Here is a 54,322-nt window from a genome sequence, read left to right as displayed (position 1 = left end):
TGCCGGCCGTCTGGAAACTGGGGCTGAAGCACCCAGCTACTCTGGGGCGCATGGGGTTTCGGATGTGTATGTCTCTGCGGATTCAGTTGCGGCGCCGGGAAGTGAGTGATTCACCGGCGCTGGTGGCATATTTGTAAACTGTAGCCGAGTCCTTTAGGCTCGGTTCCGTTGCTCGCTTGTGCCGACCGTGTGGAAACTGGGGCTGAAGCACCCAGCTGCTCTGGGGCGCATGGGGTTTCGGATGTGTATGTCTCTGCGGATTCAGCTGTGGCGCCGGGAAGTGAGTGATTCGCAAGCGCTGGCGGCATTTTGTAAACTGTAGCCGAGTCCTTTAGGCTCGGTTCCGTTGGTTTGTTGCATCCGGCGGCTATTCGCCGCGTGCTTGTTGCATGGCGCGGGCGGCGTCCTCCGGGCGGTTGAGTCGAGTGTAGGCGAGCGAGAGGTTATACCAAGCACGGTAGAAGTCGGGCTGCATGGCAACGGTCTCTTCCAAGTAGCCGATTGCGGATTCTAGATCGTTGGATTCGGCGGCTAGTAGTCCAAGCGAATAGGGGAAGCGTGGATCATGCGGGGCATATTCCCAGCCCTTGAAGAGTTGTTTGCGTGCTTCCTTATTGAGACCTGCACTGCTGAGCAGGATGGCGCCTTGGTGATACATTTCGGGGTTGAGCGCATCGAGCTCGGTGGCGCGTTGCACGTAGTTTAAGGTATCTTCCGGGCGTGACTCGCGCGCGGCGGTGTTGGCCTTGATCAATAAACTTTGTGGTCGATCCGAATTGAACTCTAAGTATTCCGCCCATTCTTTCGCGGCGACGGGATCAGTGATTTCTTCGTTACGGGTGGCTAGGCCACGGCTGGCAGCGATGCGGACGGAGCGGCTTTTGTCCTTTAGCTGATCAATGAGCGCCTCGCTGCCGGATTCGATCATGGCGAGGCCGCTGGTGGCACGCACGCGCACGAGAGGGCTCTCGTTGTCGAGCTCACTGCGAAGGTGCGCTTCGGCGTCGGGATGAGGCAAATAGTTGGCAATTAGGCCGGTGTAGGTGGCTTGCCATGCGGCGATGTCTTCGTCCTTGGCCAGTTCCAGGAGCGCGGGCAGGGCGGCGGGATCGTAATTATAGGCCTTGCTGATCGCGCGGGCGCGTTGACGTTGACGGCTCGATTCCAATTTTTCGCCATACCAAGCTTCGGCGTGTTCCACCGCCCAGTCGACTGTTTCGTCCGTGTGGCACTTACTGCAGGCATTGGGGATGCCCAGTTCTTTGGTCATTAATGGGTCCGGGGAGTGGAAGCCATGGTCGGCGCGCCAGTCGACTTGCATATAAACCGTCTCTGACATGTGGCATTCGATGCATTGGTTGCCGGTGCTGCCTTCGGCGTGGAAACTGTGCTTGACGGGTTCGATAATGGGCGCTTCCAGCATGCCCGTTTCGTGACAGCGCATACAGAGCATATTGTTTTCGGCCGGTAGGATGTGTTCCAGAGTGTGTGGGTTGTGGCAATCCATGCAGGTGACGCCAGCGTGGGCCATGCGGCTCATTTCAAAGGAGGCATGGACATAATCTTCGTCCAGGATTTGGCCGTCGGCGTAGTAGAGCCCGGGTTGGTCGGGTAGAGAGACGGAAAAGTGGTCGTCAAAGCGGTCGCCCAGCGCAAACTCGTCGGCGGTGAGTTGATCGCGGCGCGAGTGGCAGGTTAGGCAATTTTCTTTGGTTTGTAGCGGATCAAGACGACTGAGGCCACTGGTATAGTCGCCTGCTTGGGAGGCGATCAGGTGCTCTTCGAGGCCGATATGACATTCGGCGCAGGCGATGCCTTGCTGAATCCAAGTCGATTGGTAAAGGTTGCCCTCAAAGTCGAAAGCTTTGTCATATTCCGTGGTGTGGCAGTAGGCGCAGTTGGCATTCCAGTTCATGCCTTGGCCGGCCCAGTGCCCCCATTCACCCGGTAGGCGGTCTTCTCCGGCAAATACATCGACCCAGCGATCGTTGATCACATCGTAAGTGGCGCTGATGGTTTGGAAGCGATTGCCCGGTAGCAGAGCGAGGTATTGACGTAGCGGGGTTTCGCCGATCACGCCGACCAGATCGTATTCAAGGGTGGGGGCATCGTCCGAGAGCACGCGCAGTTTAAAGGCCTCGTCCACTTGCACCATTTCGTAGGTCACGCCGGATTCTTGAATACGGCGGGTCGGAGTGAAGGCTGCGGCGTCTTTTTTTACAGATACGGGACGGTTGGCCTTGGCGTGGTGACTGCTCTTCCACTCAGTGACTTCTTTTTCGTGGCATTTTACGCAGGTGTCGGGACCGAACTTTGCTAAGCGTTGCGGATTGTGAGAGTAAGGAAAAACCTGGCCCGGCTGCTTTTGAGCGGGGGAGGACGACTTCGCAGTGTCGCCTTGATCTGCGCTGTCACCACATGAAGTTAGTATTAACGCGAGTGAGGTAATCAGTAAGGAAGTGAGGGGCTGTCGGTTGAACTGTAGCATGCGTTGTCTAAAACATTCGGTTGTAGGATGGGGTGCAATGTAATTTGTAATTGTATTGAGTGTTGGCACTTATGGGAGGCTTGAGTGCTCGTGATTACACTTGCGAAGTCTGAATGATCTTTAGCATTTCTGAAAAAAGAGGGCAGCCATAAAAAAACGCCGCCCCTTGCGTGGGCGGCGTTTTGTAGCAGCGCTAAGTCTGCGTATTAGAGTAATTCTTTAGCAACCGCTGCGACGTTGTCGGCAGTCATGCCAAGTTCGGCCATTACAGTATCGCCCGGAGCGGACATACCGAAGCGGTCGATGCAGACAGTTTTACCGGCGAAGCCGACGTATTTACCCCAGGTGCTGGAGACGCCTGCTTCCACGGCGACACGTGCGGTGCAGCTAGTGGGCAGCACGCTTTCGATGTAGTCCGCGCTTTGGCGTTCGAAGCGTTCGAAGCAAGGAAGAGATACCACGCGCACGCCGTCGCCGAGTTGCTCGGCCGCGCCCATGGCGTGTTGTAGCTCAGAGCCCGTTGCCATTAGGATTAGTTTCAAGTCGCCGCTTTCTTTCTTGGCGATGTAGCCACCCTTGAGCACACCTTCGCGGCGATCGCTCACGCTGATGCTGTCTTGGGCTGGGATGTTTTGACGTGTAAGAATCAGCGCTGTGGGGCCGTCTTCGCGTTGAACAGCTGCGGCAAAGGCTGCAGCGGTCTCTTCCGCATCACCAGGGCGAATCACGTCGAGATTTGGAATGACGCGCAGGCCACTCACGGTTTCTACCGGTTGGTGAGTGGGGCCGTCTTCACCGACACCGACAGAGTCGTGGGTGAAGATGTAGGTGACAGGGAGTTTCGCCAGCGATGCGAGGCGGATGGAGCCACGCATGTAGTCGGCGAATACCAAGAAGGTCGCGCCACTGGCCTTAAAGATGCCGTCATATGCGATGCCATTGCAGATGGCGCCCATGCCGTGTTCACGAATGCCGAACCAGATGTTGCGTCCATTGAAGTTGGTGGGACCGAAGTCGCCGCCGTCTTTGATGTAGTTCTTAGTTGATCCGTAGAGGTCGGCCGAGCCGCTGATGAGGCTAGGCACTGCTTTGGCGACCGCTTGAATGATGGTGCCTCCGGAGGCGCGGGTCGCGGCTTTGGTGCCTGCGTCGAATTCTGGAATCTGGCTGAGTAGGTCGGCCGGCACTTCGCCCTTGAGCTCTGCAGCGAGTGTAGGGTTGGCGGCGCTCCATGCGTCGAAGACGCCTTCCCACTCCTTGTAGGCGGCGGCGCCTGCTTGGGCGACTTCAGCAAAGTGGGCACGCACTTCGTCGGATACGTAGAAGCTTTCTTCTGGCAGGCCGAGTCCTATGCGGGCGGCGGCTGCAAACTTGGCGCCGCCTTCACCGTGGCCGGCAGAGGTGCCTTCAACTTCTGGGATGCCCTTGCCGATAGTCGTCTTGGCGATGATGACCTTAGGCTTGCCGTTGTCGTTGGCTTTGGCTTCGGAAATGGCGGCTTCAACTGCGGCTAGGTCGTGGCCATCGATGGTCACGGTGTCCCAGCCTTGGGAGATGAAGTACGCAGAGGCATCTTCGCTCTGGGTCTGATCGGCCATGGCGTCGAGGGTGACGTCGTTGGAATCGTAGATCAGGATCAAATTGTCCAATTTGTTATGACCGGCAAATGCGATTGCTTCCTTGGCCACACCTTCTTGCAAGCAGCCGTCCCCATGGAGGGCGAACACGTGTTGATCGAAAATGGTGTGCTCTGCGGTGTTGAACTTTGCTGCGGCACGTTTACCGGAGAGTGCGTAACCGACTGCGTTACCGATGCCTTGACCGAGTGGGCCTGTGGTGGCTTCGACGCCGACAGTATCACCAAACTCAGGGTGGCCTGGAGTTTCGGAGCCCAGTTGGCGGAAGTTTTTCACCTCTTCCAGGGAGAGCTCGTAGCCCGCAAGGTGTAGCCATGAGTAAAGGAACATTGAGCCGTGACCGCCGGAGAGCACGAAACGGTCACGATTCAGCCATTTGGGCTCTGCTGGATTGTAGCGGAGGCCGCCTGCGCCATAGAGCACGGCGCCGATTTCGGCACAGCCGAGAGGGAGGCCTAGGTGGCCAGAGCTGCAGGCGTGAATTGCGTCGATTGCGAGGCCGCGTGCTTGAGTTGCTGCTTGGGAGAGAATCTCTGTTTGCATAATGTTTCTAGGTTATGGGCCCTGAGCGGGCGGGATTTTGATAATCTGAAAGCGCCGAAGATGAACGGATACCATCTAATGAAAAGGAAAAATGAGGGATTCTACATGAATTTGCTTCATTACAGTCATTCAGAACTCGACTCGGAGCTGTCAGGGCTCTAGCTCGAAGGCATGACTCATGAAGAATTAGAAGAAGGCAAGGTGCTCAATCTCGATTTCGCAAAGCTGCGCAAGGTGGCCAATTGCGAGTCCGACGTGCTGCCTGCGATCGCTCAAGATGCGCAAACCGGTGAGGTGCTGATTGTCGGCTACGCCAATGAACTGGCGCTGGAAACCGCTCTCGAATGCGGCATGGCGACCTTTTGGAGCACCAGTCGCAACGAGCTCTGGATCAAGGGCAAGACCAGTGGCGATTATTTGAAAATCGAAGAGATCCGCGTCAATTGTGAGCAAAATTCGATTCTCTACAAGGTGACGCCGGCAGGCAAGGGCGCCTGCCACACCAAAAACCAAGCGGGCATTGCTCGCTCAGGGTGCTACTACCGTCGCCTCAAAGAGGACGGCAGTCTGGAATTCGTGGACGAGGCGCAAGTTTAGAGCGCGCTGACGAGGCCCTCTAATTCTCGTCGTCCGAGATGCCTAGCTTTTGGCGGATCTCGGGGAATTCGTTGAGCTCGGCAAGGAATTCGTCGACGTCGAAGTCGGCCACCATGAAGTCTTCATATTCGAAGGTGGGCGTCTTGGTTTGCCCGCTGAGGGCCACCATGGCGTCCATGTCCTTGGCGTTTACATTGACATCACGCACGTCCAGATCGACACCTTGCGAATTGAAAAAAGAAAGGGCTTCACGGCACCAAGGGCAACCGGATTTGATGTAGAGAATCGGTAGTTTGTTTTTGCTCATAATGTAATTAAAAACCTATCTAATGGAGCACTGATTACAACGCAAATACGTCGATTAATAAGTTTATATGGCGCGGACTTGCGCCTTGGCGGAAACTGCGATATAAGCGGCCTTCCGTCCCATTGATCCATGAGTTCTCACGAAGCATCTGTAATGCCTACGCAAGTGGCCGATTCGATTTCTGTTAAAGGCGCGCGCGAGCATAACCTGAAAAATGTGAGCGTGGACATTCCGCGCAATCAGTTGGTGGTCATCACGGGCGTCAGTGGTTCGGGTAAATCCTCACTGGCCTTCGATACCATCTATGCGGAGGGCTATCGTAAATACATCGATAGCCTCTCGACCAAGGCGCGGATGGTCTTGGAGCAAATTCCGCGTCCGGATGTGGACTACATTCAAGGTCTCTCGCCCGTCATCGCGCTGGAGCAGCGCACCGGGGGCGGGGGCAATCCGCGCAGCACGGTGGCAACGGTTACCGAAATCGCCGATTTTGCCCGTGTGCTGTGGGCGGTCTGCGGCACACCTTATTGCCCGAAGGATGGCGGCATTATTGAGCGGCGCTCGATGGACGATTGCCTGACGCGCATTTATGCGGAGCCGGAGGGGAGTCGCTTGATGATTCTCGCTCCATGGATGACGGCCAAACCCGCCATTCTACGCGAGGAATTGCCGCGCTTGCAGCAGCGTGGCTTCCAACGTGTGCGCCTTAACGGCGAGATCCGCCGTCTGGATGAGCATGATCTGATCGATTCCAAGGCTGCGTCGATTTCTGTCGAGATCGTGGTCGATCGCATTGTACTCAAGGCCGACCAACGCAGTCGGCTGGCGGACTCCTTGGATTTGGCCTTCAGTGAGGGGGAGGACCGTGCTTTGATTTTAATTGAGGACGGACAGCAATGGCGTGAACTCCCCTTGAGTAACCGTCTGGCTTGCGTGAATTGCGGCGATGTGTATGAGCCTGTCTCGCCGCGTCACTTTTCCTGGAATCATGCCGAGGGCGCCTGTTCTGAGTGCGGCGGACTGGGGGAGACCTTGCAATTTCAGCCCGAGCTGATTGTGCCAGATCCGAGTATTTCTGTGAAAAAGGGGGCGATTAAGCCATGGCGGCTCGGGTCCAAGCAGATGATCATTCGGCACAACGCGATTCTCAAGCAACTGGCCGAGCAATTGCCATTTGATCCCAACTTGGCCTGGGATGAACTCGATGCCGATGTGCGCGCGCAAATCCTACATGGCGCGGGCGAGCGACTGTTCAGTTTTAAGCTCAAGGGCGGCAATACCAAGCCTGAGTTGATGCCATTTGAGGGCGTCCTCGCCGATCTTGAAAATATTCGCCGCAATACCACTAGCGACGGCCTGCGCGCCCGCCTGATGGCCTATCAAACCAGCAGTCGCTGCGAGGCTTGCTCCGGGCGCCGGCTGCGTCCGTCGAGCTTGAGTGTCTTGATCGAGGGGCGCTCCATTACCGATTTGCTGGCCATGTCGCTGCAAGAAGCGCAAGGCTTCGTGGATGCGCTGCAAAGCAATCCCGCCTATGCGACTGTGGGCGACGCCGTGCGCGGTCTCGGTTCGCGACTCTCCTTTTTGAATGAAGTCGGGCTCAGTTACCTCACACTCAATCGCACATACACCAGCTTAAGTGGGGGCGAAGCGCAGCGCGTGCGCCTGGCGACTCAGCTGGGCATGTCGCTGGTCGGCGTGGTCTATCTCTTAGATGAACCGAGCATTGGACTGCATCCATTGGACAATCGTCGATTGATTCAAACGCTCATCGGTTTACGTGAGCGCGGCAACTCCGTCGTCGTAGTGGAACACGATGGTGAAACCATGTTGGCGGCCGATCATCTGATCGAGCTCGGTCCCGGCGCGGGCGTTGAGGGGGGCGAGTTGATTTATCAGGGCAGCCCCACAGATGCGTTTCATGATACATACAGTCGCTCTGGCATGTTCCTCAGCGGGGAGGCGCGTGTTGAAAAGAATGCGCGCACGCTGCGTCCTAAGTCCGACTGGTTGAGCGTCGAGGGGGCCTATGAAAACAACCTCAAGCAGGTCGATGCGAAGTTTCCAGTTGGTCTGCTGAGCGTGGTTTGTGGGATGTCCGGCTCCGGAAAGAGCACCTTGGTCAACGACATTCTGGCCAAAGCTGCGGCCTTTAAGTTGAACCGCGCCAAAACGATTCCCGGCAAACATAAGAAGATCACAGGGCTGGATCATTTCCTCTCTGTCATTCAAGTCGATCAATCGCCGATCGGTCGCAGCCCGCGCTCCAACCCGGCGACTTTTACCAAGCTCTTCGATCAGTTGCGGGACCTTTTTGTTAAATGCTCGATCGCTAAGATACGCGGATATAAGCGCAACCGTTTTTCCTTCAATGTGAGTGGTGGGCGTTGTGAACGTTGCAAAGGCGACGGCGTGATTAAGCTCGATATGCAGTTTATGGCCGACGTGTATAGTGAGTGCCCCAGTTGCAAGGGGCGTCGCTATAATCGGGAAACGCTGGATGTGCGCTTCAAAGGCTATAATATCGCCGATGTTTTGGAGATGAGTGTGGACGAAGCCTTGCAAGTCTTTGCGAAGCAGCCACGCATTGCCGAGAAATTGCACACTTTGGCCGATGTGGGGCTCGGTTACATCAAGCTGGGGCAGCCCGCCACTACGCTTTCCGGCGGTGAAGCGCAGCGGATTAAACTGTCCTTAGAATTGAGCAAGCGCCAGCAGGGGCAGACGCTCTACATCCTCGATGAGCCGACCACCGGGCTGCATTGGCTGGACGTGCAGCGATTGATGGATCTGGTCGTCAAGCTACGTGATGCGGGTAACACCATCCTGATTATCGAGCACGACCTGGATGTGATTCGCATGGCCGATTGGATCATCGAGCTCGGTCCCGAGGGCGGAGCGGCCGGCGGCGAAATTGTCTTTCAGGGGGAGCCGTCTGTGTTCTACGAGGGGAGTGCCAGCCCTACGCAGCAGATGCTCAAGGATATGATTTCTTAAGTTGCTGGTATTGTCGCCACGCAAGCATTGCCGCCACGCGAGATCCGGTCAATATTGGGTCTCTTGACTCGGGCGAGTATCGAGCATCGTGGGGTGGAATTTGTTCGTCATACACGATCTCGTCCTTATAGATCCTCTTTTTATGAGGATTTTGCATAGTCAGAAATTAGTCTTTTTATCGATGCCGCGCGCGGGCAGTACGACTGTTCGCAATACTCTGGACCAATATTCGGATGTAAAGAGTGTGCATGTTTCGAAGGTCGATGCTGACTTCCCTTTCTTTCACCATATGACTGCGTCGGAACTAAAGGCGGCATTTGAAGCGAAGGGCTGGCAGTGGGACGACTATCGCAAATTCTGTGTCGTTCGTAATCCTTACGATCGTTTGGTTTCTTTATACCATTTGTCATTGAACATCTTGGCCAATCAAAGAAAGCAGAGCTTGAAAGGGCGCTTGATGGCTCGTTTCGGTTCGGTTCCGACGTTTGAGGATTATCTCTATGCGATTAATACCAATAGCCACCTACCATGCACCTTTAAGTTTTTTGCCTGCGCACCAGACGGCGAGGTCTTGATTGATGATCTTTTGAAATTTGAGAATTTGAGCACGGAGCTCTCCGATTATTTAACTCAAAGAGGCATTCCGACTCAAGAGCAAGAGGTGCCTCGATTGAATGCTTCTGAGGATCGTCGCAAATATCGATCCTATTATGATGATAAATCTCGGCAGTTTGTCGCAGAAAAGTTCGGCGAGGAAATCGATCGTTTCGGCTACGAATTCTAGAGCACTCTGCATTTAGGTAGATTTGTATGCTCAGTCGCGACGGATCACTTGGTAGCTAGGCTCGATTTTCATGTCATTAGATCGCTGGCGGATTCAGCCCAGGTGATCTAGCCATGTGCTATCTTTTTCGTAGCCGAGTTGGTAAAGCAATGGTTGTTCGTGGTGTACCAGCTGAGCCATCTCTTGATTGAAATAATTCTTCCAGTCTCCGACGATGCCTTTACGTTTGTGGCTGCTGACATCTTCTTCGCCGATTTTTCGGCCCGTGATATTTTTGAATTCGTGTTCCTTGACGGCGGCCTCGACCCGAGGTTGATCAGGTTCGAGGCCGAGTGATTGAAGGGCTTTCGATAGTGCCGCGACTGGGTTCTGGTGCATCTCCTCGTAGCGAACCCAGCAGGTTTCGGCTTTATTCTGCCATGAGTTGACGAAGGCCGTGTATGTGAATCCAGGTGTGGTTTCGTCTGCTCGCGCCAACTTGTGCTTCATGTAGGCGAGCATGTTTTCGGGGTGAGAGGCCGTGTCCTTGAAGCCGAATATCGATTCTTTGCTTAGATATCGTTCGTGGAAGTAGAACGAGACCCATACGTCGCGAGGGTCGCGTAATAGGGCAATGTTACGGTAGTACTGTGTATTATGCAGTAGGTGTGTTTGATAAACTGAGTAGTGCTTGGGCAGGTGAGTGGTGCCATGCTTGCGCTCGACGCCCAAATAGCTTCGCAGCATGCGAGCTAGCCATGTGCCGCCGCATTTCGGATATTCCACCACTTGAATTTGTTTGAGCGGTTTGCCGAAGTATCGTGTGAGATAGGGGTTCACCTTTTCACAAATGCGGTGAGAAATGTGTGCTTGTTGATCCATAGTGTGTCGGGTGCGATGACTTTTGCTGAAAGTGCTTATTGGGAGAGCAATTTGCGATAGAGTGCCATGTGTTTATTCGCTTGGCTGGTAGTATTGTATTCGGATTCTGCGTAGGCACGCGCTTGCTGGCTCATTGCTTGTAAATGCTGCGGCTGGTCGAGCGCATTTTTCAGTGTTAGAGCTAGGGCCTCGGCATCCTTGGGCGCGACTAGATGTCCAGTCTTATTCTCGTGGATCATATCTGGGATGCCGCCCACGTTGAAACCCACACATGGAGTGCCACAGGCCATGGCTTCTAATATAGTATTGGGGAGATTGTCTTGGGTCGATGGGATCACAAATAGATCCATTGCTGAGTAGAACAAACGCAGTAAAGCATCTGATTGCAGGGCACCTAAATGTCGCCAGTCGATGGGAGGCGGCAAATGCTCGTGACTCGGCTGTTTGCCAGCCGTCAATAAAGTGTAGCCCTCGCTGGCAGTTGATTTTAAGGCCGACAAAAGGTAGCGCATTCCTTTGCGGGGATCTGTCATGTCGTCGCAAATGAAGCCGATAACTTTGGCTGTCGTCGGGATGCTGAGTGCCTTGCGAGCAAGTTTCTTATCGATCGGGTGAAAGTCTTGCGTGTCGATAGTATTGGCAATCGTGTGTACTGCGAACTTTTGAGTGACAGGGGTCGATTGTATCTTCGCTGCCATCCACTTGGAAGGTGCGACGAAACTGAGTCGGTTTGCCGGGATTTGATTGAATACCGCCGCCTTGATGCTGCGTGTGCGGGCGTCCCACTTTAATATCTGTGGGTTGCTGATTTCTTTTTCCGGTTCATAATGCCAAATGCCTTGCAGCGGATTTAAATCGTGTAGCGTCCATACCAGCTTGGCGCGCGCGGCCATCCATGGGAGGCAGTGTTGCCAGTCGAGTAACTGTGCCATCCAGTGGAAGTGTAAAATATCGGAGTCTGCAAACTCTTGAAAGTGTGCGGGACGATAGCCCGTTTGGCAGCTACTGTAAAAGCTCTGAATAGAACTAATGTCCTGAATGCGGCTCCGTTTGAGTTGCGAATATTTCTGTGTTAGTTGTCGTAGCAGGCGGTTCTTTTCGGTCCAGTGAGTCGGGTAGTACTGAATCTGAATGTGATGCTTCTCTGCGGCGGCATCTTTGCTTGCAAAATAAACTTCGTCGTGTTGTCGACGTAGCGCCTCGAAAAGGCGCAGTGCTGCGATTCCTGCACCGCTATGTTGCGTCGAGCATATATGAGTTACTTTCATTCGTTGATACGAGTGGCTAGCTATTTAGTTGAAGCAGGGGGCCTTGACTAAGTTCGAAGGGGGCCTTGCGGAGTTCCCACTGTTGGTTTTGGTAGGTGATGTCGGTGTAGCTGGCGGCTTGAAATGAGGGCGCGTATAATTTGCGTGCGGCGGGGTACAGAAAACGCCAACGTCCGGGAATGTTGGAATTTAAAAGACCTTTGACCTGTCGCAGTCGTGAATAATCCTTTCGAGTTTGCTCGGGTCGCGCCTTGTAAGCATTGCGGATGATTTGCTGCATTTCTTGGTGGCAGGCGTCCTCGTGTATAATGGCGCGGTTAGTAAAGTGCTTGCGGTAGCCAGCCAGAAGGCAATCGACTGCGTGCAGTTGAGCGTGCGGGAAGAAGCGAGTCCATAGTTCGCCATCGACCATGTATTTAATTTTTTCATCGATATACCCGCCTGACTTGTCCCAGAGGGAACGCCGCCAGAAGACTGATTCTTGTTGAATCCAGGCGTAATCTCCTAAGTAGAAGTCGTATTCATTTTTACGCACTTTGATGGTTTCTGTAATCACACCGTGCTGGCTCCAGGTGCCATTCAGACCAGTGATCCAATCTACTTGAGGAAATTGTTCGAAAATTTCAGCGACAACTCGAAGTGTCCAGGGCAGGTGCATGTCGTCGCTATTCAGCCAGCCCATGATTTCGCCAGTGGTTTGTTTAAAGCCCTTATTGAGCGCATGCGCATGCCCGTTGTCTTTCTCACTCGTCCAGTATTTTAGACGGTCGGCATAGCGTTCGATGATTTTAGGCGAATGATCAGAGCTGCCCCCATCGACGACCACGTATTCCAAGTTTGGATAGTCTTGCTCGAGCACCGAGCGCATGGTCGACTCTAAGAACTCCGCCTGGTTGAAGGAGGGTGTGACTATGGAGATGCGTGGCGTTGTCTTTGTCACTTTATTATGTGATGTGGGTGGTGTTGTGGCTACGCTTCCGATTGGTCTGAGCGTGCGTAGCCGAGTTCTTGGAGTAGCGGTGCGGTGATTTTTTCCACTTCAGACAGCTCGCTTTCGCTCAATGTCTTCCATTTGTTGCGGCCGTCAAATAGTGGCTGATTGATTTGCCAGTTTCTGTGTTGATTATGACGCGACTTTCCTTGGTCGCGTGGCTTGCTAATGCGATCGGAATACCACTTGCGCTCGGTGCTATGATAGTCGCGCACCTGTGGCTCAAACGTTTCGCCTAGAAAATGGAAGACTCGCGTCATGGTCGTATCAAAGTCAGTGATCAAGTCTTCATACTTGATACGGATTACATTTGGATGCTCCCAAAAGCGTTGACCTTCCAAATTTTCTGAGAGCCATCGTTGTGCACCTTCGATTGCCGAACCCGTGCGTGCTTTAATCGATGCAGCGACGTCTAGACCATTGCGTAGTATGATGATGATTTTAGCGTCTGGCGAGTTGCTTAGAATTGTGTCGAGGTGGAGGATATGATTGGGTGTCTTTTCCACCCAACGGTGCTTACCTTCTGAAATCGTGAGTCGGTTGAAGTCATCTATCGTTTTCTTAAATTTGTCAGGGTCTGGGTTGCGAGCGATACCGGATTCGCGTGGGATTGCTGTGAATTGCGAATGAGCGCTCATCGCAGCCAGTAGTAGCGATGTGCCACTGTGGCCACAACCGACGATAAATGTGGGAGCTGCGGTGATTCGAATGCGTCGTGCGTGCTTATTGTAAAGGTATTGGCGTGCTCGCCAGATTTGCTTCGATTTATTGAAGATGGGCGTATTGAAACGATGGATGCGTTCGGAGAACCCTTGCTCGGTGCGCTTGATCTTTTGCATAGTCTTTTCCCAACTGGTTTCGGTGCAGTTTAGTTTTGCGATGGCAATGCCTTGTTCACCAGCGACAGAGTAAAGCAGGTAGTTTTCTTTATTTTCGGTGAAAATGCATGGGTCTCGAAGTTCGCGGACGGCTTGTTCAGCGAGGCCGGATTTCGAGTGCTGGAGTGGTCGCTGGCTACCTTCAAATGTTCTTTCTGGCTTGAGCAGCGAAAGTGGTGCCGACGCGCGCCACTGTGTCCAGTCTGATCCGAGCGACACGCTGGACCACACGATGTGCTCTGGTCGGTCGCCGATTATTGAGTAGAAAATGTAAAGTGTGTGTGCGTCTAGGTGGAGTGCACTGTGCCGTGCAGACTTTGCTAATAAGCTAGGCCCGACTTCGAAAGGGCCTTCCCACTGCTTTGAACGTAAGAGGCGTCCTGGCTTTTCTAAAATGTATATATGATTATCGAAACGAAAGGCGCGCCAGTAGGGGCCGCCGAGTGGTGGAGTCGTGATTTGCTTAAATAGGAGCCCGTCTTCGGAGGTGGCTAGGGCCGTGCTCTGACGTGTGTTGTTGTGACTTTGCCTACCATGAAAGTACATTAGGATGCGCTGCTCCGCTTCGTCGATATGCACATCGGGGGAGGCGATATGATCGCAGAACGTTGTTTCATCTAGATGCAATGGCGGGCTTGTGCAAATGTGCCAGGGCCCGGTTAACGTATCTGCGTACGCGAGTCGGATGGAATTGCCCTCGTGGTGTGCAAAGTAGAGATAGTACTTTCCGAGCTTCCCTTTGACCCAGTCTGGAACCCGAATTAATGACGGTCCGTTCACATTATCGCCAGCGAGTGTATCTTTACGGGCCTGGATGATTGGCTTCTCTGCGAGTCGGATCGATTGCATGCGTGGATTGCTGTATTTGTTTTTGCCTCGAGGCTGTTAGGTGGCGCTCAATGGTGCGAGGTAGCTGTCAGTCACTAGGGATTAATTGGGTTTAGTCTTGGTAGAGCACTTCGCGAAATAGGTTGTTCGCTTTTACGACTCGACGGCACCATTCGGTCAACATTATCATATTAAAACTGGCAGCTTTGGTGGGTCTGGCATGTTCACCAACGCGTACACAGAACTTGCTATTAAACCAAAGGCCTGGAAAGTAATCGACCCGGGTGGATTGTTTCCAGCGAACGTAATCGAATGAGAGTTGATCGCGTCGGCTACCTCGGCTGAGTTCATGCCACCAGGTATCTGAGAATGCGTGCACACTGGCCTGTCTGGGCTGCCGAGCGAGCAGGTTGGTATTCGCGAGTCCAAATTTTTTAGGCATACCTTCTTTAAAGTAACGATTGACTTGAGCGGATACGATCGCTGGCGAGTCGACTGCCTGGCTGAAAGCCCATTGTGCCTCGTCAAATAGGCAGTCGCGCACGTCGTGCGAGAATACATGTATGGGAGCACTGGCAGTTGTGCATGCTAGCAGGTGCGCTCGTATTGCCTTTGCGTTGATTTTACAGTTTGCATCCACCCAGATGACCCAATCGTAGTCGTTGAATTGTCGATACCCATTGATCTTAATATTGCGGGCATCGCGAGTGGGGTCTTTGTGGGTGCGGGTTAACGGTTTGAAGCTGACAGCCGTAGGTAGTTGGATTGAGCGATCGCTGAAGCAGAAAAAATCGATGCCATCGATGGGACCGTCTTCACCTAGATGGCACGCGGCGTCGTAGGCATCCACGATTGCAGTGTAGATCGCTATTTTAAGCATTTTGATTTGCCTCCATTACTAGCCAGCCAAAGCTGCGCTTTCGTTTTTCATTGAGAATTTTGTAAACATTTTCGTGAGACAGGTCTTGGGGGAGTTGCTCTTTGCAGGACAGATACTTTTCTATCGGAGTTTGTGCGGATACGAAGCTAATCGAATGAGTTGCAGCAAAAACCTGCTCAATCTGCTGGCGAATGTTTATCCCAGGGCTTGTATGCAGTTCTACAATGAGGTCCGACTCTTTTAATTGTTCTGCGGTGGACCGATCTGCGAATAATATACCTTCGTAGCCTTCGCAATCGCAAATTAAAAGAGTTGGTTGATGTAACGGGAGGACCGTAAGCGTTTTAGGTGCGCAATATTGACCGATTGTAATGCGGTCGCTGACTGCGTTGTGGGCTGCAATCTGTTTTTGCATTTCGCGAGCTTTTGGCGAAATGTCGAACGTAACTACATCTAAGCTAGGGTGGCGCTGGGCGAGGCCGATTGCATAGTAGCCTTCAGCTGCGCCGATATCAATTAACTGTGTATATTTCTTTTGTTCGAATAATCTTTCAAATACGGGACTGAGTTCTGATTCATAGGTTCCGTATAATTTGCCTTCAAATATACTCCCGTAGGAGCCGCGAAATGGGTAGCGCATGCCTTTGCACGGGCCCGCTTCTACGATGGCTTCTTGATTCTGTTGTGCGTCAGTTTGGATCGTGGCTGCTTGAGGGGAACTTTGAGTGCGCGGCCTGAGCAGGTCGTGAGTGGGCGCTGCGATCAGTCCTAGCTTGATCAGGAATCTTGCTACCGGGCGGGGCCGTACCATCGCAAAGATGATGAGCAAGATGCAGTTTTTTACTATCCGTTTCATAGTGGTAATGAGGACCATTGAGCTTGTGGGAGGACAGGGAACCCAGTCGCATGCATCATGTGGCCATATTTTTGAAATGAACTGTCCTCCACATTGATAAGGAACGCGCTTTTGTATGTGCACAATTCGCCAGCTTTATGATCGAAGAGTAGATTGATGTAATATTCCCCCGGGACTAAATCTAGACTGGGGACTCTACAGCGAATTTCAGCTCGGGATTGAGCCGCTATTTTGAAGCGTGTGTTCTGATGGACTGAAAACACCTGGAGTATCGGGGTGTTGTTATTATTGCGAAACGCGAAGGAGGCGCCGATCTCATAATCCTCTCTGGATTGATTTTCTAACCTTAATGTCATTTCTAGCGGAAGATGGGTGGCTGTTTCTGACTCGATGGCTGCAGTCAGTAGACGTAGCCCTCCACTTTCATGGACACTCACAGGTTTGAATTCGTTTGCTAGCCGTTGAGTGTTATTTGCCCCTTGCATATAAGCGTCGATGACTTCATCGACGCTGCCTTGCTTCTCGATTTGCCCTGCTGAGAGTAATAGTGCATTTCTGCATACCGTTCGGATACTCGACATGTTGTGGCTGACGAATAACACTGTACGGCCATGCCCTGAGATGTCTTGCATCTTACTTAAACATTTCTTTTGAAATTCGAGATCTCCTACTGCTAGGACTTCGTCCACGATTAAGATATCTGGCTCCAAGTGAGCCGCCACTGCAAAGCCCAGCCTTACATTCATACCAGAGGAGTAGCGTTTTACTGGCGTGTCGATGTGTTTTTCGATGCCAGAAAAGGCGATGATCTCATCGAGCTTTCGGTCGATCTCGCGTTTTTTCATGCCCAGAATCGTGCCGTTCAGGTATATGTTTTCGCGGCCTGTTAATTCCTGGTGAAAGCCAGTGCCCACTTCTAAGAGCGCTGCGACTTTGCCGCGGAGTCGTATTTCTCCTTGGCTAGGCGTTGTGATTCGGCTGATCAGTTTTAATAAAGTGGACTTGCCCGCTCCATTTCTGCCGATGATGCCAACTACATCTCCTTGCTCGATTTCAAAATTTAGGTTTTTCAGTGCCCAAAAGTCATTTTTAGCGCCTTCTGCGCTCTGCCCGCGAGTTCTTAGCCTGCGGATTAAATGACTCGCTTCTTCGCGTAGTGAGGATGCGCCAAATTGCCCCAGTTGGTAACACTTGGATAGATTTTCGGCTTTGATAGCAATGGAAGGCATGTCTTAGAGAATCGTTTGCGTTGGCGATAGTTGGTAGAGCAAAAAATATTAGGCGTAATCGATGAAGTTACGCTGAGTTTTGTCGTAGATAATTAGTCCTGAGATTAGTAGTAGGCCAGTGATGACAATCGATACGATTAAGTCTGCGCTTGCTACTGCGGGGGTGCCGAGCAGCATGTGGCGATAGGTTTCGACTATGGCAGTTAGTGGATTCAGCTTTATGAGCCATTGAAATTTCTCAGGAACCTGCGATAAGGGGTAGATAATTGGGGTGATATACATGAACGACTGCACAAAAAACGGCGTCAAGTGGTGGAGATCTCTATATTTTGCAGACATTGCTGAGAGCCACAGGCCGATGCTCATGCTGATTGCTGCGGTTTGTAAGACGACTAGCGGAAGCGCCAATACAATTGCTTGCATCTCGAAACGAGCTCCTTGGTCAGTGCCAAATTTGAAGTAGAGCCAAAAGCCTAGGAAACTGAGTAGCTGAATGGCAAAAGCCAATAGGTTGGAGGTCATAGTGGCTAAAGGTACTATGACACGTGGGAAGTAGACCTTCTTAAATAAGTTCGCATTGGAGATTAAATTTCCGGCAGTGGCGCTTAAGCACGTTTGGAAATAGGTCCAGCCCAGTTGACCGCACAAATAAAACAAAAATTGTGGAGTTCCATCTGTTGATAAACCTGCAACTTTTCCAAATATGACTGTAAAAATTACACCCATAAGCAAGGGCTGGATGATGAACCAAGCGGGGCCGAGGATGGTTTGCTTATATTTGCTAATGAAATCACGTATCACTAGGTACCTCAGCATGTCCCGGTATTCGAGCAGTTCACTTAGGTTTACGGCACTCCAGTTACTCTTAGCTTTAATGACGGTTTCAGGTTTTATGGGCTCTGTGGAGGCGTTCATTGGCTCAAGGAGGAATATTCTGTTGGCGTGCTCATACTCTTGTATAAGTGTTCAATACTTGAGTGAATGAATCAAAAGCAAGGAAAATACTAGGGTATTTGCTTTAGGCATAGTATGTGCTTGTTTTTGATGTCTAAGGTTAGTGTTTTTTTTTGCTGTGTAAACGGGCGTAAATAATCTTTAAAATACTATTGACCTTTTGCCATAAATAGGGTTCATACTCTACTTATATTCGAAGAGGTTTTCTTCTTCGGTGTCTAATATCAACTACTATAATACTACGGCAGTCACCTGTTGTTTAATTAAAAACTCTCTCATTATGAAATACAAAGCGCTTAAAATAGGACTTTTAACGACGTTCGCGGCAGCAACTTCTGCTTTAGCGAATATCTCGATGGACTTCACTAATATGGATTTCACTCCAGTCGTCACTGCAACTGGAGGTTCGAGTTTTGTGATTGATAGTGCGTACAAGGTGAGCGACGTGGCCGATCTTGGTGGCGTAGGGGGCATTAATGAGATCTATGCTATCTTCACAATCACAGACGCAAGTCACAATAATAGCAGCCGTATCTACTTTCAAAGCGGCACTGCACGTGGGGATGACGTTCGCATGATCCTAGATAAAGGCGGGGCTGCTGATATCTGGGCCAAGGTAAGTGTGCAGTTCTTTGATAAGGCTACCGACCAAAGTGTTAACGTTGCTGCAGTGACGGGTGATTCGCTTCGTTTGCAGTTTGATGACCTTGACAGCAATGTAGGCAATAGTCGCGCGGATTATGCAGGTCTTCAGACCAGTCAAATTTTGGACTCTGAGCTGGCTAGTAACACGATTTTGACTCAACGAACCGATCTCGCATCTGGTTACACTGTCGGTGTATTACCTGATGACGGAGATGGTGCTCCTTATGATAGCTACGGCAATATCACAAGCACCAACCCAGTGGATCAATCTCCTGTTACAGCTGCTTTTGATACAACCGCTGAAATCCTGAATCTAGTTTTGGGTGTGACTGGAACTGGAACTGGTACTCGTTTGATCGATATCGATATGACTCCTGACTTCGTGATTGTTCCCGAGCCTGCATCTTTCACTCTTTTGATTGGTGCGCTTTCTCTCGGTTTTGTGTCACTGCGCCGTCGCCGTTAGTCACTAGTTTAATTTCAACCTTCAAAAGCTCCGTTTAGACGGAGCTTTTTTTATGATGGGTTTAGACTCAGTGCTTCTTGTTGTTCCTGCTAGTGTGGGGCTCTAAGAATCTGCTGTTGTCTTTAATGAAAGCTATTGTTAGATCGATTTTTCGAATGTTTAGACGTCTCTCACTACTGTGTGTGGCATCGTGTTCTATATTATGCGATGTTTTCAGTGAAGGGCTTGATTTCGGGGAGGTCGAACTTGGCTCTGTGCCGGATTACAATTTAAAGATTGGAGAAGCCTATTTTGATTCAACGATACGATCTGGTTTGGGATGGGATAGTAATTATGATCAGAATTCAGAAGCAGATGCTTCCACATTCTACTCTGTAGGCCTATTAACAAACTTGTTGTGGATGCCTTCACCGAGGATTCGCTTTAATACGAATTTCGACCTTCAGTATCTAAAGAGAGCGGAAGATACTGAGGGTCGTCTTTTGGTAGGAGGCGGGGTGGATGACACTGCGGCATCAATTTCTGTTGCGATTCGTTCAGGGGATCGAGTTGTGCGTTTAAGTGCACAACTATCGTCTTCGTTTGAAGGCTTGCGGATTGAGGGGCGTCAAGGAGAGCAGCAGAATGCCAGCTTTCAGGCGTTAGCCTATAGTGTGGGCGCTAGTTATGAGCGTGCCTTGTCTCCATATCTGACTTCTAATTTGGCTTACGTATTTTCTTCGCAGCGAGCGATTGGCAATGAGAGTGAGGATGAATTCGCCTCGCTACTGAATGCGAGTAGCCATAATTTTTCCACCAAGCTGGAGCATGACTTGAATCAGAGCCTTGGGCTTGGGTTCTTTGCGGGTACCACTCTCACGGAGCGAAGTGAGCGCCGTAATGGGGGAGTACAAACTTATCGAACTGGAATTGAGGCGGTATACCGCAGTTCTTATGCGGTAGTTCTGGGCTTGAGTGTCGGGGCTGAATATCAGGAAAATGCATCGAATTATTCGAATTCAGGCTCAGCGTGGGCACCAGAAGTGGTTTTTTCCGCAAATTTTCTAAAGCTAAATAATGCGGAGCACAAGATTACCGCCAGCTACCGTCGTGACTTTTCGAATGTGGTGGCCGATGTTGGGGGCAATCAGAATGATTTGGCTGAGTTTAGTCAGACCGTCTCATTGGGCTACCAGTATGATCTTGATGTCACTCCTACGTGGGCCGTTAGTGTGCGTCAGGGGCTTAGCCAAGTTGAGGATGTGAATCAGTCTGGCGGTAGTTGCCGCTATTATATGAATGTGCGGACGGGGTATGCGATCACTCCTCGCTGGACATTTAATTTTGCTTATAGCTATACGAATCAATTCGACGGCGGTGACCGTGGCGAGGGTTTTTCTCGGCATATTATTTCTTCAAATTTGAGTTTTAGATTATAGTATTTGTGTATTAGAAGTATCCATGGAATAGCTATGATCCCTTATATTATTTTGAATAAACACCCTAAATTTCTAGTTTACTTCGCTGTCTTTCTAGTGACCTTCATCGGTAATCCCACTGAAAATAAAGCTCAAGAATCGGGACCCCGTCCTGCAGGAGATGATGTGCAGGAGCCGCTGATTGAGCTCGGAGATACGCTGCAAATTTCTTTGAAGGAGGATGCGTCTTTCCATTTTCAAGGACCGGTTGGTGAGGGCGGGCAGATTGATGTTCCTTACCTAGGGGAGCGCGTGGTTGCAGGTCGCAGTATAGAATCTGTTCAGCAAGAGTTGGAACAAGCCCTGGAGGTCGATCTTTATTGGGATGCGACGGTGAGTGTGCGTATTTTGGGGCATGCGCCTGCTTCAATTTATGTCTATGGTGCGGTCAAAGAACCTGGTTTGGTTGAGATGCCAAATTTGGAGCAATTGTCGATTTCTCAGGTATTGGCTACAGTCAAAGGTCTGACTACTTGGGCCGACTTAGAGAATGCTTACATCATAAGGAAGTCGCCCCAAGGTGTTGAGGAAAAAATACCTGTTAACATTCGTGAGCGACTCCTGGAACCCGCAGGTGAGCCTGTGCTTCAGAGCTACGATCAGCTATTTATTCCTGGGCTGAATGGATCGGGTGAAGGCTCTCTTCTTTCCAGTGATCCCATGGAGGTTATTGTCGTCGGGCAAGTGGGGGCGCCTGGTGTGATAAAGTTTGCGCCGGGGGAGTCGGCTACGTTGATGCGGGCTGTTTTTAAGGCAGGTGGATTAACTCGGTTTGCTAAAGGAGATGCGATCAAGTTGATTCGGTATTCTGGTCAGGAGCGCACTGTAGAACTAGTGGATTTAGAGGTCGTGATTGAAGAGGGTTTTTTGGATAAGGATCGCGAACTCCTGCCTGGTGATATGGTGATAGTTCCACAAAAATTTATCAACTTATAGGCACCGAAATGCAAATTCCCAATACGACTACGCCAGCAGATTCACAGAGCTTGCCAACAGTGCATTCTGATAGCAGTTACTCGGTGTTTTCGAATCCACTCGCCCTCGTTCAGTTGATTCTCAGCCATTGGTGGGTCGTAGTCGCTTGTCTTTTTTTGTGCTCTTTATTTGGAGGCATCTATGCCTATCTAGCCACTCCGATCTATCGTGCTACAGCTCGCATTGAGATCTTGAATGACAGTCGCGTTGAAACGCGTGCCAAGACGCAGTATGATATGAAGGAGCGATCTTTGCCGCGGCAGCTCCTATTATTAAATAGCACTCGATTGCATCGCCAAGTGCGTGCCGCACTCGCAGCAGATTGGGAAAAACGTTTAGCTCCGCCAGAGTTATATGTTGAATATCGAGTTGCAAGTGTTCCTGGCTCTAATGGCGCAATGTTGGACTTTGAAGTTGAGTCAGTAAATCCCGATTATTCGAAGGCGTATGTGTCTACGATGATTGAGGTGTATCATTCTCTACGACTGGAAGAGCTTCAAGAAGTCAATAATAGTGCTCTACTCGGCTTAAAGCGTGAAGAGGCACGGGTGCTCGAAGAATTGAATCAAGCAAAGGCTGCTCTGGAAAAATTTGAGAGCCAGAATCGCGTTTTCTTGCGACAAGAACGTTCCGCGATGGATCTGGCTTTTATCAATCAATTGTTGTCACGTTTGCAGTCTGTTCGTTTAGAACGTGTACTCCTTGAGAATCAATATGAAGAGATACTAGGTGCGGATGCGTTAATGATTAAAGAGGCGTTGAATGCGACACGTATAACTGAAGGTCGCAGTCATCTTTCTGATGTGGGCACTGCAGAGCAGGGCGGTATCGTAGACGATGGAGGCAATGTTTCGATCAAGGATGATACTCGAATGAGCCTTTTACGTAATGAAGTGAGCGCGAGTAAGTGGGAAGATGCTCAGGCGCAATTGGTGGATTTGCAAAATCAATTTTCGCAATTGGGCAAAGTTCTGAAAGTCACGCACCCTCGGATGGTAGCGCTGCAACAGGAAATTGATAACGCGGCAAGTGCTTTGCTTAATCAAAATGAGTTATCGGTGAGGCGTTTTAAGGCACGTTACGAAGCCTTGAAGCTTCAAGAGTCAAGTATTGAGTCTATTATTGATAATTGGCAGCTAGATCAAGATGTGAGTCTGAGTAACGAAAATGAACATCGGCAGATGATCTCTACCGTGAAGCATTTGGAGAAGAAATATAATCTCGTATACGGGCGTTTGCTTGAAAACACTGGGACCTCGGAATCTTTCTTTTTGCGTAAAATTCAAGCACCCCATGCAATCATGCGGCCCATTAAACCGCAGGTAATTAAAATCATTGCCGCGTCGATGTTTCTAGGGGGGATGATTGGAGTCGGCATTATTATAGGTCTTGAGTATCTAAAACCCACCCCAATCAATGTGGTTCAATTGGAGCGTGATTACCATTTGACTTTGCTGGGGCAAGTCCGTCGTTGGGATTTGTATTTGCCAATTGAGAAATTTAATCCTGAGTCTGACATTTTTGTTGCAGCGAAAGGGACTAATCAGATCGCAACTGAGACTTACCGTCGTATTCGCCTCAATTTGTTGAAACAGTTTGGTCAGGATGAAGCTGTTTCGTTCACTGTGACCTCGAGTCAGTCTGGGGATGGTAAGACGTTCAATGTCGCGAATATAGCACTACCTTTTGCTTGGGTTGGTAAACGTGTTTTATTGATCGATGCTGATTTACGTCTTGGGAATTTAACACGTCGCTTGCTCGGTCGAGAGTTGCGGCATGGACTTGCCGATTGGCTCGCGGATGATTCATGCGATGCCAATATTCATATTGTGAAGTTGAAGCATGAGCCGATCTCCATTCTTCCTGCGGGTGTTTTTGATGATTCGCTGCCTGAAAAAGTGAATGCTGAGCGTTTGCGTGGATTGGTGCATTCACTTCAGCAAGATTATGACGTGATTGTTATAGATACAGCGCCAGTTAGTATTTTCTCAGAATCCCTCGCGTTCTGCCAAGCAACCGGAGGTGTGCTAGTGATGATGGATTCTTTGACCAAACAGGCTAGTGTACAGAATTGCTTAAATGAATTGAGAGGGATTCGCACGCTTGGTTTTTGTGTGAATGGAGTGAATGAGTCTTACTTGCGTAGCAATGGATACGATGCCTACGGTAGTTATGGCACACGTCATATTGAAAGTGCGCTTCTTTATGGAGTCGGTTCTGAGACTCCGAAAAAGAAACGTTGGAAATTGGGAGCATGAGGCACACTCAATCTCATTCATGGCTCCGGGGAATCTTACTTCTGATCCTTTTAGTCTACTGTTGCAGTGCCCTATTGACTAGCTCGATACAGTTTTGGCCCGTTGCTTCGCAGTGGGCGCCGCTGTGGTATGCCCTATTATTTTTTCCTAAGTGGTGGGCTTGTGTTCTTTATGTGCTGTGCTTTCCAACTATTTTCTTCTTTGGTAAGTGGGCTGCGATGGCCCTGATTATTTGTGGTTCTCTGCAATTGATATTATTTGGTGGGTGGCGCTATCATTTCAATGAGGACGATACAATTCATAGTTCATTGAGAGTGTTGACGTTAAATGCTGGTGAAGGGCTAGTTGAGCTAGATTTGTTAGATACATTTATTCGAGACGCTTCTGTTGATGTCATTGCCTTACAAGAACTGCCTGCTGAAGTCGATCTTGATACAATTCTTGTACCCTCGGACTGGTCCGTCTTGAGAAGAGAAAAGCTAGTGGTCGCCAGTCGCTATCCGATCGAGTTCGTGTCCTTGCTGTCGCGATCAGACATCGTTGAGGGACGTGGATATGGATTGGTTTATATGACCTTTGATGTTTTACTGCCAGACCGTAAGATGCGTATCATGAATGTGCATCTGGAGACTCCACGTAGTGGTTTAGAGCCCTTCTTGAATCTTGATTTTGACTTAGAGAATTTGCGCAATAATTTTCGTCGTCGATCTTACGAGGTGGGGATCGTTGCAGCAGATGCAAAACATTTAGGGGTTTCAATCGTCTGTGGTGATTTTAATATGCCTGAGCAAAGTCCTTTGTATCGGGCATATTTTAGTGACTATGTGAACGCTTTTGGTGCACGAGGGACGGGGCTGGGGGCTACCAAATATACTTCATGTTATTCTGTAAGAATCGATCATATACTAATTTCATCGTCTCTAAAGCCCTTGCAAGTTCGGGTCGGTTCTGACCTCGGAAGTGATCACAGACCTATAGTGGCAGATTTGGCGTTGATTGAATAGCTGCATCCTCCGCAGGTATTGCATACATCAGAATTATTATGGCAAAAATGAATTTAGGAATACTATTACAGTCACATAATGGAGCACGTTGGGTGTTGCTCGATTTTCTGATTGGTGTGGCGGCTATGGTGTCTGGTTTAGTGTTAACTCCTTACGTGGATGTTTACGAAGTATACAATCGTGCGATTGTATCTGTGAGTTACGGCATCGCGCTGGTGCTCTGCGTACGTTTATGTGGATTGTATGCACACCGTATGCAGCATCTGTTCTCTCGATACGATATTCTTCTCGGTTCACTCCAGGCTTCTCTTTTCGCTTTTATAACAATCGGGCTCATTGTTAACTTTAGCCATGTTCATGTGTTTGGTCGCTATGTGGCAGCAAGTGTGATCATCATCAGTTTCGTTTGCTTGTCGTGCACACGTATGCTCGCAAAGTTTTACTTGGAGCGCAATCCACTACGAATTGCAATTCTTGGGTGTAGTGAGTCATCGCGAGAATTTGGTGAGCGTGTCGCAGGGGATCCACATTTTGAAGTCGTTTATGTTGCCTGCCAGCAAGCCTGTGACAATCCATTGATTCTTGAGCGATTCGGTTTCCACCAGTTCGACGATGTAAACTTATTCGCGAAGCAACTAAGTGAGGAAAATGTAGAAATTGTCGTCTCATGTTATGAAAGTTCTATTCCATCTCAAGTGTATGACCTTGTGGAGCTCTTGCCATTCTCTCACATTGATTTTCTTAATAAGGGTGCTTTCTTGGAATTCTTCTTTAGAGAGGTGTCGGTGTCTTATCGCAACTTGCATTGGCAAGGAGCCAACTTTTTTAAGCCTGCACGTGGGGCTGTGACTTCAATGAAACGCCTGATCGATATTGGGGTCAGCGTACCTGCATTGCTGGCAACTTTGCCGCTTTGGTTCCTGGTGATGATTCTTGTCAAATTAGATAGTAAAGGCCCTGCATTTTATTCGCAAACACGTGTGGGCTTACTTGGGCGACCATTTGAGATTTTCAAGTTTCGCACTATGACCACTGAGGCTGAAAAGAATGGTGCTCAGTGGGCGACTAAAGGAGATACGCGTGTCACGCGTGTGGGCGCGTTTTTACGCAAGACTCGTTTAGATGAATTGCCACAATTATGGAATGTGCTTAAGGGGGATATGTCACTGGTCGGTCCACGGCCTGAAAGACCGGAATTTGTTGAACTTTTAAAACAAGAAATTCCCCTCTATGAGTGGCGCTACTTGGTAAAACCTGGTCTGACTGGTTGGGCTCAAATTTTGTTTAAGTATGGCGAAAGCGTTGCCGATGCCAGACGAAAGTTGCAGTATGATCTTTTTTATATTAAAAATTTTTGCATCACTCTAGACCTACAAATCCTGATACGCACGATTCCGTTGATTATGAAGGGCAGTCAGTGAATTCCGATTACAATATTTGGTCAGTTTTACGCACTTCCTCCCTTATTTTACGCTAGAGATGTCTATGCCGCCCAAAGTTTCAATTTGTCTGCCGACCTATAATAGTCGCGCGTTTTTAGAGCAGCGTGTGAATTCAATCCTTGCGCAGACCTATACGGACTGGGAGGTCATTGTTTGTGATAGCTTTTCTAATGATGGCACTTGGGAATATTTTCAGCAATTTCAGCACGATCCACGATTCCGGCTCTACCAGATCCCGAAAGATGGACTCTTTGCGGGATGGAATCAGAGTTTGTCGCGCGTGCGGGGTCGTTATTTTTACATGGCCACCAGTGATGATACCATGCACCCTGATTTTTTGCGGACTATGGTGCCACTCCTGTCGGTTGATCCAGATGTGCGTGTCGCGACCTGTAACTTTTCATTTATTAATGAGCGGGATGAGGTGATCGCGCCTACGCAGGGGATTCCTTCCAATATTTATGGCGATCAGATGCAAGTTTGGCACCGCCGTCCAGGTGCAATGGACTTTTTAGTGCATACGATGTTGGGCACTTCTTGGACGACGATTACGTCGGCCTTGTTTGACTCGAGTATATTGACTGACGTGGGTTTATTTCGGATCGATGGGGACTCTTATTCAGATCGCTTTTGGGCCATGACTGTTGCGCTGTATTCAGACCTTATACATTGCCCCGAGCAATTAGCAACTTGGCGGATTCATGATAGTCAAAGCTCCTCTGTGGAGGCCAAGGATTGGCGCTCTCGCAATCTTGCGTTAACGCAGACGACTTTGCGTAATCACTGGCCCCGTATTACCCAAATGTTAGGTGACTCCCCGCAATTGGAATCGAAATTGTTGCATGGTATGCGGCGCTATTATGAGGAAACGTTCTCACTTGACCGTATGGCACTTCGGCGGAATCTATTCTCATTTTTGAATGGCTGTGTCCGGGCTATGTGTCAGGAACCTGAATACGCTTTGCGTAGACTTCGCAGTGGCTTTGCTTGGGAGACGAGCGTTGAAAGTGAGGTGCAGCAATTGTTCAAAGAATTTAATTTGGAGATCGTGTGTCCGTATCATATAAATGCAAAGGTTTGCCCCTTTGAACCTGCGGAGCCGACACTTGATTAGATGTTTAAGCCGGGCACAGAGATTTATATTTACCCACAGCCACCTCGCCATGCAGATGAGGTGCAATCGGGGGTGGATCGTTATTTATATGCTTTGCAGCAAAGTCTTGCCTGTGAGTTGAAGCTCGTGAATAAGCGTGATATGACTGCGCAGCAAGCCGGGGAAGCGGTGACAACTGCAAACGAAGAAGAGCTTGATTTAATACCGAATTCGAATTCCAAGAAATCGCTGTTACGCAAGTGCATCCCCTCGGTCTGTTTTCTGATCTATGGCTATATTCAAGAAACTGTAACTTTAGCACTTGAAATGCGGCGTGGCGTTCCAGAGCAAAGTATGATCCACGTCAACCGAGTTGGCTGTGAGTTACAAACCATTGCCGCGAAGATTGCCGGTATTGAGCGGGTGATGACCACCGTACATAATTTACCCGGAGAAGACCTGGAGGCGCAGCATTGGTTTCGTCGTTGTATCGAGTGGCTTTCTTTTGCTTGTGGTGATCGGCATATTTGTGTCTCGCATGCGACCTTTGATGCCTGGCACCAGCGTGTGGGTTTACGCCGGGATAAAGTGGAAATTATCTATAACGGTATGACGCCTCCTGATTATAGTCAGTTCGATCGCGATCAGTATCGTTCCAAACTGTTACCCACGGTGACTGATGCGGTATGGATCGGTATCTGCGCACGCTTACATCCGATGAAAGGGCATGCCGTATTACTACAGGCTTTTGCACGTTTGCTGCAAGGCGGAGAACATTCTGAGGTCGCTTTAGTGATAGCAGGTAGCGGTGGCTTGGATCAAGAGCTGCAACAATTGGCAAAAGACTTAGAGATCGAGGATTCGGTTTATTTCCTGGGGCACCGAACCGATGCGATTGAGTTTGCTGCCGCGATTGATATCAATGTGCTCCCTTCCATTCACTCGGAAACCTTGGGGTATAGTTTGATCGAAGCAATGTTTGCCGCGCGTCCCTCTGTGGTCAGTGATGTAGGAGGTATGAAAGAGTTAATTCAGAATTCAGGAGGGGGCAAAGTTGTTAAAGCCTGCGATGTGGAGGGCTTGGCTGATGCCCTCGCGTGCTATCTTTCTAATCCCACGCAGATGACGGCGGACGGTCAAAAGGCTCAGTGCTATGCCTTGGAGCATTTGACCGCTGATCAGATGGCCGCTGCGACGATGGAGGCTTACGCAAAGCTCGTGTAGTATGGAACGGATTGCAATTGCATCGACAGGGCTAGGGCACGTCTCACGTGGCATTGAAACATGGGCGCTTGATACGGCGCAGGCTCTATATCATCGGGGAGTGAATGTGACTTTATTTGGCGCATTCGGTCAGAAGCTTCCCTTGGAGTGCGAGGGTGTACCTTGTCTCTCTGTCGACTGTTTACGGCGTGGAGATGAAACGAATTCAGCTTGGTTGAAACGCTTGCCTCGATTTATTTGGCGCTTGGGCATTACAGGTTCTTATGGACTCGAGCAATTCAGCTTTTGGTGGCGTTTGTGGCCTTTGTTGAGGGCAGGTAAATACACGATTCTACATGTGCAAGACCCCATGCTCGCGATGTGGTGCCACCGTTTTCGTAAGTTAGGGCTGGTTAAAACGAAAGAGATCTTGGCGCACGGCACTGAAGAGAGCGCAGAGTTCTTAAAGCCCTTTGAGTATTTACAGCATCTAGCACCATGGCATTTGGAGGAGACGGTGAAGCGCTTGGGCCTCTCCGAGAAGCCTCGGGGCTGGTGTGCTTTACCTAATTTTGTCGATGTCGATACCTTTTGCCCTGTGGCAGCGAATACGGGACGGCTACAACAGCGAGAAGACTTACGCGCTCAACTAGGCATTCCATCGGACAGTCCTGTATTCTTGTGTGTAGCGGCCGTGAAGGTCTTCCATAAGCGAATTGATTTTCTAATTAAAGAGTTTGCCGATTATGCTGCGAACGAGGCGACCGCTCACTTGATCATTGCCGGTGCACGTGACCGAGAAACGGATGCCTTACTTGAGCTGAGCGAATCCATCGGGCAGGGGCGCATTCACATTTTGCTAAATCAGGATCGAGCGGATATGCCAGTTTTATTGAATACCGCAGATTGTTTTGTCTTAGCATCGTTGTTCGAAATGATGCCGATTGCGATTCTTGAAGCATTGTCTGCTGGCTTGCCAGTCATTGCAAATACACATCCCGTGCTAGAGTGGATGGTCGGGCCTGGAGGGCGTTGTGTTGAGATTGAGCAAGCTGGTTCTTTGTCTGCGGCGCTTGCATCGATTGATACTGAGTGGATGCGGGCTAAAGGTGCGCTTGCTCGGGCGCATGCCTTGAGCCTTTATTCTACGGATGCCGTGATTGAAAGTTATTTGAACTATTATCGAGAGGTGGTGGACGTATGAGAGTTTCTGTAATCATTCCCGCTTACAATGCCAAGGCCACGATTGACGAGACTCTGGCATCTTTGGACTCACAGACCTTTCGAGACTTTGAGGTGATCGTGGTCGATGATGGTTCGAGTGATGGGACAGCTGAGTATGTTCGACAGAGGCATCCAGGCGTAAATGTGTTTTCACAGCAGAATGCGGGGCCGGCAGCGGCTCGGAATTATGGGGTCAGTCAATCGCGCGGTGAGTGGTTGGCCTTCTTGGATGCGGATGACGCATGGTTGCCTTGGCGATTGCAGCTTCAGCTTGAGCTGGCAAATGAGCATCCGGAGCTTGGAATGTTTTGTGGACGCACGACGGACTTAGTCACTCCGATCGAAGCACCCTCGGATGTGCAACAATATGCAGATGATTTTGTGCAGTTCTTGTCCCTTGCGGATTTCGCATTTTCGAATCCAGTCGCCACGACCGCGGTCTTGGTGCGCCGCCATATCTTTGCTGCCTGCAATGGTTTTGATACCAGCTTTCGTGGGCCCGAAGACTATGAGCTATGGATGCGAATTGCGGGGCATACGAAAATTGGGAAAATATCGTATCCAGTCAGTCGATACAGGGACGAAGTCGGTAGCTTGAGTCGCAATTTTGAAACATTTTTGCCTGAAGTGCTGCGTGTGCTAGATAAAGCCTATGCACCTACAGGCGTGTTGCATGGGCATGGCTCCAAACGCAGAGCGGTTGCGGTGCAATACATGGGTGCGTCATGGATGGCGAGTGAGTCCGGGAAGGCGTGCGCTGGTGTGTCGCTTTTGCTGCGTTCCTATTTGGCATGGCCCTGCCCCTTGCAGATACCGGGGAAGCGTCGGCACCTACGTACGGCACTTTTAGTTAAAGCCTTGAAAGGACTGTTTTAAGATGTATGTACGCTTAGAGCTTTGGTCAAATCGTCCGCACCTACAGCAATTGCTGACAGGCTTGCATCAACTGCATTGTCAAAAGGTGCTGCATCTGAAGCAGGTGTTTGTGCCACAGCCCCCGATTGAATATGCCGAATCGGCGGCGCATCTAGCAGATGCGCATATGGCGCATTGTCGCATAGTCATGGAGAATGGCCGCAAGTTGTATTTTGATATGCACGACAGCCACGAGATTCACTTGGGAGGCTTGGCGTGGTGTGATGTTTATTATAAACGCGGCTTCGTTGCGGAGCTCGCTTCCATTTCAAATAAAGTGCGCCCGTATGGACTCAATTATTTGGTCTATGATGATCAGGTGGACTGGCACTCCTTAAAGCGGCAGTTCCATTTTGAAGCTGAAAATTGGCAGCGTCATCTGTGTGGCTTGTTTGGCCTAGACCGTGTGATGGGGGATCGCTTTATTCTGCCGCGAGTTTCCCAATGTGAGCAAGCGCCTAGGCTGGGTGCTTATCAAACGATTCTTTTTCAGACACGTGTCTGGGATCCCGCCGATGCGCCATCAGCAGAGAAGGCAGCAGAGTGGGAGCAAATCAATCAGTTTCGAGTGGATTGCGTCACTGCCTTAAAGTCGCAGTTTCCTCAGCTCTTTCGAGGTGGCATTGCGCCTTCTGAATTTGCTCAATCGTATTGCGCTCGAGACTTGCTGTGTGATGCTCGATCTGCACAGAAAGCAGGCTACTTTAACTTGTTGCGTGAGCCATCGATTGCCGTGAGTACGGGAGGCTTGCATCAATCCAACGGTTGGAAAGTACCCGAGTATTTAGCTTTTTCTAAACCAATCATTGCTGAGCCGCCAGCGCACGCGATCCCTGTAGCGCTTGAGGAATCAAAGAACTGTTTTTATTTTGAATCGGTCGAAGCATTGTTACAGTGCGCAGATCGCTTGTTGAGTGATACTGAGCTTGCCGATCAAATGGCGCTGGCCAATTGGGATTATTATCGACATTTCGTTAGATCAGACGCGATGGTGCGAAGGTTGTTAGAGTTTTAACTTCAGAACTCGCAAGAAATATGCTATTTTCAAAGAAATATCAGTTTATCTTTTTCTGTAACCCAAAAACAGGGACGACCAGCACGGAGGCGGCTTTGAAGCAGTTGGATGATGTGCAACTAGATCATTACAGCATGCCCTGTCTCTTTCCCGAGCGGCATATTCCTCCAACGATCGCCAGGGCATTTTTTACCCAAGCTGAGTGGGATGCTGCATTTAAGTTTGTGTTTGTGCGCCATCCTTATGATTGGGTGGTATCACAATATAGATGGAATTTTCCGCCACCTCTTTTTTATTTAAAGAAGTTTTATTGGGTGCCAGGTCGATGGCGTGATACGATTCGTGAGTATATGACCTATCGTCAATGGATTCATAAGCAGGTAATTGATGCCGAGACGGTTGATTTTTTGTATGATTTTCTAAAGCGCTTTCGCTGTCTACCTAATCGTGAGAGCCTGTTTCAATATTCGTATACGACGAATCTGGAAGGTGAGAATATAGTCGATTATATCGGGCGTTTTGAGTCTTTTGATGAGAGTATCGCTGAGATTCAAAAGAGGCTGGGTATTGAACTGAACATTCCGCATATCAATGTGAGTAAACGTAGCTCAGCTAAGGACGCGTTGACTTCGGATGCTCGTCAACGCATCCAAGAGCTCTGGCGTGAAGATTTTGAACGCCTAGGCTATAGCATGGACGCGATCGATTAAATACGACTGATGGCAGACTCATCGACAGCCTTACTCTTCTTTACGAATGAGAAAAATATGGTGCCCTTTTCGGATTTGGGCGATGCGCCGACATCGGGCACTGTTTACAGTTTAGTCGTCCTTGCTACGGCCTTAGTAAAGCGGGGGGCTCGGGTATGTATCGCGTGTTGTTTGCCGGAGCGTATGGAAGCGGATGGGGTGTTTTATGAGCCCTGTGACAGTGAGGCTCGTTTGATCGAGTTAGCGCGGGCTCAGTATTACGACCGTGTGATTGTGGTTGGGCATGCTGTGAATGCCTTGTCGGAGGCTGCCCAGGGAATTGAGCGTTGTGACTATTGGCTCCATAATTGGACCGCTTTTCCTGACTTGATAGAGCAGGTGACTCGTTTTGGCTTTCAGCAAGTCTTTTGCGTGAGCCCTTATCATTTAGGCTATTATCTGGTGCATAGCTTGCGTCATCCTAGTTTGTGGCGACGCCTTGCTTATGTGAATAACCCAGTGGACGCGCGCTTCTTTTGTTTGCGGGACGCCGTTGAATCGGCCGAAGCGGAGGAAATTCACGTCGCCTTTATTGGTTATCCCTCGCGGGGGAAAGGTTTTGATCGTGTTGTTGAAATGATGGAGGCATTGAGTCGACTGACTCCGAGGCCTTGTGTATTGCATGTCTTTGGTGATGCGAAGCTCTATGATGAAGCGGATGATTCTCAGCTAGACATTCCAGTTTATCATCCTGTGGTTTTGCATGGCAGTGTTTCGCGTAAGCAGTTGTATCCACTTTTGAGCTCCTGTAATTTCGCCGTATCTGGTCTTTCTGGATCCGAAACCTTTTGCCTTTCTTTGTTGGAGGCGGCTGCTTGCGGGGTGGTGCCTGTCACGATCAATTCGGGCGGGCAGGTGTCTTTCTTAAATGCGAAGAATTCAATTATTGCCGAGCGTGTGCTTGATTTACCCGCTCGTATTTTAGCGTGTTTTGAAGATAAGCAGACCTATGCGGCACGTTCGAAAGTGGCGACTTCTATTTATTCGGACTTTGAGCCCACTGTGTTGGCGGAGCAGTGGTTGCGCTGTGTGGATGGGCGAGGCGCTTCTGGTTTTGGTGCCTTAAAGCGGCTGCGTGTCTTTATTTGCTTCGTTGCTTCGCGTTTACGGCGTGCGTTATGGATGATCGTTAAGTAAGTTCGATCTGAATTTAATATTATGAAACTCAAAGCTCTATTGAAGAAGGTCTATTTTTACAGTCTGCCAAATAATGCCTTGGTGCGTACTGTTTTCGGTGTCTTAGATCGAGGAATTGAAGCTTTTCGTTTTGTTTGGGAGTGGTTTGTTAAAACTTTTTGGGTCGAACCGCGTTTTCGCTCCCGTTATCAGGCGGGCAAATCTTTATGGATTGAGAACTCGCCCTATATCTCAGGTTTGGGTGAGATTTTTTTAGGGGAAGGGGTGCGCATTTCGGGTAAAATTGGAATCGCCTTCATGCCGGTTGAAGGAAATGAGCCCAAGCTGTGTATCGGCGCGAATACTTTTGTGGGAGTGAATTGTGCGTTCAGCTCAGCCGAATCAATCGTGGTGGGCGAGAATTGTTTGCTCGCGGCTGAAACGGTGATTCGTGACAATGATGGGCATCCGCTGGATGCGGTGCGCCGACGCGAAAATGTCAGATTGAATTCGGATGAAGTTAAAGCGGTGACAATAGGCGATGACGTCTGGATCGGGAACCGTGCTATGATTCTAAAAGGAGTGAACATCGGTGATCGCGCGATTGTTGCATCCTGCGCGGTGGTGACTAAAGATGTGGCGGCGGATACGATTGTCGCGGGCAATCCCGCACGCGTAGTGCGTGAATTACCACGCTCAGCGAAGGGGGCTGGATGAAGCGCGTTGCGCATTTGGTGATCAACCTCCATCATGGTGGTGCGGAGCAACTTGTGGTGCGCTGGGTGCGGGCGCGATTGGCTGCTCTTGGACATGATTCTACCTATGTTGTCACGCTCGATGAGCTAGGAGACTTGGCGCCGCAGTTGCCGGAGGCGAATCTCTTTTGTTTGGATGCTAAGCGCCATCGTAAGCCTTGGGATCGAGCCGCGGTTCGCGACTTGCGTCAATTTTTGCAGGCAAAGCAGATCGATGTCGTGCATTCGCATAATCTGGCGGCGCAACAATACGGCGTCTTGGGCACTGTGCGATCTGCTGTCGCTCTTGTCCAGACCCAGCATGGAGCCAATACGCATGTTCTAGGCATGGGCAATCGCTTGCGCAGCGCTGCTTTGTCGCGTCTGACGGATGCAGTGGTCGCGGTGTCTGCGGGCACGCGCGATTCGATGGTGTCTCAGCAATTTATCCCCGCGCAGAAGATTCGTTTAATTCCCAATGGAGTGGCTGCGTATTCGCAGGTGGATGAGCTGGAGGTGGCTAGGATGCGTGCCCAATACGGCTTGGATGATTGTTTTGTATTTGGCTCCGTAGGACGTTTGGCGGCAGTGAAGGGCTGGGCGCGTTTCTTACCTGAGTTTGCCGCCTTTGCCTCGCAGGTGCATGCGGTGGCGGGAGGCCAGCCTGCGAAGCTTCTACTGGTGGGCGATGGGCCGGAGCGAGCAGCGATCGAGCAGCAAGCCAAGTCGCTGGGGATTGCAGATTTGGTGGTCTTGGCTGGTTTTCAAACGGATCCACAGCCTTGGTTGGCATTAATGGATGTCTTTCTATTACCTTCATTGAGTGAGGGCTTGTCGGTTGCCTTATTGGAGGCCTTGGAGGGCGGGCTCTATGGCTGTGTCACGGATGTCGGAGACTGCGGGACTGTGGTGCGCGAAGTAGGGCATGGTTCTGTGCTGGCTGTCGAGACTCGTGCTTGGTCGCAGCAATTGCTGGAAATATACCAAGCCCGCCCTAAGCGCCGCGTAGCGGCGCTGTCATCCAGTTTTGCGGGGCGTATTTATTCGCAAAGTCATTGTCTTGAATGCTACGAGGACTTGTATACATCGGTGGCGATCAACCCTTAACGAAGTTATTTAATTGAAAAAAGTAATCTATCATTTCCGAACCAGAGGCACCGGTCCTGAGGGCGTGCATATTGCAGGCATTGCGGAAGGTTTTGAGGAGGCGGGTTACGAGGTGTCGTTTGTGAGCCCGACGGGGCGCGATCCGCGTCAGTTCCGTGGCAGTAATCCTTTTAAGCAAAGTCGAGAGAGCCTAGTGCAGCGCCTGAGTCGCTATGCGCCGCAAGTCGTTTTCGAGTGCGGTGAGATCGCCTATAATCGTTCGGCGATTCAACAGATGCAGGCGGCCATGCAGGACTGTGATTGGATTTACGAGCGCTATGCGTTCTTTTGCCATGCTGCGCAAAGCGTTGCGGAGCGATTTAACAAGCCCTACGCGCTGGAGGTGAACGAATTGGCGGGCGATGAGCGTGTGCGCAAGCAAGTGCTGACGAAGCGCTGCCGCGAGAATGAACGTCGTATTTTACTGGGGGCGAAAGCCGTCTTTCCGGTCAGTCAGTATTTGGCCGATCGGATTGCTGAGATCGGTGTCATGCCTGAGCGGATACACGTGGTGCCCAATGGTGTGGATGCGCAGCAGTTTTTCGGGCGTGAGCTGGAGCCACGTGAGCACTTGCGTGCGCGCTACGGTCTGCAAGCAGGTGATCGGGCCTATGGCTTTGTCGGCTGGTTTGTGCCTTGGCACGAGTTGGATCGATTGCTGAGTGCTTTCGCGCAGTCTTTTGCGGGCCAGTTGGATCGGAAGTTGGTGCTGGCGGGCGATGGCCCCTTACGCGAGGCCTTGCTGGAGCAGGCGCAGGCACTCGGGATTCAGCAACAATTGTTGCTACCGGGCGCGATTGATTATGCCGATATTCCGGCCTTTTTGTCTGCTTTGGATGTGGGAATTGTGCCGGCAGTGAACGCCTTTCGCTCGCCGATCAAACTCTTTGAATACATGGGGGCAGGTCTGCCGATTGTGGCGAGTCGTGTCGAAGCCGTGCAGTCTGTTTTGCCGGATATGCAATCAGCCTTTCTTTTTGATCAAACAGAGATCGCCGACCTGGTGCGGGCTTTGCAAGCGGTGGATGCCTGCGATGCTGAAGTGGTTGGGCGGGAGAATCGGGCGCTGTGTCAGCAGCAATATACTTATCAGAAGCATGCACAGACCATATGTCAGGTGATGGAAGCTCGCTAGAACTTTGAAATACTATTACTGATGTCTATTAAAGAAGATTTAAAAGCAAAGGCACGTTGGCTGTATCAAAGCGATACGGCTGCCGCATTGCTCAAGGTGTGTCTGACTGATGGGACTCTTGCGCTGCTTTGCTACCGTGGCATGCAGTGGTCGCAGCGGGCCAAATTGACGCCTCTGACGATGATCTTTAACAAACTGAACGTTTGGTTTGGTCAATGCATCATCGGGCGTGGGGCGGAGTTTGGAGAGCGATTGGTTTTAATTCATAGTCAGGGGATTGTGATCAATGGCGAAGTGCGTGGCGGTGATGACATCATGATTGAGCATCAAGTGACGATTGGAGCCGAAGGGCGCCAAGCACCCCAACTCGGGAGTCGTGTCTTTATCGGGGCAGGGGCCAAAATTATCGGTGCCGTGAAGGTCGGGGACGACGTGAAGATCGGCGCGAACGCGGTGGTGACTAAAGATTTGCCCAATGGCGCGACTGCAGTTGGGGTACCCGCAAAAGTCATTAAGATCTACGGTGACCCTGTCGCGAAATAGAGGGCGTATTCAAGTATTGTATGGAAGTCGAACTGACAGAAGAAACGACGCAGGTGAGCGTGATTATTCCTTGCTTCAACGAAGAGGCGACGATCGAGCGCACGCTGAACGCCTTGCTGCAGCAGACTTTTGCGGCGTCTTTGATGGAGGTCTTTATCATTGATGGACTGTCGACCGATACGACGCGAGAGGTGATCGCAAACTGGTCGCAGCAGCACCCCGAGTTGCAGCTACAAGTGCTGGATAACCCTGCGCGTAAGATCCCACATGCTTTGAACCTAGGCATTGCGGCTGCCACGGCGCCCATTATTTTACGTATGGATGCGCATGCGATCCCCGCGAAGGATTATGTGGCGCGCTGTGTGGCACATATCCAAGCGGGGCGTGCGGATAATGTGGGCGGGCAGTGGGAGGTGCAATCCTCGGTGGAGACTGTTGCTGGACGAGCGATTGCGATTGCGGCGGGGCACCCACTCGGCTCGGGCGGTGCGAGTTATCGCTCCGGTGGCGAGGCGGCCGAAGTGGATACAGTGCCTTACGGATGCTTTCGAGCGGAGACACTCCGCCGTGTGGGAGCCTATGACGAGAGCTTGCTGGCGAACGAAGACTACGAGCTCAACGTAAGGATTCGCCAGAGTGGGGGCGTCGTGTATTTTGACCCGGAGATTCGTTGTGTTTACTTCTCACGTCCGACCTATGCTAGATTGTGGCAGCAATACAATAATTACGGTTATTGGAAGGCGCGCATGGCGCGACGCTATCCGTCGACCTTACGCGTGCGTCAGCTGATGCCGCCCGTTTTGGTGCTGGTTTTCGCCTTGTCGCTCTACGCCTCCTTGATGGCAGGCGTGTTTTTGCATCCATTGGGCTTCTTACTGTTGCCATGCATCTTACTTGGCTATGCAGCGGCTCTATGCATGGGGATGCAATTGCGCGGCCCGCGGGTGCCAGTTGAGCTGCAGCTGGGTGTGCTGCGGGCGATTGTCTGTATGCATTTAGCTTGGGGCAGCGGTTTCTTGAAGGGCTGTTTATTTGCGCCGAGGTACTCTAGCTCCGTTTAGCATGTCTTTTTTCTTCATCTGTATTTACCTGTTTTTCCTGATCATTCGGCCGCAGGATTGGGCATTACCGATGCTGGAGGTCTTTCGACCAGTCTTGCTGACACAGGCGCTCGCGATTGGATTTTGTGCTTTGGAGGTAATGGGCAAGACGCTAAAGATGCCGGACAAACGGAACCCTTGGTGGATCTTGATGGGGGGCTTGTTTTTCTCGGTGGCGATGTCGCACTTGGCCAATACCTACCTGTCTGGCTTTGTATCGTCTGTCACTGATTTTGGTAAGATATTTATTACCTTTGTGGTCTTGTGGATTAACTTAAATACTGTGAAACGATTGGAGCTTTTCACCCTATTTTTGGTTTTGATGTGCTGTTTTATCTCTGTGAATTGTATCCTTCAAATTCAAACCGGCACTGGATTTGGAGGGTCGGAACCATTGATTCGCCCCATTCCTGGTTCAGATGAATTTGTGTATCAGGCTCACTATTTTGGTATATTCAGTGATCCCAATGATACGGCACAATTGCTGACCTTAGCTCTGCCGCTCACAGTATTCGTGTTGATTCGCTACAGTAATTTTCTGCTGCGGATCGCAGCCATGATTGTTTTGATTACGATTGTGTGGGCGATCTTTACAACTGAGTCGCGCGGTGGCTTTTTATCTTTGGTGGTGACGGCTGGTGTTGCTTTCCGGAAAATGATGTCGGTCAAGCAGTTTGCCTTTTGTTGTTTTTGTGGTGTTTTCCTGATCACGATATTTTTGCCGTCTCGTTTCTCGGGTGGTTTGATGGACGACTCGATGCGAGAGCGCGTGAACTTTTGGGGAGAGGCGAATTACGCCTTCATTCATAAGCCTGTGTTCGGAGTCGGCTATGGTATGATTACGGATTATATTCCTAAAAATCGATCGGTGCATAATTCGTATGTTCATGCATATTCTGAACTTGGGACTTTTGGGTATATCTTTTGGTTTAGCTGCCTTGCCTTTGCATTTATCTCCTTGTGGCAGATGGCGGAGCTCAAGACTGAAAGCACAGAGGATCGGCATCTCAGCTTGTGGTTGAAGTGTTTGGTGCCAGGCTTGGCTGGGATGTACCTATCAGGCTATTTCCTCTCTCGAACCTACCAGTTGCCGTTTTTTGTGATCTTCGCCATGTGTGCGGCATGTTACACTTTGGTCGCGCGGCAGACTGGTGTGCGGCCACTGAACGATTACTGTTTGATTGGGGAGCGTAAGTGGTGGATCTGGCCGTGCTTGAGTGTTACCTCGATGGTTTTTATTTATTTGAGTATTCGAGTGATGAACTCGATGGGCTAAGATGCGTATCCTATTAGTCAGTAATCTGTATCCACATAGCAAAGAGCCCATGCGTGCTCTTTATAATCAGCGGCATTTTCAGGCTTTGCGAAGCTTGGGACATGAAGTGGAAGTAATTGCACCGTTGCCTTGGTTTCCTGGCAAGCGGGACATGCCTCCGCGTATGGAAACGATGGATGGCATCACGGTTTGGCACCCGCGGCACTGGTATACGCCTGGTTTTGCAATTCACCAGCATTGGCGCTTTTATCAGGCTGCAGTTACAGGACTGCTGCGGCAGCGTATTGCCGCTTCGGAGGAGCCAGTGCATGTGGTGCTAGGTTTTGTGTATCCCGATGCGGTGGCGATGGCACCTGTCTGTGAGGCACTGGGAGTGCCGTATTCGGTGCTTGTTTTAGGCTCAGACTTTCGTGTGAGAATGCGACAAAGTAAATTTAAGCCGCTGGTTGAACGCTGCTTACTGACTGCGCCACATGTATTTTGCCCTGGAAGCCAATTGCGGCGCGATATGCTGGATGCGGGGCTTCCCGCGGAGCGCGTACATGCATTTAATAATGGTGTGGAGCGCGAACTATTTGCTTATAAAGCAGCTGCTTCGGAGGACTCGGCAAATGAAATTTTGTTTGTGGGCAACTTAGTCGATGTGAAAGCGCCCGCTCGTTTGTTACAGGCTTTTGCAGCCGCTGCGCCTGAACTCGGCGCGGGCTGGCGCTTAAGCATGATCGGTGCGGGACCTTTAGCTGGGGAGCTGGAGCGACTAGCGGGGCAACTGGGCATCGCGGACCGAATCGATTGGTGGGGGCGTCAAGCTCCCAGTTTTGTAGCCGAGCGCATGCGTCTAGCTACGGCGCTCTGCTTGTGTAGTCGCTCTGAGGGCATGCCCAACGTGGTGATTGAGGCTTTGGCATGTGGTTGCCCTGTGGTGGCCACTGCGGTGGGGGAAGTGCCGCATCTAGTTGAGTTGGGTAGCAATGGTTTTGTGGTGGATGTTAATTCCACTGAAGAGACGGAGATCGTGGCAGGACTTGCTCATTCATTACGGCAGTTAAAGCAGACTAGATTTGACCGCGCGGAGATTGCTGCAAAAATGTCTGGATTCACTTGGGAGGCAGCCGCTCAGGTTTTGGCCGATGTGATGACGCAAGATGCATCGAAGCTGACTATGGAGGAATTTAAATAGATATGAAAGCAATTGATAAGTGGCTCATCCCTTATGTGCGCTCAGTTTTTAGGCGCCGACGGGAACTGAGTTCGCAGCCTGTGCATATAATGTTCGCGCTCTGTGATCATTATGAACCACTGTCTCCGGCTGCTTCGCAGACGGAAGCTATCGGTGATCAGCGGGTGGCACGTTGGTTGCAGGAGTGGCCTCGACTTGCAGCCGAGTTTCGCGATGCGGATGGCCGCCAGCCCTGTCACTCGATCTTTTATCCAGCCGAAGCGCCGGAAGGGGCGACGCGTTATGTGCCACAATTATTGCCATTATTAGAGCAGGGCAGCGCGGAAATGGAAGTGCACTTGCACCATCGTGACGATACGGAGGCGGGCCTGCGAGCTCAGCTGATCGAGTTTCGGGATTATTTGCATCGCGAGTTTGGAATCTTGGGAAAGGATCGTAATGGGCTACCGAAGTATGGCTTCATCCATGGTAATTGGGCCTTATGTAATTCGCGTCCCGATGGGGATTGGTGTGGGGTGAACAATGAGCTCGATATTTTGCGTGAGACGGGCTGTTACGCGGATTTTACTTTTCCGTCGGTGCCTTCGTCCACTCAGCCTCGTAACTTTTGTAATGATTTATATTGGGCCAAAGATCGAGGAGGAGCGCCGCGATCGCATGATTTCGGTCGTCGCTTAGAAGTGGGCCTTGCTCCTGACGATAACGAGCTCCTGTTGGTTCAAGGGCCGGTTGGTCTGAACTGGCATAGCCGCAAGTTTGGCTTAATTCCACGGATCGAAAATGCAGATATTTCTGGCGGCAATATACCCACGCCTGAGCGTGTTGACCTTTGGATTCGGCAACAAGTGCATGTGCTTGGGCGAGAAAATTGGATTTTTATTAAAATGCACACTCATGGATGCGTGGAGCGCAATGCAGAAGTTTTATTGGGGGAGCGCATGCGAGCGATGTATCGGCATCTGCTGCAGCGCTACAACGACGGGCGTGACTTTATTGTGCATTTTGTGAGTGCACGGGAATTAAGTAACATTGCGCGCGCCGCCGTCGCAGGCGAGGTGGGGCCTCCGGGGCAATACCGAGACTGGCATGTGGGCCGCCCCGAAATCCGCCGAGATTGATTACTACCAGCGGGGCGGATCCTTGGGCGGGGGCCGAGTATCTCGGGCGCATGTGTCTGCTAGCGCACGCGGATGGGGGTCCTTAATTCGTCTGACTTGAAGCTGGCATCGAGCAGTTTTTGGATTTCGGCTCCACGGCGGAAATCAGGCTGGTCTTGCACGCCCGTGCGGATGCTCTTGATAAAACGTTGTTGGAGGTGCGGCGTGTCTTTGACTTGAACGCTTTTCCAGGTGTCGGTTTCGATATCGGCGCCCTTGCAAATGGTATAGGCCGTTTCGCTGAGTGCTGAGTCGAAAGACACACTGCCTGCTGTGCCGGAAATTTTCAGAAAAAGTCGATTGAGGTGGCCGGTCATCCAGCGAGTGGTCTGGATGCTGCCGAGCGCGCCGTTGGCAAATTCTACTGTGATGACGGCAGTGTCGTTTGCATCGAGTTTGTATTTACCGATACGGTTGCGAGGGGCTTTTTTGAAAGTTTTGAGCTGGCAATAGATTTCCTTAATTTTGCCGGCAGGGTAGGTAGCAAAATCTAATATGTGGACGCCGACATCGCCCAATACGCCCTTGCTTCCATGCGCACTATCGAGGCGCCAGAGCCAGTTGGGGCTGGTGCGCCAGTCGCCCCATTGTTTACTGACCAGCCAGGATTGGTGATAGCTAGCTTCGATATGACGAATTTCTCCGATTTTGCCCGTTTGTACGATGTGGGCAATCTTTTGTAGCGGGGCCCAATTACGATAAGTGAAGTGGACCATGTTGATCACTCCTGCTTTGTCAGCGGCGTCGGCCATGGCTTTGGCGTCGGGATAGTTCAGCGCGAGTGGTTTTTCGCAGAGCACATGCTTGCCGGCGGCCAGGCATTCCAGCGCAATGGCTTTGTGGAATGGGTCGGGGGTGACGATGGAGACGGCGTCGATTTCAGATTTAGCGAGTAGTTCTGCAGTGGTTGTGTAGGTCTCGGTGATGCTGTGCTCAGCAGCGAAGGCTGCGAGGCGTTTCGGATCCGTATCAACGCCTGCGACCAGTTTACAGTCAGCTACTTGAGCGAAGTTGCGCGCGTGGAAGAGTGCCATGCCGCCAGTGCCGATAATGGCGACGCGAATGGGGGAAGTCTTTTTCTTGGGCATTAGAATGGAGCGTTGAGAATTTTATTTGTGTCCGATGGTGGGACGATTGTCCGCTTCGGGGTCCTCTGGCAGGGGTTCCAGTGCAGGGCTGTTGGGGCAATTGTCGGGAATGCAAACACTTGGTCTGGCCCAGCGCACGGCGTTAGTGATGATTTTTTGTACCTCCGCTTGATGGTAGGTGGGGTAGGTTTCGTGCCCCGGGCGGAAGTAGAAAATCTTACCGTGGCCACGTGTCCAAGTGGCACCACTGCGAAAGACTTCGCCGCCGGTAAACCATGAGATTAAGAGTTGCTCATCGGGCTGAGGAATTCCAAAGGGTTCACCATACATTTCTTCTTGTGGAATTTCGAAGTAATCGCCGATGCCCTGTAAGATTGGATGTGAGGGCATGGTGTTCCACAAGCGTTCTTTATCGGTGGACTCACGCCATTTCAGGGAGCAGGTGGTGCCGAGGAGTGCTTTGAATATTTTAGCGTAGTGACCCGAGTGGAGTACGATTAAGCCCATGCCTTCCAATACGCGGGTTTTAACCTTTTCCACAATTGCATCGGATACTTCACCATGTGCCATGTGGCCCCACCAGATCAGTACGTCAGTGTGGCTTAATACCTCTCCGCCGAGTCCGTGTTCCGGCTCATCTAGCGTGGCGGTGCGCAGCTCATAGTCGGCCTCTTTCCCGAGAAAGTTTGCGATCGTCGTATGCATGCCTTCGGGGTAGATGCTCGCGACTTTGGGATTCGACTTTTCATGGCGAAATTCATTCCAGACAGTGACTTGGATTTTTGTGTTCATAGGACTCGCTTGTGTGTGGGGGGCGCGTGGTTATTTTGTAAGAGATCGGTTGTGATTGATCTATGGAATTACAGTTATGAAATTGGATAAACCGAGATTAAAGAATCGCACAGATCTGTGAATTATAGTACAAAACCCGCATGGCCGTATTCTCGGAAGATAGAGTTAAGGAAGACTTTTCGCAGCTGATTCGCTTGCATTTGAAACGATTGCGAGCTGGCCGGGTTCGTGTCCATTTACCGGAGCGTTGTCAGTTACATACGCGGCAAGAGAATGCGTTTTTTCATCCCGAGCCAGAGTTCTTTATACAGACTGGCGGAGCGACTGATTTTGTATGTCCTGGGGCGAGTTTTCGTTTAAACAATGGCGATATGTGCGTGATACCGCGTGGGTTACCCCATGCGGAAACACCGATTGACTTAAAAAGACCGTACCGTGTCTTGGTGGTGGGGCAGAGCTTTATCCTGGAGGGGCGTGCGGACCCACAGCGACGTATTTTAAGTGAGCCCTCTTTGCTGTGGGAGAAACGTGTGCGAGCTTTTGAGTGGATGCGCTATTTAGATGACCTTGCGGAACATCATAGTTTACCTGAACCTGACCGAGTGGATTTTGTTCGTTCTCTGGTGGATGCTTTTTTACTGGGTGTGCTATATGAGCTCGGACGAGCGCCAGACGCGGGGCGAGTGATTGAGCCGCCACTTGTGGTGGAGGCTCGCAAGTATGTACGTATTCATTTAAATGAGACAAGTTTGAGCGTGCGTGAGATTGCGGATGCGCTGGCTTGCACGCCCGATCATTTGTCGCGGCAGTTTCATCAAGTTGTCGGTCTCAAATTGATGGCATGGATCGCGCAAGAGCGTATCGCACTGGCGAAGAATCTATTAAAGGAGACGCGGCATAATGTCGCCGAGGTCGGGTGGGCTTCCGGTTTTAATGAACCATCGTATTTTATCCGTGTTTTTAAGCGCTATACCGGACTGACTCCACGCGGGTACCGCATGAGCCTGTTCTCGAAGTGACTGCTACTCCGCCTGACTCTTCTGCACGCTTACATCACGCAGATAGCGGAAGTATTCGGAGTCAGTTCCAAGTATCAAGGTAGAGCTGGGGCCAACTGTCTTGGGATAACTTTCCAAGGTACGTAGGAAGGCGTAAAACTCTGGGTCGGCTCCGAAGGCTTCACTATAGATGCGTGAGGCTTCGGCATCGGCTTGGCCACGTATGACCTCGGCTTGGCGGTTCGCTTCAGATTGTATTTCCGCCAGCGAGCGTTTGGTGTCGCCGTCGATTTCGGCCGCCCGGCCTTGTCCTTCAGAGCGGAATTGCTCTGCGATGCGTTGCCGTTCGGCGATCATACGGTCGAAGACACGCTGTTCGACTGCTTCGACATAGTCGATGCGTTTGATGCGTATGTCGACCAGTTCGATGCCCAATTCCGGCATTTGGCTGGCGGCTTGATCGAAGATGGATTTGACTAGTTCCTGCCGGCCGGTTTGGACCTCTTGGAGTAGGATTTCTTCATCGTCTTCGCCGCTGAGTTGCACGCGTGCGAGGTCAGCTTCACTGATTTTCCAATCTTTGGAGCGCACAATTTCAACGAGGTCGGTGGAAGAGATTTTATCTCGAACGACCGAGTCCAAAATATCATTGAGGCGCATGGTGGCACCGCGTTCGTTTTGCACGCGCTGCATGAAGATTAGTGGATCGGCAATGCGCCATCGAGCGGTGGTGTCCACTGAGATGAATTGCTCGCCACGCGTTGGGATTTGGTTGGGATCGCCATCCCATGAGAGCACTCGTTTGTCAAAGCGACGCACCTCTTGAATAAAAGGTGTTTTGAAGTGCAGACCTGGTGTGGTCACAGGCTCGCCGACGGGAGCGCCGAGTTGCACGATGACGGCTTGTTCGGCTTCGTCTAAAATATAGATCGAAGCGCGTAGGCCGATGACTATTGCGATTAGCAAAATGAGCCCGGCGATAAATGGTATTTGTTTATTATTCATGACTAGCGATTGGCGGGCAGTGACATCCGGGCATCACCTAAGTTTAACAGTGGCAGAGGGGCGGTTTGATTTTCGTCCATGATGAAAATTTTGCCGGCTTGGGGCAGCACATCATCAATCATTTCAAGATACATGCGTTGTCGGGTGACGTCGGGTGCGTCGCGATAGGCCTGATACACGGCGGTGAAGCGTTCGGCTTCACCCTTCGCGTCATTCACGCGTTTAGCAGCATAGCCTTGTGCTTCGGCGATGACTTGGCGTGCTTCGCCTTCCGCGCGTGGCACCACTTGGTTGCGGCGTTTTTCGGCTTCGTTGATGAAGCGTTCGCGTTCTTGCTCGGCTTGATTCACTTCATTGAAAGCCGGTTTTACCGGGCCAGGAGGTGTGACATCTTGCAACTCAATGGTGCTGATTTGGATGCCCAGATCGAAGTAATCCATTGCTTTTTGGAGTTCGATGCGGGAGGTGTTGGCCACATGGACCCGCTTCTCTGTGAGCACGTCGCTACCGAGGCTGTTCCCCACAATACGGCGCATGACCGATTCGGAGACATCCCGCAGGGTGACTTCTGGCGCGCGCACGCGGTGTAGAAATTTATCCGGATCACTGACTCGGTATTGGACCACCCATTCTACATCGATGACTTTTAAGTCGCCGGTCAACATTAGCGATTCGTCGCGGTGTGCTTGATCTTTACGGTAGCTAGTGCGCCCGTCGATGCCTTGAGTGCGAAAACCGAACTCTTGTTTGAGCACGCGGGCGGTGGGCACCATTTGCGCCGTGTCGATGCCGAAGGGGAGTTTGAAGTGGAGCCCTGGTTGTTTGAGTGCGACCACTCGACCAAAGCGTTTGACGACCGCCTCTTCCTCGGGCTGCACTATGTAGTAACTCGACAAGGCACCCAGGGCAACGATGAACAGGAGTGGGACGATCAAGAAGAGCTTTCTATAACGCCGCAAGGCATCCCAGTCTATATCATCCAGAGGGTTTCTTTGCATCGGAGGAGGGGTGTTTCTATTCATATAATAATTTGTTAACTGCGCTCGGGTGCACGGCGTTTGCTGGATTCCAGTTTTTGAAAAGCGGCGCGGTAATCATCTATTTTAGCTGGCTTGCTGATGTAGTCATCCATGCCGCTGGCGAGGCAGGCAAGGCGATCTTTCTCTGAGGCGTTGGCTGTCAGTGCAATGATGGGCAGTGGCGTATCGTGTTGGCTGCCTGGGATTTTACCTTCAGCCTCTAGCTTGCGAATGTTCTGGGTGGCTACATATCCATCCATGATCGGCATCTGGCAATCGAGAAATACGATATCGTAATAATGCTGAGTGACCTGCTCGATCGCTTCGACCCCATTGTTTGCGGTAGTAACTTCGTTACCCAAGCGGCGTAAGACTGTTTGAGCTAGCCTGCGGTTGACTGCGTTGTCGTCGACCACCAAGACGCGTCGCTTCAGTGCGTTCTCGTCTTTACCTTTGATTGGATTGCTCGCGAAGGGTGGTTTGGTAGTTCCACTTTTTGTCTGTAGAGATGCTGTGAAGGGAATGTTGCAGTGCATGATTGTGCCTTTGCCGACGACGCTCTCGACCTTGATTTCGCCGTTCATTAAATTGATGATACGTTTACAGATCGCAAGTCCTAGGCCGCTGCCACCATATTGACGTGTGGTAGAGCTGTCCACTTGCGAGAATCGTTGAAATAGTTTTTTGACTTTGTCTTGTGGAATGCCAATGCCGCTGTCTGTGACCGTGATGGCGGCGACTCCATCGTTCGGGGTGCCTCGCCAGTCTGCGGAGATGATGACACTGCCTGTTTTGGTAAATTTGAGCGAGTTGCCGACGAGATTTGTGATGACCTGTTTGAGTCGAGTTGGATCGCCGATGACTTTTGCGGGGAGTGTATCGTTGGTCTTTAGGTCTAGAAGTAGTCCTTTTTGAGCGGCGATCGGCTCCAAACCGGTGGCGACTTCTTCGAGTGCTTTGTGAATCGAGAAAGGAATGCTTTCCAATTCAAATTTACCAGCCTCAATCTTTGAAAAATCGAGAATGTCATTGATTAGGCTGAGTAAGGAGTTTCCTGAGGATTGAATGTAGGTCGCCCAAAGGCGCTGGTCGGCATTGAGTTGACTCGCGCAGAGTAGCTCTGCAAAGCCGACTACGCTATTCATCGGAGTGCGTATTTCGTGACTCATTGTGGCGAGAAATTCGCTTTTAGCCTGGTTTGCCGCATCTGCGATATAGTGTGCATGTTTTGCCTCGGACTCAGCTTTTTGACGTTCTTTAACTTCGTTTTGTAGTTGATCATTGGCTGCGTTTAATTCTTGTGTGCGTTCTTCAACGATCTTTTGAGCTCTAAGGTTGGTCGATTGTAGGTTTGCGACAATAACGACTAATAAACAGGTTCCGAGGGCTAGGCTTGCAGCTGCGATTGTAGCAGATGCGGTTTCTTGTTGCTGGAAACTGGTGCCTCGATTCCAACCAAAGCTGAAGGTTTGGTTGGCTAATCTTAAGGTGCTTATGTGAGAGTAGTCAGTGCTTGTATGGCTTGCCTTGGCTCCAGTTGTACTATAAACGAAGCTGCTGGAGCTAATCATTGCGTTATCGTAAATGCTGAAGCGGATTTGATCTTCACGATTGCCTAGGACGCCCTCTAAAAAGACTTCTGTGATAAAAGGAGCATAGCTCCAGCCGATGAAGGATTGGCGGCGTTCTTCAATTGTGTTTGTCTCTGCTCCTGGACGATACATGGGGTAAAAGACCAGAAAACCAGGGCGCGACTTGCCGTCTTGCACTAGGATAATACGATCCGTCATGGCAGCTTCTCCGCTGTCTCTAGCTTGTTGGCCCGCTGTTTGTCGGTTAATTTCGGAAGCGACATCGAGTCCGAGAGCTTGGTGATTTATTTTGAGTGGCTCAATGTAGGTGATGATGTAGTGCTCGTAACCCAATACACCTACAGGCGGACGCTCTACCTTGGGCACTTCTTTGATCTTGAAATCAGAGAATCCACTGGCTCGCTTACGAGCTACGAAGTTCTCAATCTCAGTATCATTGAAGGGCTGGATGAAGCCAATTCCATTGATGCCTGGATAGCGTTCGACGATTTTCAAATGCTTGACGAAGGAGCGCCATTCCTCTGGTCGAAGCTCCTCTGAGTTGATATAGATGCCTGCACCTGCGATTAAAGTGTTCACGTAGGTATCGAGTCTAGCTGTGACTGCAGTTTCGATATCGTGGATGAGTCTAGTGAAGTTTTCTTCGTCAACCTTAGTGGAGGCATTTTGCAATATTACGTATACGATCCCGCTGGTCGCCCAGCCGGCGATTAATAATGTAGAGGAGACCGTGAAGCGACCTCTTTTATATAACGATGCTACCGTTAATGAGGTGACCGATAAGGCGACTAAAAAGGCAACTAGAGAGAGTAGCTCATTGTTGGATGAGGCGAAGGGGTTTGTTGTTGGCTGGGTAATGATTGTGATCACAACAAAGCTTGCAAAGCTGAGTGTGCTTAGGGCGCAGCCCTCTTTGCCGAATAAACTGCATGCTGGTATGAGTAGTGCAAAGGCGAGGAAATAATATGCAGAGCTTGGTTGAGCAAAAAATAAGAAAAAATAAACTAAGAGAGTTAGAGTACTGAGGCATGCTAATTTTATGAACCACTGGATCGATAATTTCGGTATTGTGAATGACAATATAGCTGGAACGATGATCAATATCCCGATGGCATCACCAGCGAGCCAAGTTAGTGCTAGATGCCAAAAGTTTAGCGGCTCGGCATATGTATTCAAATGCATGATGCTCAGGCTGCCAATTGTGGCTGCGACCATGGGTGCAAAAAGGGATGTGCCTAGGATCCAAATTGGAATCGAGTATGGGCCTAATTGCGCTCCTAGTGAGCGAATCCGTCCGAGGAACCAGCAGGCAACGGCGGCTTCGCCTGTACTTCCAATTGCGATGACAAAGGCACTCAATAGTGTGATATCATTGCCAGAGTTCGCGGCAAATGCTCCAGCTAGAATGCCTGGGATAAGACGGTAGCCGCCTAGGAAAATCGCTGCTGCAGCGAAGCCACTCGGGGGCCATACGGGGGATATATTGCCCTCAATCGCCGCTAGTTGAAAGCCTACGCTGGAGGATGCCCATCCGATGAGCATCATCAATAGGTTGAAAAGAAGTGGGTGAGTCTGTACTTTCTCGGCTAGTGGCGGAGAAGTGGGGATGCGTCCAATCACGGTAGCTGTGTGTTCTTCGAAGGTGGGTTGTTAGTTAACAGATAGGATCATGGCGGTATAATTGAATCTTCCGAGGTCAAAAAACGATCAATTGATCTTATGTTGGTTCGTTTTTGCGGACGGGGCTGCGCAATCGCAGAATTATCTGTATCCGAGGGCTGGACTCTGGCCAGAGGCCTCGCATATTGCAGCGCGTGTCCCCGTCTAACCATACTATTTTAGCTCATTTAAAGCAGGAGTCGGAAGCCTTGGGCTTTCACTCGCTGGGGGTGACTGCCGTTCCTTTAGAACTGAGACGTGAATACTATACGCAATGGATCGCGGATGGAAAACACGGATCCATGTCTTGGATGGAGCGCAATAATGATCGGCGCCTGCACCCGGATCGCCTGATTCCAGAGCGCGAGGCGAAGTCGATTGTCTCTTTGGCGCTCAATTACTACCAGCCAGAGCCGGAACGTGGCTACCGAGTGGCGAAGTATGCGCTGGGCGACGATTATCACAACTTTATGCTGCGCCGTTTGAAGCGGTTGTGTCGTATCCTACGTGAGGAGTATGGCGGCGAGCAACGGCCCTATGTGGACACCGGGCCTTTATTAGAAAAGCCGATTGCGGAGTCCGCAGGCTTAGGCTGGCAGGGGAAAAGCACGATTTTGATCGAGCCCAAGCGGGGCACTTGGAATTTTCTCGCAAATATCGTCACTACGCTGGAGCTGCCGACTGGAGAAAAGCTGAAGGATCGATGTGGCACTTGCACACGTTGCCTCGACGCCTGCCCGACACAAGCGATCACAGCTCCTTATCAGTTGGATGCGTCCAAATGTATTTCTTATCTCACGATCGAGCATCAGGGGGCCATCCCGCTGCAGTACCGTGAAGCCATCGGCGATCGGCTTTATGGCTGCGATGAGTGCCTTGATGTTTGTCCCTGGAACAAGTGGGCGGTGCCGACGGTGGAGCCGAAGTTTGCAGCGCGCGAGCTGCCTAGCTTGGCCGAGATGTTGGCTTGGGATGAGGCGACCTTTTCGGAGCGGATGCAGGGCTCGCCTTTGCGCCGGCTCAAACTGCATCGCTTCAAACGTAATATTTGCGTGGTGCTGGGAAATGTGGGGGGCGCTGCCGACTTGCCCGCACTTGAAGTGGTCGTCGGCGCGGGCGATTCAATGGTGGCTGAGCACGCGCAATGGGCAATTGAGCGAATTGAAATGCGCGAGACTGCTTGATGTTTACGCGTCACCGTTGTCGGCTAACTGCCCAGTTTCATCAGCACGATGCCGAATAATAGGCAGACGATGCAGAGCGCCTTGGGCTTAAAATTGAGTTCCTTGTGAATTAAAATGCCGCCTAGGAATGTGACGACGACGGCGCCCCGCCGGATGGGAGAGATGACGGCGATCAAGGCATCTTGCTGCGCGATGGCGGTAAAATATAGAAAATCCGCTAAGAGGAGTAGGAGTCCTATGAGCGGGATTGACCAGCGCCATTCAAAGCTGCCGCGTGGCCAGGCGCCACGCAGCCATAGTGCATAAAAGGGCGCCATGACCACGACCAGATAGATGGAGAACCAAGCTTGCACGGTGGCTGGTTCGATCTGTGCCGTTTGCAGGAGGAACTTATCGTAAATAGCGCTGCAGGCACCAATGAGCGTGGCGGCAATCATGTAAGCGACCCATTTGTCGCGGCTGAAGTGGATGCCCTCGAGTTTACCAACAAAGGAGAAAGCATAGAATGCTGCCAGCACGATAGCAATGCCCAGCCATTGTCTTGGGCTGGGACTTTCGCTCATCAGAAAGACGGCCAACAAAATGGTCCATAGGGGGCTGGTGGCCCGGATGGGAGCCGCAATCGAGAGCGGTAAGTTCTTGAGTGCGAAATAGCCAAATATCCAAGAGCCCGCGACGAGTGCTGACTTTAAAAATAAGAGCAGGTGCTCGTGCGCTGCCAGTGGTGTCACTAGGAATTGGGCCGAAGGGAAATTGAGCGGGGATAGGTGAGACCATAGCACGAAGGGGCTCCACACCAGCGCGCTGGTGACGATCCCAAAGAAGAGCACCGGCAGGACCGCGTTATCGCGCAGTGCGTGTTTTTTGGCTAGGTCATAGAGACCAAGTAGAAGAGCGGAGCAGATACTGAGGGCGATCCAAGACATCGGTGGTGTGGTGTTAACTGCTGGTTGGCGTTATGCCAATTTACCGGAATTTACCTAATTACCGGTTGAATTCACTCTTATAAGGTCAAAATACTCCTCTGTGCAATACGTGGTGGGTTTTTATTGCGCTCCTTGTGCGAATCGTAAACATCGCGTAATTACCACTGCTACTCTCTACTATGAAAGATACTTTTATTAGCTCCGAAGGCCGGATCGGCCGCTTCGTATTTATTGTGCGCGTCGTGCTGCTTGTCCTCTTAACTCTGGGGGTGACTAAGGTTGCTGTTGATTATTTTGATCATTGGCATCATGGCAATTATAGCCCTCTCGGACCATTTGTGGGCATCGTCATCGCGATGTTCTGCTTGTTCGCAGGGCTCATGCAGATGCTGAAGCGCCTGCGTGATATGGACAAGCCTGCTTATTGGACCTTGCTCATGCTGGTACCAGGACTGAATCTGCTGGTGCTGCTCTATGTGGCCACCGCTCCCTCGCAGTCCAAGTAGTCTCGTCCAGTAGCCCAGCCAGTGGTGTCCACTAGTCTAATTAGACTCGCTGGGCTCAATTAAATGCGTTTCGGGGCACTTCGACTGCAATATAGGCATTGACCGTAAAATGCCTTTGCCCTCTAATCGCCCGCTTTTTCCAGTGCGGCGTGTTTTATCGCCCACCTCATTCAACACACATACACACCGTGAAAACCGACGTTCAAGACATCAACGCAACTCGCAAAACTATCGCCGTGACAGTCACTTCCGAAGAAGTAACTGAGCTCGAGGCGAAACTTATTAAGGATTTTCAGCGTCAAGCCAAGATCCCAGGCTTCCGTCCTGGTAAAGCACCTGAAAACATGGTGCGCACACGCTTTGCTAAGGATATCAAGCAAGAGCTGAATCAGCGTGTCGTCTCTCAAGCACACCAAGAGGGTGTTGCGGGCGCTGATTTTGAAGTATTTACCATTGTCGAACTTGACGAGGGCGAAATTGCTGGCGGCCAAGACGCAGTGGTTACTTTCACCGTGGACGTTGTGCCTGAGTTCGATGTGCCTGCTTACGAAGGCCTGAAGGTGACCAACACGCCAACCGAAGCTACTGACGAAGATGTCACTAAGATGCTGGATCAAATTCTTAGCCAGCGTGCCGAATACAATGTAGCTGAAAAGGCTGCTGAAAAGGGCGACTACGTGCAATGTGGCTACGAAGGTAAGATCGGCGACGAGTTGGTTGCTGATCTGGTGCCTGAGGCACCTATGTTTGGCACACAAAAGACTACTTGGGAGGAAGCTGGCAACGAAGACGCACCTGGCGTCCGCGCTGTGGTGGATGGCCTCGTCGGTATGAAAGCGGGCGACAGCAAGGAAGTGACTATGGAGTTTCCTGAAGATTTCCAGCCTGAAGCACTCGCTGGTAAGACTGCGGTCTACACGATCGAAGCTAAGGAAGTGCGCGAGAAGGTCATGCCCGAAATGGACGAAGCTTTCTTCACTAGCCTACAAGTTAAGGACGAAGCTGAGTTGCGCACTAAGATCGCCGAAAACATCGAAAACCAGAAGAAGCAGCAGAACGCAAACTCGGAGCGTCAGCAAATCACTGAAGCCTTGCTTAAGGCGGTTGATTTCCCCATCCCGGAAAGCGGTGTTGAGAGCGAAACAGAAGCTGTTTTGCGTGACTTTATGCAGCGCAATATGCAACAAGGCGTCTCGGCTGAAGAATTTGAAAAGCACAAAGACTCACTGCACGAGGGTGCTAGCAAGGCTGCTCATGACCGCCTGAAGTCTCGCCTCATCCTTTCCAAGATCGCTGAAAAGGAAAAGATCAAGGTTGAGAATGAAGATTTCAGCCGCATGATCATGATGGAAGCACAGCAAACAGGACAAAACCCTGAAAAGCTGGTTAAAGAGCTTCAGAAGGATCAAAACCGCATCAATAAAATGCGCAGCGAGATTATTCTCGGTAAGGCGATGGATCTCTTGGCTGAGAAGGCTGAGCGTGAAACTGTCGAGGCCACAGAAGCCGCAGGCGAGTAATTGTAATCAGCTTTGTGTATCGGGTTTGCGTAGATCGTGTGAACCCAACGCTTACAGGAGCGAATCATTCAAAGTAGTGCAGTGTCGGGTCGACACTGCACT

General features: G+C 50.7%; 45 protein-coding genes. 28 read left to right on the top strand and 17 right to left on the bottom strand.

Annotated features, from left to right (window positions below; translation table 11 throughout):
• Window positions 1-367: 367 nt before the first annotated feature.
• Window positions 368-2,488 carry a multiheme c-type cytochrome gene (locus tag QEH52_RS13630; protein WP_308951182.1) on the bottom strand — a complete coding sequence of 707 codons (2,121 nt, stop codon included), beginning with the start codon at window positions 2,486-2,488 and terminating at the stop codon, window positions 368-370.
• A gap of 206 nt (window positions 2,489-2,694) precedes the next feature.
• Window positions 2,695-4,668: a transketolase gene (tkt, locus tag QEH52_RS13625; RefSeq protein WP_308951181.1), complete on the bottom strand. Its 1,974-nt coding sequence runs from the start codon at window positions 4,666-4,668 to the stop codon at window positions 2,695-2,697.
• A 171-nt stretch (window positions 4,669-4,839) separates the two neighbouring features.
• On the opposite strand from tkt, the gene QEH52_RS13620 reads away from it, so the two are divergent.
• On the top strand, window positions 4,840-5,265 hold the full coding sequence (locus QEH52_RS13620) for a phosphoribosyl-AMP cyclohydrolase (protein ID WP_308951178.1): 426 nt from the start codon (window positions 4,840-4,842) through the stop codon (window positions 5,263-5,265).
• A 19-nt stretch (window positions 5,266-5,284) separates the two neighbouring features.
• On the opposite strand, the gene QEH52_RS13615 is transcribed toward QEH52_RS13620, so the two are convergent.
• On the bottom strand, window positions 5,285-5,572 hold the full coding sequence (locus QEH52_RS13615) for a glutaredoxin family protein (protein ID WP_308951177.1): 288 nt from the start codon (window positions 5,570-5,572) through the stop codon (window positions 5,285-5,287).
• Window positions 5,573-5,701: 129 nt separating this feature from the next.
• Between QEH52_RS13615 and uvrA the strand changes: the two genes are divergently transcribed.
• Window positions 5,702-8,569: an excinuclease ABC subunit UvrA gene (gene uvrA / locus QEH52_RS13610; protein ID WP_308951176.1), complete on the top strand. Its 2,868-nt coding sequence runs from the start codon at window positions 5,702-5,704 to the stop codon at window positions 8,567-8,569.
• A gap of 142 nt (window positions 8,570-8,711) precedes the next feature.
• A complete protein-coding gene (locus QEH52_RS13605; RefSeq protein WP_308951175.1) occupies window positions 8,712-9,353 on the top strand; it encodes a sulfotransferase family 2 domain-containing protein in 642 nt (213 codons plus the stop codon).
• 93 nt (window positions 9,354-9,446) lie between these two features.
• Here the strand turns inward: QEH52_RS13605 and QEH52_RS13600 are convergent, their stop codons facing one another.
• The 8 genes from QEH52_RS13600 to QEH52_RS13565 form a co-directional block, all read right to left on the bottom strand.
• Window positions 9,447-10,214: a sulfotransferase domain-containing protein gene (locus QEH52_RS13600; RefSeq protein ID WP_308951174.1), complete on the bottom strand. Its 768-nt coding sequence runs from the start codon at window positions 10,212-10,214 to the stop codon at window positions 9,447-9,449.
• 35 nt (window positions 10,215-10,249) lie between these two features.
• Window positions 10,250-11,482, bottom strand: coding sequence for a glycosyltransferase (locus QEH52_RS13595; protein ID WP_308951173.1), 1,233 nt, complete (start codon window positions 11,480-11,482; stop codon window positions 10,250-10,252).
• 16 nt (window positions 11,483-11,498) lie between these two features.
• The gene (locus tag QEH52_RS13590; protein ID WP_308951172.1) at window positions 11,499-12,422 is read right to left on the bottom strand and encodes a glycosyltransferase family 2 protein; all 924 of its coding nucleotides are present in this window, start codon (window positions 12,420-12,422) and stop codon (window positions 11,499-11,501) included.
• A 29-nt stretch (window positions 12,423-12,451) separates the two neighbouring features.
• Window positions 12,452-14,200, bottom strand: a complete 1,749-nt coding sequence (locus tag QEH52_RS13585) for a sulfotransferase (protein ID WP_308951171.1) — start codon at window positions 14,198-14,200, stop codon at window positions 12,452-12,454.
• Window positions 14,201-14,291: 91 nt separating this feature from the next.
• Window positions 14,292-15,059, bottom strand: coding sequence for a glycosyltransferase domain-containing protein (locus QEH52_RS13580; protein ID WP_308951170.1), 768 nt, complete (start codon window positions 15,057-15,059; stop codon window positions 14,292-14,294).
• A complete protein-coding gene (locus QEH52_RS13575; RefSeq protein ID WP_308951169.1) occupies window positions 15,052-15,915 on the bottom strand; it encodes a hypothetical protein in 864 nt (287 codons plus the stop codon). The genes QEH52_RS13580 and QEH52_RS13575 overlap by 8 nt, the downstream gene beginning before the upstream one ends.
• Window positions 15,912-17,144: an ABC transporter ATP-binding protein gene (locus QEH52_RS13570; protein ID WP_308951168.1), complete on the bottom strand. Its 1,233-nt coding sequence runs from the start codon at window positions 17,142-17,144 to the stop codon at window positions 15,912-15,914. The genes QEH52_RS13575 and QEH52_RS13570 overlap by 4 nt, the downstream gene beginning before the upstream one ends.
• A gap of 48 nt (window positions 17,145-17,192) precedes the next feature.
• Window positions 17,193-18,059 (bottom strand): ABC transporter permease, encoded by an 867-nt coding sequence (locus tag QEH52_RS13565; protein ID WP_308951167.1) that lies wholly within the window; start codon window positions 18,057-18,059, stop codon window positions 17,193-17,195.
• Between the two features lie 319 nt (window positions 18,060-18,378).
• Between QEH52_RS13565 and QEH52_RS13560 the strand changes: the two genes are divergently transcribed.
• The 21 genes from QEH52_RS13560 to QEH52_RS13460 all read left to right on the top strand — a co-directional run bounded on the left by QEH52_RS13560 (window position 18,379) and on the right by QEH52_RS13460 (window position 41,892).
• Window positions 18,379-19,209, top strand: coding sequence for a PEP-CTERM sorting domain-containing protein (locus tag QEH52_RS13560; protein WP_308951166.1), 831 nt, complete (start codon window positions 18,379-18,381; stop codon window positions 19,207-19,209).
• A gap of 401 nt (window positions 19,210-19,610) precedes the next feature.
• Window positions 19,611-20,627 carry a TonB-dependent receptor gene (locus QEH52_RS13555; protein ID WP_308951165.1) on the top strand — a complete coding sequence of 339 codons (1,017 nt, stop codon included), beginning with the start codon at window positions 19,611-19,613 and terminating at the stop codon, window positions 20,625-20,627.
• 51 nt (window positions 20,628-20,678) lie between these two features.
• Window positions 20,679-21,602 (top strand): polysaccharide biosynthesis/export family protein, encoded by a 924-nt coding sequence (locus tag QEH52_RS13550; RefSeq protein ID WP_308951164.1) that lies wholly within the window; start codon window positions 20,679-20,681, stop codon window positions 21,600-21,602.
• Window positions 21,603-21,610: 8 nt separating this feature from the next.
• Entirely contained in the window at window positions 21,611-23,899 is a 2,289-nt protein-coding gene (locus QEH52_RS13545; protein ID WP_308951163.1) for a GumC family protein, read from the top strand.
• 74 nt (window positions 23,900-23,973) lie between these two features.
• Window positions 23,974-24,903, top strand: a complete 930-nt coding sequence (locus tag QEH52_RS13540) for an endonuclease/exonuclease/phosphatase family protein (RefSeq protein WP_308951161.1) — start codon at window positions 23,974-23,976, stop codon at window positions 24,901-24,903.
• 38 nt (window positions 24,904-24,941) lie between these two features.
• Window positions 24,942-26,324, top strand: coding sequence for a sugar transferase (locus QEH52_RS13535; RefSeq protein ID WP_308951159.1), 1,383 nt, complete (start codon window positions 24,942-24,944; stop codon window positions 26,322-26,324).
• A 64-nt stretch (window positions 26,325-26,388) separates the two neighbouring features.
• On the top strand, window positions 26,389-27,459 hold the full coding sequence (locus tag QEH52_RS13530; protein WP_308951158.1) for a glycosyltransferase family 2 protein: 1,071 nt from the start codon (window positions 26,389-26,391) through the stop codon (window positions 27,457-27,459).
• Window positions 27,460-28,662: a glycosyltransferase family 4 protein gene (locus tag QEH52_RS13525; RefSeq protein ID WP_308951157.1), complete on the top strand. Its 1,203-nt coding sequence runs from the start codon at window positions 27,460-27,462 to the stop codon at window positions 28,660-28,662.
• 1 nt (window position 28,663) lies between these two features.
• Window positions 28,664-29,845, top strand: a complete 1,182-nt coding sequence (locus QEH52_RS13520; RefSeq protein WP_308951156.1) for a glycosyltransferase family 4 protein — start codon at window positions 28,664-28,666, stop codon at window positions 29,843-29,845.
• Window positions 29,842-30,741 carry a glycosyltransferase family 2 protein gene (locus tag QEH52_RS13515; RefSeq protein WP_308951155.1) on the top strand — a complete coding sequence of 300 codons (900 nt, stop codon included), beginning with the start codon at window positions 29,842-29,844 and terminating at the stop codon, window positions 30,739-30,741. Before QEH52_RS13520 ends, QEH52_RS13515 begins: the two co-directional genes overlap by 4 nt.
• Before the next feature lies 1 nt (window position 30,742).
• The gene (locus QEH52_RS13510) at window positions 30,743-31,795 is read left to right on the top strand and encodes a glycosyltransferase (RefSeq protein ID WP_308951154.1); all 1,053 of its coding nucleotides are present in this window, start codon (window positions 30,743-30,745) and stop codon (window positions 31,793-31,795) included.
• A gap of 20 nt (window positions 31,796-31,815) precedes the next feature.
• On the top strand, window positions 31,816-32,505 hold the full coding sequence (locus QEH52_RS13505; RefSeq protein ID WP_308951153.1) for a sulfotransferase family 2 domain-containing protein: 690 nt from the start codon (window positions 31,816-31,818) through the stop codon (window positions 32,503-32,505).
• Between the two features lie 9 nt (window positions 32,506-32,514).
• Window positions 32,515-33,681: a glycosyltransferase gene (locus QEH52_RS13500; RefSeq protein ID WP_308951152.1), complete on the top strand. Its 1,167-nt coding sequence runs from the start codon at window positions 32,515-32,517 to the stop codon at window positions 33,679-33,681.
• Window positions 33,682-33,702: 21 nt separating this feature from the next.
• Window positions 33,703-34,377: an acyltransferase gene (locus QEH52_RS13495; RefSeq protein ID WP_308951151.1), complete on the top strand. Its 675-nt coding sequence runs from the start codon at window positions 33,703-33,705 to the stop codon at window positions 34,375-34,377.
• Window positions 34,374-35,501, top strand: a complete 1,128-nt coding sequence (locus tag QEH52_RS13490; RefSeq protein WP_308951150.1) for a glycosyltransferase — start codon at window positions 34,374-34,376, stop codon at window positions 35,499-35,501. Before QEH52_RS13495 ends, QEH52_RS13490 begins: the two co-directional genes overlap by 4 nt.
• A 13-nt stretch (window positions 35,502-35,514) precedes the next feature.
• Window positions 35,515-36,675, top strand: a complete 1,161-nt coding sequence (locus tag QEH52_RS13485) for a glycosyltransferase family 4 protein (protein ID WP_308951149.1) — start codon at window positions 35,515-35,517, stop codon at window positions 36,673-36,675.
• Between the two features lie 21 nt (window positions 36,676-36,696).
• Window positions 36,697-37,218, top strand: a complete 522-nt coding sequence (locus QEH52_RS13480; protein ID WP_308951148.1) for a serine O-acetyltransferase — start codon at window positions 36,697-36,699, stop codon at window positions 37,216-37,218.
• A gap of 20 nt (window positions 37,219-37,238) precedes the next feature.
• Window positions 37,239-38,279 carry a glycosyltransferase family 2 protein gene (locus tag QEH52_RS13475; protein ID WP_308951147.1) on the top strand — a complete coding sequence of 347 codons (1,041 nt, stop codon included), beginning with the start codon at window positions 37,239-37,241 and terminating at the stop codon, window positions 38,277-38,279.
• A 1-nt stretch (window position 38,280) separates the two neighbouring features.
• Window positions 38,281-39,594 carry an O-antigen ligase family protein gene (locus QEH52_RS13470; protein WP_308951146.1) on the top strand — a complete coding sequence of 438 codons (1,314 nt, stop codon included), beginning with the start codon at window positions 38,281-38,283 and terminating at the stop codon, window positions 39,592-39,594.
• Between the two features lies 1 nt (window position 39,595).
• Window positions 39,596-40,774, top strand: coding sequence for a glycosyltransferase (locus QEH52_RS13465; RefSeq protein WP_308951145.1), 1,179 nt, complete (start codon window positions 39,596-39,598; stop codon window positions 40,772-40,774).
• Window positions 40,775-40,776: 2 nt separating this feature from the next.
• Window positions 40,777-41,892, top strand: coding sequence for a hypothetical protein (locus tag QEH52_RS13460; RefSeq protein ID WP_308951142.1), 1,116 nt, complete (start codon window positions 40,777-40,779; stop codon window positions 41,890-41,892).
• Between the two features lie 59 nt (window positions 41,893-41,951).
• Here the strand turns inward: QEH52_RS13460 and QEH52_RS13455 are convergent, their stop codons facing one another.
• Both QEH52_RS13455 and QEH52_RS13450 read right to left on the bottom strand, forming a co-directional pair.
• On the bottom strand, window positions 41,952-43,019 hold the full coding sequence (locus QEH52_RS13455; protein WP_308951141.1) for a Gfo/Idh/MocA family protein: 1,068 nt from the start codon (window positions 43,017-43,019) through the stop codon (window positions 41,952-41,954).
• Between the two features lie 21 nt (window positions 43,020-43,040).
• The gene (locus QEH52_RS13450; protein ID WP_308951140.1) at window positions 43,041-43,811 is read right to left on the bottom strand and encodes a ThuA domain-containing protein; all 771 of its coding nucleotides are present in this window, start codon (window positions 43,809-43,811) and stop codon (window positions 43,041-43,043) included.
• A gap of 140 nt (window positions 43,812-43,951) precedes the next feature.
• On the opposite strand from QEH52_RS13450, the gene QEH52_RS13445 reads away from it, so the two are divergent.
• A complete protein-coding gene (locus QEH52_RS13445) occupies window positions 43,952-44,830 on the top strand; it encodes a helix-turn-helix transcriptional regulator (RefSeq protein WP_308951139.1) in 879 nt (292 codons plus the stop codon).
• Between the two features lie 3 nt (window positions 44,831-44,833).
• On the opposite strand, the gene hflC is transcribed toward QEH52_RS13445, so the two are convergent.
• From hflC to QEH52_RS13430, 3 genes are read right to left on the bottom strand one after another with little or no spacing between them, the layout of a single operon-like run.
• The gene (gene hflC, locus QEH52_RS13440; protein WP_308951138.1) at window positions 44,834-45,814 is read right to left on the bottom strand and encodes a protease modulator HflC; all 981 of its coding nucleotides are present in this window, start codon (window positions 45,812-45,814) and stop codon (window positions 44,834-44,836) included.
• A gap of 2 nt (window positions 45,815-45,816) precedes the next feature.
• Entirely contained in the window at window positions 45,817-46,836 is a 1,020-nt protein-coding gene (gene hflK, locus QEH52_RS13435; RefSeq protein WP_308951137.1) for an FtsH protease activity modulator HflK, read from the bottom strand.
• 11 nt (window positions 46,837-46,847) lie between these two features.
• Entirely contained in the window at window positions 46,848-49,970 is a 3,123-nt protein-coding gene (locus QEH52_RS13430) for a CHASE domain-containing protein (protein ID WP_308951136.1), read from the bottom strand.
• A 269-nt stretch (window positions 49,971-50,239) separates the two neighbouring features.
• On the opposite strand from QEH52_RS13430, the gene queG reads away from it, so the two are divergent.
• Window positions 50,240-51,268, top strand: a complete 1,029-nt coding sequence (gene queG / locus QEH52_RS13425) for a tRNA epoxyqueuosine(34) reductase QueG (RefSeq protein ID WP_308951134.1) — start codon at window positions 50,240-50,242, stop codon at window positions 51,266-51,268.
• A gap of 23 nt (window positions 51,269-51,291) precedes the next feature.
• Here the strand turns inward: queG and QEH52_RS13420 are convergent, their stop codons facing one another.
• The gene (locus QEH52_RS13420) at window positions 51,292-52,194 is read right to left on the bottom strand and encodes an EamA family transporter (protein ID WP_308951133.1); all 903 of its coding nucleotides are present in this window, start codon (window positions 52,192-52,194) and stop codon (window positions 51,292-51,294) included.
• A 179-nt stretch (window positions 52,195-52,373) separates the two neighbouring features.
• On the opposite strand from QEH52_RS13420, the gene QEH52_RS13415 reads away from it, so the two are divergent.
• Window positions 52,374-52,700 (top strand): DUF805 domain-containing protein, encoded by a 327-nt coding sequence (locus QEH52_RS13415; protein WP_308951131.1) that lies wholly within the window; start codon window positions 52,374-52,376, stop codon window positions 52,698-52,700.
• Between the two features lie 188 nt (window positions 52,701-52,888).
• Complete coding sequence (tig, locus tag QEH52_RS13410; RefSeq protein ID WP_308951128.1) at window positions 52,889-54,220, top strand: trigger factor; 1,332 nt, start codon at window positions 52,889-52,891, stop codon at window positions 54,218-54,220.
• Window positions 54,221-54,322 lie beyond the last annotated feature (102 nt).

Origin of the sequence: Thalassobacterium maritimum (genome assembly GCF_031127805.1) — a bacterium.
In the GTDB taxonomy this organism is placed as follows: domain Bacteria; phylum Verrucomicrobiota; class Verrucomicrobiia; order Opitutales; family Coraliomargaritaceae; genus Thalassobacterium; species Thalassobacterium maritimum.
Note: the sequence above shows the minus strand (reverse complement) of the source record. Positions and strands in the feature narration are given on the sequence as shown.

What these genes read in the sequence shown, in the direction of transcription:
- QEH52_RS13630 (WP_308951182.1), bottom strand. Translation starts at nt 2,488, where the DNA reads ATGCTACAGTTCAACCGACAGCCCCTCACTTCCTTACTGATTACCTCA.
- tkt (WP_308951181.1), bottom strand. Translation starts at nt 4,668, where the DNA reads ATGCAAACAGAGATTCTCTCCCAAGCAGCAACTCAAGCACGCGGCCTC.
- QEH52_RS13620 (WP_308951178.1), top strand. Translation starts at nt 4,840, where the DNA reads ATGACTCATGAAGAATTAGAAGAAGGCAAGGTGCTCAATCTCGATTTC.
- QEH52_RS13615 (WP_308951177.1), bottom strand. Translation starts at nt 5,572, where the DNA reads ATGAGCAAAAACAAACTACCGATTCTCTACATCAAATCCGGTTGCCCT.
- uvrA (WP_308951176.1), top strand. Translation starts at nt 5,702, where the DNA reads ATGAGTTCTCACGAAGCATCTGTAATGCCTACGCAAGTGGCCGATTCG.
- QEH52_RS13605 (WP_308951175.1), top strand. Translation starts at nt 8,712, where the DNA reads ATGAGGATTTTGCATAGTCAGAAATTAGTCTTTTTATCGATGCCGCGC.
- QEH52_RS13600 (WP_308951174.1), bottom strand. Translation starts at nt 10,214, where the DNA reads ATGGATCAACAAGCACACATTTCTCACCGCATTTGTGAAAAGGTGAAC.
- QEH52_RS13595 (WP_308951173.1), bottom strand. Translation starts at nt 11,482, where the DNA reads ATGAAAGTAACTCATATATGCTCGACGCAACATAGCGGTGCAGGAATC.
- QEH52_RS13585 (WP_308951171.1), bottom strand. Translation starts at nt 14,200, where the DNA reads ATGCAATCGATCCGACTCGCAGAGAAGCCAATCATCCAGGCCCGTAAA.
- QEH52_RS13580 (WP_308951170.1), bottom strand. Translation starts at nt 15,059, where the DNA reads ATGCTTAAAATAGCGATCTACACTGCAATCGTGGATGCCTACGACGCC.
- QEH52_RS13575 (WP_308951169.1), bottom strand. Translation starts at nt 15,915, where the DNA reads ATGAAACGGATAGTAAAAAACTGCATCTTGCTCATCATCTTTGCGATG.
- QEH52_RS13570 (WP_308951168.1), bottom strand. Translation starts at nt 17,144, where the DNA reads ATGCCTTCCATTGCTATCAAAGCCGAAAATCTATCCAAGTGTTACCAA.
- QEH52_RS13565 (WP_308951167.1), bottom strand. Translation starts at nt 18,059, where the DNA reads ATGAACGCCTCCACAGAGCCCATAAAACCTGAAACCGTCATTAAAGCT.
- QEH52_RS13560 (WP_308951166.1), top strand. Translation starts at nt 18,379, where the DNA reads ATGAAATACAAAGCGCTTAAAATAGGACTTTTAACGACGTTCGCGGCA.
- QEH52_RS13555 (WP_308951165.1), top strand. Translation starts at nt 19,611, where the DNA reads ATGCCTTCACCGAGGATTCGCTTTAATACGAATTTCGACCTTCAGTAT.
- QEH52_RS13545 (WP_308951163.1), top strand. Translation starts at nt 21,611, where the DNA reads ATGCAAATTCCCAATACGACTACGCCAGCAGATTCACAGAGCTTGCCA.
- QEH52_RS13535 (WP_308951159.1), top strand. Translation starts at nt 24,942, where the DNA reads ATGGCAAAAATGAATTTAGGAATACTATTACAGTCACATAATGGAGCA.
- QEH52_RS13530 (WP_308951158.1), top strand. Translation starts at nt 26,389, where the DNA reads ATGCCGCCCAAAGTTTCAATTTGTCTGCCGACCTATAATAGTCGCGCG.
- QEH52_RS13525 (WP_308951157.1), top strand. Translation starts at nt 27,460, where the DNA reads ATGTTTAAGCCGGGCACAGAGATTTATATTTACCCACAGCCACCTCGC.
- QEH52_RS13520 (WP_308951156.1), top strand. Translation starts at nt 28,664, where the DNA reads ATGGAACGGATTGCAATTGCATCGACAGGGCTAGGGCACGTCTCACGT.
- QEH52_RS13515 (WP_308951155.1), top strand. Translation starts at nt 29,842, where the DNA reads ATGAGAGTTTCTGTAATCATTCCCGCTTACAATGCCAAGGCCACGATT.
- QEH52_RS13510 (WP_308951154.1), top strand. Translation starts at nt 30,743, where the DNA reads ATGTATGTACGCTTAGAGCTTTGGTCAAATCGTCCGCACCTACAGCAA.
- QEH52_RS13505 (WP_308951153.1), top strand. Translation starts at nt 31,816, where the DNA reads ATGCTATTTTCAAAGAAATATCAGTTTATCTTTTTCTGTAACCCAAAA.
- QEH52_RS13500 (WP_308951152.1), top strand. Translation starts at nt 32,515, where the DNA reads ATGGCAGACTCATCGACAGCCTTACTCTTCTTTACGAATGAGAAAAAT.
- QEH52_RS13495 (WP_308951151.1), top strand. Translation starts at nt 33,703, where the DNA reads ATGAAACTCAAAGCTCTATTGAAGAAGGTCTATTTTTACAGTCTGCCA.
- QEH52_RS13490 (WP_308951150.1), top strand. Translation starts at nt 34,374, where the DNA reads ATGAAGCGCGTTGCGCATTTGGTGATCAACCTCCATCATGGTGGTGCG.
- QEH52_RS13480 (WP_308951148.1), top strand. Translation starts at nt 36,697, where the DNA reads ATGTCTATTAAAGAAGATTTAAAAGCAAAGGCACGTTGGCTGTATCAA.
- QEH52_RS13475 (WP_308951147.1), top strand. Translation starts at nt 37,239, where the DNA reads ATGGAAGTCGAACTGACAGAAGAAACGACGCAGGTGAGCGTGATTATT.
- QEH52_RS13470 (WP_308951146.1), top strand. Translation starts at nt 38,281, where the DNA reads ATGTCTTTTTTCTTCATCTGTATTTACCTGTTTTTCCTGATCATTCGG.
- QEH52_RS13465 (WP_308951145.1), top strand. Translation starts at nt 39,596, where the DNA reads ATGCGTATCCTATTAGTCAGTAATCTGTATCCACATAGCAAAGAGCCC.
- QEH52_RS13460 (WP_308951142.1), top strand. Translation starts at nt 40,777, where the DNA reads ATGAAAGCAATTGATAAGTGGCTCATCCCTTATGTGCGCTCAGTTTTT.
- QEH52_RS13455 (WP_308951141.1), bottom strand. Translation starts at nt 43,019, where the DNA reads ATGCCCAAGAAAAAGACTTCCCCCATTCGCGTCGCCATTATCGGCACT.
- QEH52_RS13450 (WP_308951140.1), bottom strand. Translation starts at nt 43,811, where the DNA reads ATGAACACAAAAATCCAAGTCACTGTCTGGAATGAATTTCGCCATGAA.
- QEH52_RS13445 (WP_308951139.1), top strand. Translation starts at nt 43,952, where the DNA reads ATGGCCGTATTCTCGGAAGATAGAGTTAAGGAAGACTTTTCGCAGCTG.
- hflC (WP_308951138.1), bottom strand. Translation starts at nt 45,814, where the DNA reads ATGAATAATAAACAAATACCATTTATCGCCGGGCTCATTTTGCTAATC.
- hflK (WP_308951137.1), bottom strand. Translation starts at nt 46,836, where the DNA reads ATGAATAGAAACACCCCTCCTCCGATGCAAAGAAACCCTCTGGATGAT.
- QEH52_RS13430 (WP_308951136.1), bottom strand. Translation starts at nt 49,970, where the DNA reads ATGATGCTCATCGGATGGGCATCCTCCAGCGTAGGCTTTCAACTAGCG.
- QEH52_RS13420 (WP_308951133.1), bottom strand. Translation starts at nt 52,194, where the DNA reads ATGTCTTGGATCGCCCTCAGTATCTGCTCCGCTCTTCTACTTGGTCTC.
- QEH52_RS13415 (WP_308951131.1), top strand. Translation starts at nt 52,374, where the DNA reads ATGAAAGATACTTTTATTAGCTCCGAAGGCCGGATCGGCCGCTTCGTA.